The organism is Luteimonas sp. gir (assembly GCF_037198055.1).
In the GTDB taxonomy this organism is placed as follows: domain Bacteria; phylum Pseudomonadota; class Gammaproteobacteria; order Xanthomonadales; family Xanthomonadaceae; genus Luteimonas; species Luteimonas citri_A.
This window is the reverse complement of sequence record NZ_JBBAXQ010000006.1, coordinates 1-57,433: the sequence shown is the minus strand read 5'-3', so window position 1 is coordinate 57,433 and position 57,433 is coordinate 1. Positions and strand designations below refer to the sequence as shown.

At 70.0% G+C, this 57,433-nt stretch carries 47 protein-coding genes, 3 tRNA genes and 1 pseudogene (1 of these 51 cut by a window edge); 31 read left to right on the top strand and 20 right to left on the bottom strand.

Features of this window, described 5'->3' with window-relative positions:
• Positions 1-507: the 3' portion of a 4-hydroxy-tetrahydrodipicolinate synthase gene (dapA, locus tag WAF18_RS09785; RefSeq protein ID WP_337244922.1), read on the top strand. Its footprint begins 396 nt before the window's first position; the window shows 507 of its 903 coding nt (coding positions 397-903); its start codon lies beyond the left edge, outside the window; the stop codon is at positions 505-507.
• Positions 508-528: 21 nt separating this feature from the next.
• Positions 529-1,038 carry a hypothetical protein gene (locus tag WAF18_RS09780; protein WP_337244921.1) on the top strand — a complete coding sequence of 170 codons (510 nt, stop codon included), beginning with the start codon at positions 529-531 and terminating at the stop codon, positions 1,036-1,038.
• Positions 1,039-1,132: 94 nt separating this feature from the next.
• Here WAF18_RS09780 and fdxA read toward each other — a convergent pair whose 3' ends face one another.
• Complete coding sequence (fdxA, locus tag WAF18_RS09775) at positions 1,133-1,456, bottom strand: ferredoxin FdxA (RefSeq protein ID WP_183426102.1); 324 nt, start codon at positions 1,454-1,456, stop codon at positions 1,133-1,135.
• A gap of 394 nt (positions 1,457-1,850) precedes the next feature.
• A tRNA-Glu gene (locus tag WAF18_RS09770) sits at positions 1,851-1,926 on the bottom strand.
• Between the two features lie 162 nt (positions 1,927-2,088).
• Here WAF18_RS09770 and pcnB point away from each other — a divergent pair.
• From pcnB to pgi, 6 genes and pseudogenes are all read left to right on the top strand, one after another.
• Positions 2,089-3,378, top strand: a pseudogene (gene pcnB / locus WAF18_RS09765) (polynucleotide adenylyltransferase PcnB); the annotation flags it as partial.
• Entirely contained in the window at positions 3,375-3,893 is a 519-nt protein-coding gene (gene folK / locus WAF18_RS09760) for a 2-amino-4-hydroxy-6-hydroxymethyldihydropteridine diphosphokinase (protein ID WP_337244920.1), read from the top strand. The pseudogene pcnB and the gene folK, both read left to right, overlap by 4 nt.
• Positions 3,894-3,897: 4 nt before the next feature.
• On the top strand, positions 3,898-4,716 hold the full coding sequence (gene panB / locus WAF18_RS09755; RefSeq protein WP_337244919.1) for a 3-methyl-2-oxobutanoate hydroxymethyltransferase: 819 nt from the start codon (positions 3,898-3,900) through the stop codon (positions 4,714-4,716).
• A 40-nt stretch (positions 4,717-4,756) separates the two neighbouring features.
• A complete protein-coding gene (gene panC / locus WAF18_RS09750) occupies positions 4,757-5,623 on the top strand; it encodes a pantoate--beta-alanine ligase (RefSeq protein WP_183426098.1) in 867 nt (288 codons plus the stop codon).
• Between the two features lie 110 nt (positions 5,624-5,733).
• The gene (gene panD / locus WAF18_RS09745) at positions 5,734-6,114 is read left to right on the top strand and encodes an aspartate 1-decarboxylase (protein ID WP_183426097.1); all 381 of its coding nucleotides are present in this window, start codon (positions 5,734-5,736) and stop codon (positions 6,112-6,114) included.
• A 5-nt stretch (positions 6,115-6,119) separates the two neighbouring features.
• Positions 6,120-7,643: a glucose-6-phosphate isomerase gene (gene pgi / locus WAF18_RS09740; RefSeq protein ID WP_337245020.1), complete on the top strand. Its 1,524-nt coding sequence runs from the start codon at positions 6,120-6,122 to the stop codon at positions 7,641-7,643.
• A 436-nt stretch (positions 7,644-8,079) separates the two neighbouring features.
• On the opposite strand, the gene queG is transcribed toward pgi, so the two are convergent.
• Positions 8,080-9,162 (bottom strand): tRNA epoxyqueuosine(34) reductase QueG, encoded by a 1,083-nt coding sequence (gene queG / locus WAF18_RS09735; RefSeq protein ID WP_337245019.1) that lies wholly within the window; start codon positions 9,160-9,162, stop codon positions 8,080-8,082.
• Positions 9,163-9,206: 44 nt separating this feature from the next.
• Here queG and WAF18_RS09730 point away from each other — a divergent pair, with 44 nt between their 5' ends.
• The 5 genes from WAF18_RS09730 (at position 9,207) to WAF18_RS09710 (ending at position 16,053) form a co-directional block, all read left to right on the top strand.
• Positions 9,207-10,742: an NAD(P)H-hydrate dehydratase gene (locus WAF18_RS09730; RefSeq protein WP_337244918.1), complete on the top strand. Its 1,536-nt coding sequence runs from the start codon at positions 9,207-9,209 to the stop codon at positions 10,740-10,742.
• Positions 10,739-11,224 carry a tRNA (adenosine(37)-N6)-threonylcarbamoyltransferase complex ATPase subunit type 1 TsaE gene (tsaE, locus tag WAF18_RS09725; RefSeq protein WP_337244917.1) on the top strand — a complete coding sequence of 162 codons (486 nt, stop codon included), beginning with the start codon at positions 10,739-10,741 and terminating at the stop codon, positions 11,222-11,224. Before WAF18_RS09730 ends, tsaE begins: the two co-directional genes overlap by 4 nt.
• A 74-nt stretch (positions 11,225-11,298) precedes the next feature.
• Positions 11,299-12,786 (top strand): N-acetylmuramoyl-L-alanine amidase, encoded by a 1,488-nt coding sequence (locus WAF18_RS09720; protein ID WP_337244916.1) that lies wholly within the window; start codon positions 11,299-11,301, stop codon positions 12,784-12,786.
• Positions 12,787-12,874: 88 nt separating this feature from the next.
• Positions 12,875-14,779: a DNA mismatch repair endonuclease MutL gene (gene mutL, locus WAF18_RS09715; protein WP_337244915.1), complete on the top strand. Its 1,905-nt coding sequence runs from the start codon at positions 12,875-12,877 to the stop codon at positions 14,777-14,779.
• A 95-nt stretch (positions 14,780-14,874) separates the two neighbouring features.
• Positions 14,875-16,053, top strand: a complete 1,179-nt coding sequence (locus tag WAF18_RS09710) for a TraB/GumN family protein (protein ID WP_337244914.1) — start codon at positions 14,875-14,877, stop codon at positions 16,051-16,053.
• A gap of 70 nt (positions 16,054-16,123) precedes the next feature.
• Here WAF18_RS09710 and rnfB read toward each other — a convergent pair whose 3' ends face one another.
• Positions 16,124-16,543, bottom strand: a complete 420-nt coding sequence (gene rnfB / locus WAF18_RS09705; RefSeq protein ID WP_337244913.1) for an Rnf electron transport complex subunit RnfB — start codon at positions 16,541-16,543, stop codon at positions 16,124-16,126.
• A gap of 166 nt (positions 16,544-16,709) precedes the next feature.
• On the opposite strand from rnfB, the gene WAF18_RS09700 reads away from it, so the two are divergent.
• A complete protein-coding gene (locus WAF18_RS09700) occupies positions 16,710-18,122 on the top strand; it encodes a cation:dicarboxylase symporter family transporter (protein WP_337244912.1) in 1,413 nt (470 codons plus the stop codon).
• A 263-nt stretch (positions 18,123-18,385) separates the two neighbouring features.
• Positions 18,386-20,092: an asparagine synthase B gene (gene asnB, locus WAF18_RS09695; protein WP_337244911.1), complete on the top strand. Its 1,707-nt coding sequence runs from the start codon at positions 18,386-18,388 to the stop codon at positions 20,090-20,092.
• Positions 20,093-20,201: 109 nt separating this feature from the next.
• On the opposite strand, the gene WAF18_RS09690 is transcribed toward asnB, so the two are convergent.
• Entirely contained in the window at positions 20,202-20,750 is a 549-nt protein-coding gene (locus WAF18_RS09690; RefSeq protein WP_337244910.1) for a cytochrome b, read from the bottom strand.
• 188 nt (positions 20,751-20,938) lie between these two features.
• On the opposite strand from WAF18_RS09690, the gene fabV reads away from it, so the two are divergent.
• A complete protein-coding gene (gene fabV, locus WAF18_RS09685; RefSeq protein ID WP_337244909.1) occupies positions 20,939-22,150 on the top strand; it encodes an enoyl-ACP reductase FabV in 1,212 nt (403 codons plus the stop codon).
• Positions 22,151-22,211: 61 nt separating this feature from the next.
• Here the strand turns inward: fabV and WAF18_RS09680 are convergent, their stop codons facing one another.
• Together WAF18_RS09680 and WAF18_RS09675 are read right to left on the bottom strand one after the other, a co-directional pair.
• Entirely contained in the window at positions 22,212-22,427 is a 216-nt protein-coding gene (locus WAF18_RS09680; RefSeq protein ID WP_183426085.1) for a hypothetical protein, read from the bottom strand.
• A 1-nt stretch (position 22,428) separates the two neighbouring features.
• On the bottom strand, positions 22,429-22,995 hold the full coding sequence (locus WAF18_RS09675) for a TlpA disulfide reductase family protein (protein ID WP_337245018.1): 567 nt from the start codon (positions 22,993-22,995) through the stop codon (positions 22,429-22,431).
• A gap of 463 nt (positions 22,996-23,458) precedes the next feature.
• Here WAF18_RS09675 and WAF18_RS09670 point away from each other — a divergent pair, with 463 nt between their 5' ends.
• On the top strand, positions 23,459-24,085 hold the full coding sequence (locus tag WAF18_RS09670; RefSeq protein ID WP_337244908.1) for an alpha-ketoglutarate-dependent dioxygenase AlkB: 627 nt from the start codon (positions 23,459-23,461) through the stop codon (positions 24,083-24,085).
• On the opposite strand, the gene WAF18_RS09665 is transcribed toward WAF18_RS09670, so the two are convergent.
• Complete coding sequence (locus WAF18_RS09665) at positions 24,082-26,766, bottom strand: penicillin acylase family protein (RefSeq protein WP_337244907.1); 2,685 nt, start codon at positions 26,764-26,766, stop codon at positions 24,082-24,084. The genes WAF18_RS09670 and WAF18_RS09665 overlap by 4 nt on opposite strands.
• An 83-nt stretch (positions 26,767-26,849) precedes the next feature.
• Positions 26,850-28,226, bottom strand: a complete 1,377-nt coding sequence (locus WAF18_RS09660) for an Hsp70 family protein (protein WP_183426083.1) — start codon at positions 28,224-28,226, stop codon at positions 26,850-26,852.
• Between the two features lie 138 nt (positions 28,227-28,364).
• Here WAF18_RS09660 and bfr point away from each other — a divergent pair, with 138 nt between their 5' ends.
• The gene (gene bfr, locus WAF18_RS09655; RefSeq protein ID WP_183426082.1) at positions 28,365-28,862 is read left to right on the top strand and encodes a bacterioferritin; all 498 of its coding nucleotides are present in this window, start codon (positions 28,365-28,367) and stop codon (positions 28,860-28,862) included.
• Positions 28,863-28,894: 32 nt separating this feature from the next.
• Here the strand turns inward: bfr and WAF18_RS09650 are convergent, their stop codons facing one another.
• Positions 28,895-29,545: a thiopurine S-methyltransferase gene (locus tag WAF18_RS09650; RefSeq protein ID WP_183426081.1), complete on the bottom strand. Its 651-nt coding sequence runs from the start codon at positions 29,543-29,545 to the stop codon at positions 28,895-28,897.
• A gap of 45 nt (positions 29,546-29,590) precedes the next feature.
• Entirely contained in the window at positions 29,591-31,834 is a 2,244-nt protein-coding gene (gene parC, locus WAF18_RS09645) for a DNA topoisomerase IV subunit A (protein ID WP_337244906.1), read from the bottom strand.
• A gap of 127 nt (positions 31,835-31,961) precedes the next feature.
• On the opposite strand from parC, the gene WAF18_RS09640 reads away from it, so the two are divergent.
• From WAF18_RS09640 to WAF18_RS09630, 3 genes are all read left to right on the top strand, one after another.
• Entirely contained in the window at positions 31,962-32,735 is a 774-nt protein-coding gene (locus tag WAF18_RS09640) for a Crp/Fnr family transcriptional regulator (protein ID WP_183426079.1), read from the top strand.
• A 117-nt stretch (positions 32,736-32,852) separates the two neighbouring features.
• A complete protein-coding gene (locus WAF18_RS09635; RefSeq protein WP_337244905.1) occupies positions 32,853-36,962 on the top strand; it encodes a CheR family methyltransferase in 4,110 nt (1,369 codons plus the stop codon).
• A gap of 104 nt (positions 36,963-37,066) precedes the next feature.
• Entirely contained in the window at positions 37,067-37,282 is a 216-nt protein-coding gene (locus WAF18_RS09630) for a hypothetical protein (RefSeq protein ID WP_337244904.1), read from the top strand.
• A 32-nt stretch (positions 37,283-37,314) separates the two neighbouring features.
• Here the strand turns inward: WAF18_RS09630 and WAF18_RS09625 are convergent, their stop codons facing one another.
• Complete coding sequence (locus tag WAF18_RS09625; RefSeq protein ID WP_337244903.1) at positions 37,315-37,548, bottom strand: hypothetical protein; 234 nt, start codon at positions 37,546-37,548, stop codon at positions 37,315-37,317.
• 250 nt (positions 37,549-37,798) lie between these two features.
• On the opposite strand from WAF18_RS09625, the gene WAF18_RS09620 reads away from it, so the two are divergent.
• The 8 genes from WAF18_RS09620 (at position 37,799) to WAF18_RS09585 (ending at position 46,038) form a co-directional block, all read left to right on the top strand.
• Positions 37,799-37,885 (top strand) — tRNA-Leu (locus WAF18_RS09620).
• A gap of 189 nt (positions 37,886-38,074) precedes the next feature.
• On the top strand, positions 38,075-39,367 hold the full coding sequence (locus WAF18_RS09615; protein ID WP_337244902.1) for an MFS transporter: 1,293 nt from the start codon (positions 38,075-38,077) through the stop codon (positions 39,365-39,367).
• Positions 39,368-39,439: 72 nt separating this feature from the next.
• Positions 39,440-39,526 (top strand) — tRNA-Leu (locus tag WAF18_RS09610).
• Between the two features lie 710 nt (positions 39,527-40,236).
• Positions 40,237-42,714 (top strand): ribonuclease R, encoded by a 2,478-nt coding sequence (gene rnr, locus WAF18_RS09605; RefSeq protein ID WP_337244901.1) that lies wholly within the window; start codon positions 40,237-40,239, stop codon positions 42,712-42,714.
• 78 nt (positions 42,715-42,792) lie between these two features.
• The gene (rlmB, locus tag WAF18_RS09600) at positions 42,793-43,557 is read left to right on the top strand and encodes a 23S rRNA (guanosine(2251)-2'-O)-methyltransferase RlmB (RefSeq protein ID WP_337244900.1); all 765 of its coding nucleotides are present in this window, start codon (positions 42,793-42,795) and stop codon (positions 43,555-43,557) included.
• Positions 43,558-43,623: 66 nt separating this feature from the next.
• A complete protein-coding gene (locus WAF18_RS09595) occupies positions 43,624-43,890 on the top strand; it encodes a hypothetical protein (protein WP_183426072.1) in 267 nt (88 codons plus the stop codon).
• A 166-nt stretch (positions 43,891-44,056) separates the two neighbouring features.
• Positions 44,057-44,371 carry a quaternary ammonium compound efflux SMR transporter SugE gene (gene sugE, locus WAF18_RS09590; RefSeq protein WP_183426071.1) on the top strand — a complete coding sequence of 105 codons (315 nt, stop codon included), beginning with the start codon at positions 44,057-44,059 and terminating at the stop codon, positions 44,369-44,371.
• 536 nt (positions 44,372-44,907) lie between these two features.
• The gene (locus tag WAF18_RS09585) at positions 44,908-46,038 is read left to right on the top strand and encodes a metallophosphoesterase (RefSeq protein WP_337244899.1); all 1,131 of its coding nucleotides are present in this window, start codon (positions 44,908-44,910) and stop codon (positions 46,036-46,038) included.
• Here the strand turns inward: WAF18_RS09585 and rnt are convergent.
• The 7 genes from rnt to pstS (WAF18_RS09550) form a co-directional block, all read right to left on the bottom strand.
• On the bottom strand, positions 46,013-46,708 hold the full coding sequence (gene rnt, locus WAF18_RS09580) for a ribonuclease T (protein WP_337244898.1): 696 nt from the start codon (positions 46,706-46,708) through the stop codon (positions 46,013-46,015). The two genes, WAF18_RS09585 and rnt, sit on opposite strands and share 26 nt — an antisense overlap.
• A gap of 64 nt (positions 46,709-46,772) precedes the next feature.
• Positions 46,773-47,477 carry a phosphate signaling complex protein PhoU gene (phoU, locus tag WAF18_RS09575; RefSeq protein WP_337244897.1) on the bottom strand — a complete coding sequence of 235 codons (705 nt, stop codon included), beginning with the start codon at positions 47,475-47,477 and terminating at the stop codon, positions 46,773-46,775.
• Between the two features lie 159 nt (positions 47,478-47,636).
• The gene (gene pstB / locus WAF18_RS09570; RefSeq protein ID WP_047136322.1) at positions 47,637-48,464 is read right to left on the bottom strand and encodes a phosphate ABC transporter ATP-binding protein PstB; all 828 of its coding nucleotides are present in this window, start codon (positions 48,462-48,464) and stop codon (positions 47,637-47,639) included.
• A 52-nt stretch (positions 48,465-48,516) separates the two neighbouring features.
• Entirely contained in the window at positions 48,517-49,410 is an 894-nt protein-coding gene (gene pstA, locus WAF18_RS09565) for a phosphate ABC transporter permease PstA (protein WP_337244896.1), read from the bottom strand.
• Entirely contained in the window at positions 49,410-50,384 is a 975-nt protein-coding gene (gene pstC, locus WAF18_RS09560) for a phosphate ABC transporter permease subunit PstC (RefSeq protein WP_183426065.1), read from the bottom strand. The genes pstA and pstC overlap by 1 nt, the downstream gene beginning before the upstream one ends.
• A 202-nt stretch (positions 50,385-50,586) precedes the next feature.
• A complete protein-coding gene (gene pstS / locus WAF18_RS09555) occupies positions 50,587-51,675 on the bottom strand; it encodes a phosphate ABC transporter substrate-binding protein PstS (protein WP_337244895.1) in 1,089 nt (362 codons plus the stop codon).
• Between the two features lie 393 nt (positions 51,676-52,068).
• The gene (gene pstS / locus WAF18_RS09550; protein WP_337244894.1) at positions 52,069-53,103 is read right to left on the bottom strand and encodes a phosphate ABC transporter substrate-binding protein PstS; all 1,035 of its coding nucleotides are present in this window, start codon (positions 53,101-53,103) and stop codon (positions 52,069-52,071) included.
• 295 nt (positions 53,104-53,398) lie between these two features.
• Between pstS (WAF18_RS09550) and WAF18_RS09545 the strand changes: the two genes are divergently transcribed.
• Together WAF18_RS09545 and WAF18_RS09540 are read left to right on the top strand one after the other, a co-directional pair.
• The gene (locus WAF18_RS09545; RefSeq protein WP_337244893.1) at positions 53,399-54,700 is read left to right on the top strand and encodes a porin; all 1,302 of its coding nucleotides are present in this window, start codon (positions 53,399-53,401) and stop codon (positions 54,698-54,700) included.
• A 272-nt stretch (positions 54,701-54,972) separates the two neighbouring features.
• Entirely contained in the window at positions 54,973-56,559 is a 1,587-nt protein-coding gene (locus WAF18_RS09540) for a M20/M25/M40 family metallo-hydrolase (protein WP_337245017.1), read from the top strand.
• A 146-nt stretch (positions 56,560-56,705) separates the two neighbouring features.
• On the opposite strand, the gene nth is transcribed toward WAF18_RS09540, so the two are convergent.
• Positions 56,706-57,335, bottom strand: a complete 630-nt coding sequence (gene nth / locus WAF18_RS09535) for an endonuclease III (protein WP_337245016.1) — start codon at positions 57,333-57,335, stop codon at positions 56,706-56,708.
• Positions 57,336-57,433 lie beyond the last annotated feature (98 nt).

Here is a 57,433-nt window from a genome sequence, read left to right as displayed (position 1 = left end):
CTCTACAACGTGCCGGGGCGGACCGGCACCGACCTGCTGCCCGAGACCGTCGCCGCGCTCGCGCCGCATCCGCGCATCGTCGGCATCAAGGAGGCGCACAACGGACAGGCGCGCATGCAGGCGCTACTGGCGCTGCAGAGCGACACGTTTGCGGTGCTCAGCGGCGATGATCCCACGGCCGCGCGCGCCATGCTGGCCGGTGCCGATGGCACGATCTCGGTGGTCTCCAATATCGTGCCCGCCGCATTCCGTCGCCTGTGCGATCTGGCGCGCGCCGGACGTGCGGACGAGGCCATGGCCTGGGATGCGCAGTTGCAACCGATCCATGCGTTTTCGGGCATCGAATCCAATCCGATCCCGGTCAAGGCGGTACTGGCGCGCCAGGGCTTCGGCCACGGGCTGCGCCTGCCGTTGACCTCACTGGCCGAGGCGCATCGCGCGCAGGCCGACGACGCGACGCGACTGGCGGCGGACCTGGAAGGGTCCTGCCGCGCACGCGCCGCCTGATTTCCCAGGAGAACTCCACCCATGCGTCGATCCCATTCCCCCATCCGTTACGTCGCCATCGCCGTCCTGGCCGTCGCGGTCGTGGGCGCCAGCGGCTGCCGCTGGTTCAAGAAGGACAACGCGCTGTATGCGCAGAGTCCCGAGAGCCGGCCGCTGGAAGTGCCGCCCGACCTCGACCAGCCGCGCACCGACGGCGCGATGGCGCTGCCGCAGACCGGCGGCTCGGCGACCCAGTCGGCGACGGTCGCGGCCGCCTCGTCGAATGTCGCGTTCACCGTGGCCGGCGAGCGCGACGCGGTGTTCGCCCGCGTCGGTCAGGCGCTGGCCGGGATCGAGGGTGTGGCCGTCAACAGCCAGTCGCAGGCCTTGGGCACCTACGAGGTCAGCGATGCGGGCAGTCAGTTCCTGGTGCGCGTGGGCGCCGGGCAGGGCGGGGCGACGGTGTCGGCGGTCGATCCGCGCGGTGTCGCGGCGAGCGGCGCAGGCCCTGAGCGTGTGATCGCGGCGCTGCGCGCGGCGCTGGCCAACTGAGGCCAGGCGCCGGTCGGTTCGGGCCGGCGTCGGGCTGCAAACGCAAAACGGGCGCCTCGCGGCGCCCGTTTTCGTTGCAATGCCCGGTCTGGCCTCAGCGTTCGAGCAGCGGCAGCTTGCCCGGCTTGCCTTCCCAGTCCTTGGCGTCGGGCAGCGGGTCCTTGCGCGTGGTGATCACCGGCCAGACCTGGGCCAGTTCGGCGTTCAGCGCGACGTACTGCTCCTGACCGGCGGGGACATCGTCCTCGGGGTAGATCGCGTTGATCGGGCACTCGGGCTCGCACAGGGTGCAGTCGATGCACTCGTCCGGGTCGATGACCAGGAAGTTCGGGCCCTCATGGAAGCAATCCACCGGGCAGACTTCGACGCAGTCGGTGTATTTGCACTTGATGCAGTTTTCGGTGACGACGAAAGGCATGGAGATCTTCGAGCGCGCGGCAATGCGTCAAGTTTAAGGCAGCGCTCCGCGCTCCGGTGGAAAGGATTCGCATTTGCGCGTTCGGTGCGGGCGTTACGCGTGCCACGCTGGCAGACTGGAGTGGCCATGCGTGGTGCCCGCCGGGTGTCGTGCCGAGTCGCGGCCCGATATCCGCTTGGTGGGCCCGGCACCCGGCGGGCACTCGATGCGCTTCCGCAGCGGAAGGCCGCCGCGCACGATGGCGTCGATGCGTAGCGGTGCCGCGGTCACCTCCTCCGCGTGCGGGGGAGGTCGGCGCGTCTGTGCGCCGGGTGGGGGCGGCCCTGCGAAGCGAAGCACAGTTGCCGGACACCTCAACGAAAAAGGCCCGCTTGCGCGGGCCTTTCTCTGAAGATGGCGCTCCCTACGGGATTCGAACCCGTGTTTTAGCCTTGAGAGGGCCACGTCCTAGGCCTCTAGACGAAGGGAGCTGGGTGTACCGCCGAAGCGGCGACCGGTTGGACGACCGGTCTGCAGAACATCGGAAAGACGTGTGCAGCTTGCTAGTATAGCAGGCTTGCGGGCCCCGCAACGGGTCGCCCACGGAAAATTTTCATTTGATGCACGACGACACTTCGACTCCGGGCTCCGCGTTGCGGACCATCCCCCGCGACCAGCACATCATCTCGCGCCGGCAGATCAGCCAGAGTGCGCTGCGTGTGCTGTACCGGCTGCACGAGGCCGGGCATGCCGCCTATCTGGTCGGTGGCGCGGTGCGCGACATCCTGGTCGGCCTGGCGCCCAAGGATTTCGACGTCGCGACCGACGCGACGCCCGAGCAGGTCAAGGCGCTGTTTCGCAACTGCCGGCTGATCGGGCGGCGGTTCCGGCTGGCGCATGTGGTGTTCGGCCGCGAGATCATCGAGGTCGCCACCTTCCGCGCCAACGTCGACGACGGCAGCGGCGATCGCGAGGTGCACGACGACGGTCGCCTGCTGCGCGACAACGTCTACGGCACGATCGAGGATGATGCGGTCCGGCGCGACTTCACCGCCAACGCACTCTATTACGCGATCGCCGACTTCTCGGTGCGCGACTACGTCGGCGGCTTCGAGGATGTCGAGAACCGCGTGCTGCGGCTGATCGGCGATCCGGAGACGCGCTACCGCGAAGACCCGGTGCGGATGCTGCGCGCGGTGCGGCTGGCGGCCAAGCTCGGCTTCTCGATCGCGCCCGAGACCGCGGCGCCGATTCCGTACCTTGCCGGGCTGTTGTCCGAAGCGGCGCCGGCGCGGCTGTTCGAGGAATGCCTGAAGCTGTTCCTGTCGGGTCATGCGGTGGCGAGTTTCGAGGGCCTGGAGCGGCATGGCCTGCTGGGCGCGCTGTTCCCCGAGACCGCCAAGGCATTGGCGAGCAATCGCAGCGGCGCATTGCGCACGATGGTGGTCGCGGGCCTGCGCTCGACCGATGCCCGCATCGCTGCCGGCGATCCGGTGTCGCCGGCCTTCCTGTTTGCGACCCTGCTGTGGCCGGCGTACTGCCGCACGTTGATGAAGTTGCAGGCCGAGGGCGTACAGCCGGTGGATGCGCAGCGCCGGGCCGCGGATCGGGTGACGCTGCACCAGTTGTCGACGGTCGCGCTGCCGCGCCGGTTCTCGCTGCCGATGCAGGAGATCTGGCTGCTGCAGGCGCGCTTCCCGCAGCGCCAGCGCAAGCGGGTGACCCGGATGCTGTCGCACCCGCGCTTTCGCGCCGCCTTCGATTTCCTGGTGTTGCGCAGCGCCGCGTCCGAGGCCCATGCCGCCGATGTCGCGTTCTGGCAGGAAGCCCAGCGCGATCCCGACCACGCGATTGCGCTGTTTCCCGGCGACGAGGACGGCGACAGCGAGGGGCAGGCCCCGCGCCGCAAGCGCCGCCGTCGGCGCGCGCCCGCAGCAGGATGAGCGCCGGGCCGGCGGAGGCGCCGCGCGTGCGCGCCTGCGTCGGGCTGGGCGCCAATCTCGGCGACGCCGTCGCGACGTTGCACGACGCGGCGCGCGCGCTGGCGGCCTTGCCCGGTACTTCGGGGTTTGCGCTGTCGCGCTTCTATCGCACGCCCGCGTGGGGCGTGACCGATCAGCCGGATTTCATCAACGCCGCGGCAGCGTTCGAGACCGGCCTGCCGGCAACTGCACTGCTCGAGACGCTGTTGTCGTTCGAGACAGCGCTGGGGCGACGCCGCGCAGCCGATGGCAGCGACCGCTGGGGGCCGCGCACACTCGACCTGGATCTGCTGCTGTACGGCGATGCCGTGCTCGCATTGCCGGGACTCACCGTGCCGCATCCGCATCTGCATGCGCGCGCATTCGCGCTGGTGCCGCTGCTCGATGTCGCGCCCGATATACAGATTCCCGGCATCGGCGCAGCCGTCGAGGTGCTTGCGGGCATGGATCGAAGCGGCATCGAAGCGATACCCTAGGGCGATGACCACGCCCAACACTTCCGCGCCGGTGACCGTGCCCGCGCTGTTCGAGGCCCGCGCCGCGGGTCGCCGGCTCTCGATGCTCACCGCCTATGACGCCGGGTTCGCGCGCGCATTCGATGCCGCCGGGGTGGAGCTGCTGCTAGTCGGCGATTCGCTGGGCATGGTGGTGCAGGGGCACGGCTCGACCTTGCCGGTCACCACCGACGACATGGTCTATCACACCGCCTGCGTGGCGCGGGGAGCCCGGCGCGCGCTCATCGTCGCCGACCTGTCGTTCCAGGCCGATGCGACGCCCGAGCGCGCACTCGACGCGTCGACGCGGTTGCTGCAGGCCGGTGCCGGCATGGTCAAGCTGGAAGGCGCGAGCGCGAACAAGCGCGAGGTCGTGCGCTTCCTGGTCGAGCGCGAGATCCCGGTCTGCGCGCACCTGGGGCTCACTCCGCAGTCGGTGCTGCGCTTTGGCGGGTTCAAGGTACAGGGCCGCGACGAGGCGGCCGCGCAGGCGCTGCGCGAAGATGCACTCGCGATCGCCGAGGCGGGTGCCTCGCTGATCGTGCTCGAGGGCGTGCCGGCTGCGCTGGCGGCTGAGATCACCGCGGCTTCTGCGGTGCCGACAATCGGCATCGGCGCCGGCCCGGGCTGCGACGGCCAGGTGCTGGTGCTGCACGACATGCTGGGCCTGGACAGCGGCCATCGCCGGCCGAAGTTCGTCCGCGACTTCCTGGCCGATGGCGGCTCGGTTGCGGGCGCGGCGCGTGCCTACGTCGCCGCGGTGCGCGACGGCAGTTTCCCCGGCCCCGAACATTCCTACAGCTGAGCGCCGCGCCGCCGGCCTTCGCCCGAATCCGCACGCCCCCATGATCGAAACCGTCGACAGTCTGACCGTCCTGCGCACGCGCATCGCGGCGTGGAAGCGCGCAGGCCTGCGCGTGGGCCTGGTGCCGACGATGGGCAATCTGCACGCGGGGCACTTTTCGCTGGTCGCGGCCTTGCGCGCCCAGGTCGACCGGGTCGTCGCCAGCGTGTTCGTCAATCCCACCCAGTTCGGGCCCAACGAGGATTTCGCGCGCTATCCGCGCACGCCCGAGCAGGACGCGCAGGGACTGGCCGCTGCGGGCTGCGACCTGCTGTGGCAGCCGTCGGTGGAGACGATGTATCCGCTGGGGCTGGCGAACACGGTCACCGTGCGCGTGCCCGGGATCACCGAGGTGCTCGACGGCGCGCACCGTCCGGGGCACTTCGATGGCGTGGCGACGGTCGTCGCGCGCCTGTTCAACCAGGTGCAGCCCGATGTCGCTGCGTTCGGGCGCAAGGACTACCAGCAGTTGGCGGTGATCGCCCACCTGGTCGCCGAGCTCGCGTTTCCGGTGCAATTGCTGCCGGTCGCGATCGCCCGCGATGCCGACGGGCTGGCGCTGAGCTCGCGCAACCAGTACCTGGACGCCGACCAGCGCGCACTGGCGCCCCAGCTGTATCGCACGCTGCAGGCAATGCGCGAGGGCCTGCGCGCCGGTCGCGCGCCGGCCGAGGTCGAGGCCGACGCCCTGGCCCAGCTCAGCGCGCACGGTTTCGACGTCGACTATGCGGTCGTGCGCACCCCCGCGCTCGGTGCACTGGCGCCAGACGATCGCGAGGCGGTCGCCTTGCTCGCGGCCCGGCTGGGCACGACCCGGTTGATCGACAACCTCGAATTCAGCCTGGCACCGGCGTCCGCGGCCGGCTGAATCGCCGCCCGCGCGGCCATAGCGCATGTTGCGATGCCGCACGCGGCGCCTATACTTGCCGACTCCTGCGGAACGCCCGCGTCTGCCAACGGCCGCACCCGGCCGCCGCCATGCAACTGACCCTGCTCAAAGCCAAGATCCACCGCGCGTCCGTGACCCACGCCGAGCTGCATTACGAAGGCTCGTGCGCGATCGACGGCCATCTGCTCGATCTGTCGGGCATCCGCGAGTACGAGCGCATCGAGATCTACAACATCAATAACGGCGAGCGGTTCGCGACCTATGCGATCCGCGCCGAGGCCGGCAGCGGCATCATCTCGGTCAACGGTGCCGCTGCGCACAAGGCCGGCGTCGGTGATCTGGTGATCATCTGTGCCTACGGTGCGCTCGACGAGGCGCAAGTCGCCAAGTTCAAGCCGACCCTGGTCTATGTCGACCGGCAGAATCGGATGACCCACACCAACGATTCGATTCCGGCGCAGGCCGCCTGATGACGATGGCGGCGCGACTGCTCCGCGACACGCTGACGCCCCATGCGCGGCGCCTGGACGCGGCGCGCATCGCCGACCTCGTCGCCGCCGATGCCGCGCGTCCGCGCGACTTCGCGCTGCGCGTGGGCGGGCTCTACGCCAGCTTCGCGCGCCAGCGCTTCGACCGCGAGGCACGCGATGCGCTGCTCGCGCTCGGCGCGTCGGCCGAACTGGCGGCCGCGATGCGCGCGCTGTTCGATGGCGCCATTGTCAACACCTCCGAGCAGCGCCCGGCGCTGCACGTCGCACTGCGTTCGGCGCTGTCGCAGGCGCCGGCGGCGCGTGACGCACGCGAGCAGGCGCTCGCTGCGCGCACGCGCATGCGCGCGCTGGTCGCGCAGCTCGAGGCCTCCGAGGTCACCGACATCGTCAATGTCGGCATCGGCGGCTCCGATCTGGGCCCGCGCCTGGTCGTCGATGCGCTCAAGGACTTCGGCACCGGGCGTTTCCGTGTGCATTTTCTGACCAACGTCGACGGCAGCGACGCCCAGCACCGCCTGGCGAAGCTGGATCCGGCGAAGACCGCGGCGATCCTGGTCTCCAAGACCTTCGGCACGCAGGAGACCCTGCTCAACGGCGCGGTCGTGCGCGACTGGCTGGGCGGCAGCGAGCGGCTGTACGCAGTCAGTGCCAACGTGCCGCGCGCGCAGGCCTTCGGCGTTGCGCCCGAGCGCGTGCTGCCGATGTGGGACTGGGTCGGTGGCCGCTATTCGCTGTGGTCGGCGGTCGGCTTCTCGATCGCGCTGGCGATCGGCGCCGACGGTTTCGATGCCTTGCTCGATGGCGCGGCCGAGATGGACGCGCACGCGTTGCAGACGCCGCTGGCCGGCAACCTGCCGCTGCTGCACGCGCTGACCGCCATCTGGAACCGCAATGCGCTGGGCCTGGCCACGCACGCCGTGCTGCCCTACGACGAGCGGCTGGCGCTGCTGCCGGCCTACCTGCAGCAACTGGTGATGGAGAGCCTGGGCAAGTCGGTCACGCCCGAGGGCGAGCCGGTCGGACTCGACACCGTGCCGGTGCTGTGGGGCGGACCGGGCACCAACTCGCAGCACAGTTTCTTCCAGGCGCTGCACCAGGGCACGCAGACGGTGCCGGCCGATTTCATCGGCGTGGTGAATCCGGCGCACCCGCATGCAGACAACCACGCCGCGCTGCTGTCGAACCTGCTCGCGCAGACCGAAGCGCTGGCCAACGGGTTTTCCGCCGACGATCCGCAGAAGTCCTACCCCGGCAATCGGCCATCGACGCTGCTGCTGCTCGACCGGCTCGACCCGCGCAGCCTCGGCGCGCTGATCGCGCTCTACGAGCACAGCGTCTATGCGCAGTCGGTGCTGTGGGGCATCAACGCCTTCGATCAGTGGGGCGTCGAACTGGGCAAGCGCATCGCCGGCGAACTGCTGCCCGCGGTCCAGGGCCAGGACGTCGAGATCGCCGACCCGGTCACCCGCGCCCTGCTCGACGAACTGCGCGCACGCCGCAACGCCTGATCCGCGTCGACCTCCCGCGCGCGTTCGGGGCGACACGCGTAGCGCGTCAGGTGGGGCATGGCTTGTCGCACAAAGCGCCCCCATCCCAGCCTTCCCCCGCGGGCGGGGGAAGGAGCACAAGCCAGCCTTCCCCGCGTGGGGGGGAAGGAGCGCAAGCCAGCCTTCCCCGCGTGCGGTGGAAGGAGCATAAGCCAGCGTTCCCCGCGTGCGGGAAGGAGCACAGGCATATCCGTGCGCGTGGGATGTCGGCGGCGCGCCGCAGGCTGAAGTCACCTCCCCCGCGTGCGGGGGAGGTCAGCGCGCACAGCGCGCTGGGTGGGGGCGGGGGGCGGGCCCTTACGGCCCTGTCATCCCGCCAACGCTGACCTGCCGCCGGACAACCGGCGTTCGCGCGACGCCGCGATCGACCGAACGCCACACGCGATGTGCGGCGTCGTCACCGCGCGTCGTGCTGCGCCAGCGCCCATTCGACATGCTCGTCGACCAGCGCATCGCCCGAATGCCGGCGCGTGCGCAAGGCGGTGATGGTGTCGGGGGCGGTCGGCGCGTTGCCCAGTGCGACGGCGATATTGCGCAGCCAGCGACGATGGCCACTGCGGCGCAGCGGTGAGCCTTCGGTGCGCTGCAGGAATTCGTCCTCGTCCCAGGCGAACAGATCGGCCAGAGTTGCGCTGTCCAGACCGTTGCGGGCGCGGAAGTCGGGTTCGTCGTGGCGCTTGGCGAACTTGTTCCACGGACACACCAGCTGGCAGTCGTCGCAGCCGAAGATGCGGTTGCCGATCGGTGCGCGCAGCGGTTCAGGAATCGCGCCGTCGTGTTCGATCGTCAGATAGGAGATGCAGCGGCGCGCATCGAGCCGGTAGGGCGCGACGATCGCCTGTGTCGGGCAGACATCGATGCAGCGCGTGCAGGTACCGCAATGCGCGCTCGCTGGCGGATCGATCGGCAGCGGCACGTCGACGTAGATCTCGCCGAGGAAGAACCACGAACCGCCGCGCTTGTCGATCAGGCAGGTGTGCTTGCCGATCCAGCCCAGGCCGGCGTTGCGCGCAAGCGCGCGTTCGAGCACCGGTGCCGAATCGACGAACACCCGATGGCCGAACGGGCCGATCTCCTCGGCGATACGGTGCGCGAACTTCTGCAGCCGGTTGCGCATGAGCTTGTGGTAGTCGCGGCCGAGCGCATAGCGCGCGACGTAGGCGCGGCGGCCGTCGGCCAGCGTGTCCCAGGCGCTGTCGTCGTCGTTGCGACCGTAGTCGAGCCCCACCGAAATCACCCGCACGGTGCCGGGCAGCAGTTCGGCGGGACGTGCGCGCAGCGTGCCGTGGCGCGCCATCCAGTCCATCGTGCCGTACAGCCCCTGGGCCAGCCAATCGCGCAGGTGCGCCTCGTCTTCGGCGAGTTCGATCCCGGCAATGCCACAGCGCTGGAAGCCCATCTCGGCCGCGATCGCGCGGATGCGCGCAGCCACATGCTGCGGCTCGGGCAGGGCGCGTGCCGGTGGCGCGGCATCGGGGATGTCGGGGCGGGGACTCACGATGCGTGAAGTATAGAATCGGCGCGATGAGCCCACCCTGTGCCTCGAACGCGGTCTCCATGCCGGGAACCCTGCTGTACGACGCGGCCGCCCTGCGCGCGCTCGAGACCGCGGCGATCGCAGCCGAGGGCGGCGATGCCGGCGTGCTGATGGCGCGCGCCGGGCAGGCCGCGTGGCGTCTGGTGCAGAGCCGCTGGCCGCAGGTGCGTACGCTCGTCGTGGTCTGCGGACCGGGCAACAACGGTGGCGACGGTTACGTGCTCGCGCGCCACGCGCAGTCGGCCGGCTGCGAGGTGCAGGTGGTCCGGCTCGACACGCATGCGCCACGGACCGAGCTGTCGCGCGCCGCCTGCGCGGCCTTCGTCGAGGCTGGCGGCCGGATCGTGACATTCGACGGCGACCCGCTCCCGTCGGCCGGACTGGTCGTCGATGCCGTGTTCGGCATCGGCCTGTCGCGCGCGCCCGACGCCGATGCCGCGGTCTTGATCGCCGCGATCGATGCGGCGCCCGCGCCGGTGCTGGCGCTCGACGTGCCCAGCGGCCTGGACGGCGATCGCGGCAGCGTGCCGGGTGCCGCGGTGCATGCCGAGGTCACGCTGCAGTTCCTCGCCGCGCATGTCGGCCTGCAGACCGGTGACGGCCCCGACCATGCCGGCGACCTGACACTCGATCCGCTCGGCGTCGATCCGGCGCTGATGGCCGCCGCCGGGCCCGGCGCCGCGCGCCGGATCGAGGCCAATGACCTGGCGCACTGGCTGCGCCCGCGTCTGCGCAACAGCCACAAGGGGACGTCCGGCCGCGTGCTGGTCGTCGGCGGCGACCACGGCATGGGTGGGGCGGTGATGCTGGCCACCGAGGCTGCGCTGCGCGCCGGGGCCGGGCTGGTGTCGGTCGCGACCCAGGCGGCGCACGTCGCCCCGCTGCTGGTGCGCTGTCCGGAGGCGATGGCCCGCCGCATCGACAACACGTCCACGCTTGCGCATCTGCTCGCGACCGCCGATGTCGTTGCGCTCGGACCGGGGCTGGGGCGCGGCGCCTGGGGCCACGGGCTGTACGACGAGGTGCTGGGCAGCGGCCGGCCGCTGGTGCTCGATGCCGATGCGCTGAGTCTGCTGGCCAGCATGCCCCGTGCGCTCCCGTCCGGGACCGTACTGACCCCGCACCCGGGGGAAGCCGGGCGCCTGCTCGGCGCCGCGACCGCCGACATCCAGCGCGACCGGCCCGCCGCGGTGCGCCGGCTGGCCGCCCAGAGCGGCGCAGTCGTCGTGCTCAAGGGGGCGGGGACACTGGTCTGTGCACCGGGCGGCACGCCCTGGCTGGTCGCCGCCGGCAATCCGGGCATGGCGACCGGTGGCATGGGCGATGCGCTGACCGGCGTGATTGCCGCACTGCGCGCGCAGGGCCTCGACCCCGAAGCCGCCGCGGCCTGTGGCGCGCTGCTGCATGCCGCCGCCGGTGATCTCGCGGCGCGCAGCGGTGGCGAGCGCGGGTTGTTGCCGGTCGACCTGGTCGCCGCGCTGCGTCCGCTGGCCAATCCAATGCCCTTGGAGACGTGGCGATGAGCCTCTGGCAACTCGACGGCGAGGCCGCCACGCAGGCCTTCGCACAGGCGCTCGCCGCCACGGCGCCCACGCCGGCGGTGGTCCATCTGCAAGGCGATCTGGGCGCCGGCAAGTCCACGCTGGCACGCGCCTGGCTGCGCGTACTCGGCGTGACCGGCACGGTCCGCAGTCCCACCTACACGCTGGTCGAGCGCTACCCGGTGGCGGGCGGCGAGGCGCTGCACCTGGATCTGTACCGCATCGGTGACATCGGCGAACTGGAGTTTCTCGGCCTGGACGATGTCGCCGCGCGGCTGTGGTTGATCGAATGGCCCGAGCGTGGCGCCGACGCGTTGCCCAAGCCGGACCTGCGGGTCGCGCTGGCATTGTCCGGCGAAGGCCGCAGTGCCCGCCTCGACGCGCTTTCGGACGCCGGGCTGCGCTGGCGCGCGAGGGTCGCAGCAGCGGTCCGTTTGCCAACTGTTGCTGAACCGAAACCGTAGGAAGGACACGCAGGCTGCGGATTTGCAAGGGAAAACGTCTTGCATTGTCCTGACGGCGATGATTGACTAGCCCCATGCGTATCCGGGGGATCAATCTGTCTCAGGCCTTGCTGGCGCTCGCGCTGCTCGCGGCGCTGTGCTGGAACCTGGCCTATGGCGCCGAACTGCGCGGCGTCGACCTGCAGACCGGTGCGACCGGGACGCGGGCCGAATTGCGGCTGGACGGCAAGGCCGAGTTCTCGGTGATCTCGCTGGCCAATCCCGATCGCCTCGTGGTCGATCTGCCCGGCACCAAGCTCCGCGGCGGCCTGGCGCTCCCGGCCGCGCGCGGCGTCGTGCGCAGTGTGCGGACCGGCCAGCCGGTGGCCGGCACCACCCGGATCGTGTTCGATCTCGCCAGCCCGATCGTGGCGATGGCGCCACGTCTGGAAGAAGGCGGCGACGGCGCCCGCCTGGTCGTCGAGTGGCCGGGCGACGGCGATGCGGACCCGATCGCGCGGGTCGCCGCGCAGACCGTGACACCGCCGGCCGCTGCGGCCGGCACCGTGCCCGCCGCCAGCGCACCTGCCGCGCGCACGCCGCCGCCCGATCCTGCGCTCGCCTCCAACGATGCCACCTCGCGGCTGATCGCCGAGATGGCGCGCGCCCGTGCGCCGGCCACGCCGGCACCGCAGCCCGCCGCGCCGACTCCGGTGCCGGCAGCGTCTGCGGCCGCGCCCGTCGCCCAGGCGCCGGTGCCGACGCCCGAGGCCGCCGCGCCGGCGCCGCGCAGTACCGCCCCGCCGCTGCCGACCACGGTCGGACCGGGCATGCGTCCGCTGGTGATCGCGATCGACCCGGGCCACGGCGGCCAGGATCCCGGCGCGATCGGACCCAGCGGCACCTACGAAAAGCACGTCGTGCTGGCGATCTCGCGCGAACTGGCGCGCCAGATCAACGCCACGCCCGGCATGCGTGCGCATCTGATCCGCGACAACGACAGCTATGTCGAGCTGCCGCAGCGCGCGCGGCGCGCGCGCCAGGCCAAGGCCGACATGTTCGTGTCGATCCATGCCGATGCCGCGCTCAATCGCGCCGCCTACGGGTCCTCGGTCTACACGCTGTCGCTGCGCGGGGCGTCCTCGCAGCAGGCGCGCTGGCTGGCCGACCGCGAGAACAGTGCCGACCTGGTCGGCGGCGTGCGCCTGGAGAAGGACACGCTGTCGAATGTCTTGCTCGAGATGGCGCAAAGCGGGCACATGCGCGCATCGCAGGAGGCCGCGACGCACGTGTTGACCGGGCTGCGCGATGTCGGCAAGACCCACAAGTCGAACGTCGAGTACGCGAACTTCTCAGTGCTGCGCAACGCCGACATGCCGGCGATGCTGGTCGAAACCGGCTTCATTTCCAATCCCGAGGAAGAACAGCGGCTGCTCGATCCGGCGCACCAGCGGCGCGTTGCCGCTGCGGTGTTGCAGGGGATCAATGCCTTCTTCACCAGCCAGCCGCCGCCGGGCACGCTGTACGCGGCGCGCGCCGCGGCCGCGGCGGCCGGGGCCAGCAGCGGCGGCGGCAGCCCCTGAACCGGCCGGATCGCGCTGTCCGGCAGTCGCGTCCAGCGCCCGCTATCATCCCGGTCCCCCTCTCAAAGCGCCTTGGCGCCGCCGTGCCGTGCCCATTCGCCAACTGCCCGACATCCTGATCAACCAGATCGCCGCCGGCGAGGTCGTGGAGCGACCGGCCTCGGTGGTCAAGGAACTGGTCGAGAACGCGCTCGATGCCGGTGCGCGCCGGGTCGACATCGAGCTCGAGGAAGGCGGGGTCCGTCTGATCCGCGTCCGTGACGATGGCGGCGGCATCGCGCCCGAGGAATTGCCGCTGGCGGTGTCGCGGCACGCCACCAGCAAGATCGGTTCGCTCGACGATCTCGAATCGGTCGCCACCCTCGGCTTCCGCGGCGAGGCGTTGCCGTCGATCGCCTCGGTCAGTCGCTTCTCGCTGGCTTCGCGGCGCGAGGACGATGCGCACGGCAGCGTGCTGCAGGTCGATGGCGGGCGCGTCGGTGATCTGGCCCCCAAGCCGCATCCGCGCGGCACCACCGTCGAGGTCCGCGACCTGTTCTACAACGTGCCGGCGCGCCGCAAGTTCATGCGCGCCGAGCGCACTGAGCTGGGCCACATCGAGGAATGGCTGCGTGCACTGGCGCTGGTGCGGCCGGATGTCGAGCTGCGGGTGAGCCACAACGGCAAGCCCGCGCGCCGCTACAAGGGCGATGAAGACCTGTTCTCAGGCGCGCGCTTGGTCGAGACGCTGGGCCGGGAGTTCGCCGATGCCGCGCTGCGGATCGACCATGCCGCGGCGGGTCTGCGGCTGTCGGGCTGGATCGCGCGCCCGGCGTATTCGCGCGCCAGTGCCGATCAGCAGTATCTGTACGTCAACGGCCGATCGATCCGCGATCGCAGCGTCGCGCACGCGGTCAAGCAGGCCTTCGCCGATGTGATGTACCACGGGCGGCAGCCGGCCTACGTGCTGTTCCTCGAACTCGATCCGACCCGGGTCGACGTCAATGTGCATCCGGCCAAGCACGAGGTGCGGTTCCGCGATGCGCGGCTGGTGCACGATTTCGTCTATCGCACGCTGCACGAGGCGCTGGCCGACACCCGCGCCGGGCAGGCCGGCGAGGTGGCGACCGAGGTGCCGTCGCCCGGCGCGACGTTCGCCGCCGGCCCGGCGACCGGCACCGCTGCGGCCGCCTGGTCGCGGCCGATGCCGCAGACGCACCTGGCGCTGCGCGTGGGCGAAGCGCGTGCGGCCTATGCCAGCCTCTACGGCGGCGGCATGGGCGGCGGCGATACTGCGGAGAGCCACGCAGGGACGGATGCGACGTTCGCGTCGGGGCCCGCGGTCGGCGATGCGTGGACGGGCGCCGCCGGCGCGAGCGCGCATGACATCGCTGCGGACAGCAGCACCGCCGCCGACAGCGCCGCCTTCGTCCCGCCGCTCGGCTATGCGGTCGCGCAACTGCACGGCATCTACATCCTCAGCCAGGCGGCCGACGGCATGATCGTCGTCGACATGCACGCCGCCCATGAGCGCATCGGCTACGAGCGGCTCAAGACCGCGCACGACGGCGAGGGCGTGCGCATGCAGCCGCTGCTGGTGCCGCAGACCGTCGCGGTCTCCGAACGCGAAGCCGATGTCGCCGAGCAGGAAGCGGGCACGCTTGCCGATCTGGGCTTCGAGGTCACGCGCACCGGGCCGCAATCGCTGCTGCTGCGCGGCGTACCGGCGCTGCTGGTCGATGGCGACACCGAGGCGCTGTTGCGCGATGTGCTGGCCGACCTGCGCGAGCACGGCGAGAGCCGTCGCGTGCGCGCGGCGCGCGACGAGTTGCTCTCGACGATGGCCTGTCATGGCGCGGTGCGCGCGAACCGGCGGCTGACGGTGCCCGAGATGAACGCCCTGCTGCGGCAGATGGAGGCGACCGAGCGCTCGGGGCAATGCAATCATGGTCGCCCGACCTGGGCACATTTCCCGCTCGCGGAGATCGACCGTTGGTTCCTGCGCGGGCGTTGAGCGCACGTCCGCTCGCAGCGCCTGGGCACGTGTCCGAAGACGCGTGCGCGACGGCGACTGTCCGCGTTCCGAATCGTTTTCATTCTGGAGTCCGCATGCGTTTGCTCCCTGTGTTGCGCGCCGCCCGTGTCGCTGCGCTCGCGTTCGTGTTCCTGGGTCTGGCACCGACGGCATGGGCGCAGTCGCCCGCCGCGACGGGCGAAGTCGCGCCGTCCGCGGTGCCTCACATCGCCGACGTGCCCGTGCCGGCACCGCCGGTCCCGCTGCTATGGAAGGTCTCGGGCGATCACGGCGCGCTCTATCTGCTGGGCTCGTTCCATTTCCTGCAGCCCGCGGACTATCCGCTGTCCGAGGACGTCGCCCGGACGCTGGCGGCGGCAGGCGAGGTGGTCTTCGAGCTGTCGCCCGAGGAACTGGAGTCGCCGACGCTGGCGATGCAGATGATGCAGGCCGGTCTGCGCAGCGATGGCAGCCGCCTCGACGACGACCTGCCGCCGGCGCTCGCCGCCGACCTGGCGGCCTGGGGCGAGGCGAACCTCGCCGCACAACCGACCGGCGGCATGAGCGCGCAGAGCCTGCAACTGTTCAAGCCGTGGTTCGCTTCGCTGCTGGTGACCACGACCGAACTGGGGCGCTACGGCCTCAAGGCGCAACTGGGCATGGATGCGTATCTGGCGCGGCAGGCGCGCGAGGCGGGCAAGGCGACCGCGGGGCTGGAGACCGCGTCCGAGCAGATCGGCTTTCTCGACGGCCTGGGCCAGGTCGAGCAGGTCGAGATGCTGCGCGAGGCGCTGGATCAGGCGCAGGGCGGGCAGGCGTCGATCGAGACGCTGCATGGCGCCTGGCGCGCGGGCGATGCGGCGCAGCTGTGGAACGGCATGGCGCTGGACATGCGCGCGCGCTTTCCCGCGCTGTATCGGCGGATCAACACCGAGCGCAACGATGCCTGGTTGCCCAAGCTCGAGCAGATGCTGCAGCAGGACGGCGAGATCCTGGTCGTCGTCGGCACGCTGCACCTGCTGGGCGAGGATGGCGTGGTCGAGAAACTGGCTGCCAAGGGTTACGAGGTCGAGCGCATCTGCAGCGCCTGCGCGCCGCCGCCGGCGATCGAGATCGGCGACGGCACCGCACCGGTGCCCGAGGAGCGCACGCCTGCAACGCCGCCGGTGACGGCGCCGAAGGACGAGCTGCCCATGCCGCCGGCCGATGCAGACGCCGCACCGCCGCCGCAGCCCGAGCTGCCCGCGCGCGACTCCGCCACGCCAACACGTTGAACCTGGCGGCCGCAGGCCGCCGCAACCATCGCGCCCCGGCCTCAGGTCGCGACGGCCATCGTGATCGGCCTCAGGCCGCCTCGATCATGACGATGCAGTCGACCGGGCAGGCCGGGACGCACAGCGCGCAGCCGGTGCACAGCGGCTCGACCACCGTGTGCATCAGCTTGGACGCGCCGACGATCGCATCGACCGGGCAGGCCTGGATGCACTTGGTGCAGCCGATGCAGTCCGCCTCGATCACCAGCGCGACCGGCGGGCGCGGATGGTGCGGGCCGCGGCTGCGATCGAAGGGTCGCGCTGGAACGTCGAGCAGGGTCGCCAACGCCCGTGCGCCGGCATCGCCGCCTGGCGGGCACCGGTCGATGTCGGCCTCGCCGCGCGCCATCGCCTCGGCGTAAGGGCGGCAACCGTCGAAACCGCACTGGCCGCATTGGGTCTGCGGCAGCAGGCGATCGAGACGTTCGACGAGATCGGGAGCGGGGGACATGCGGCAGGGCGGAGGCGGGCGGCGCACAGGGTAGCGCGCTGCGCCCGCATGCGCTGCGCCGTGTCGGCGATGGCGGCCCCGAAACACGCTGCCGGCCGTTCCTGACTGCGCGGTCTAGTTCGAATGTATGACCGCGCCGGGCGACATGGTCTGGCAGGCTCGACCCATGCCGACCGATACCACGCCTCCGATCGCGCCCGACGCGACGCTCCGCACCCCCGTCCGCCCGCGCAAGCCGCTGTGGCACCACCTCTACTTCTGGGTCCTGCTGGGGATCGCGGCCGGCATCGTCATCGGTCTGGCCGCGCCGCAGGTCGGTGCACAGATGAAATGGCTGGCCGACATGTTCATCAAGCTGGTCAAGGTCGTCATCGCACCGACGATCTTCGCTACCGTCGCCGTCGGCATCGCCGGCCTGGGCAATCTCGCCAAGGCCGGCGGCCTGGCGCTCAAGACCGTGGTCTATTTCAACGTCACCACGGTGTTTGCGCTGGGCATCGGCCTGGTTGTGGTCAACCTGCTCGGGCCCGGCCGCAACCTTGGGTTGGACATCGAGACCTTCGATGCCTCGGCCGCGCAGGGCACGCTCGCCAGCGCAGGGGCTGCGGCCGGCGACGGCATCGCCGGGTTCCTGCTGCATCTGGTGCCCAGTTCGTTCTTCGCGGCCTTCGTCGAGGGCCAGCTGATCCAGGTGCTGGTGATGGCGATCCTGGTCGCCTGTGCGATCACGATGCTCGGCGAGCGCGGCAAGCCGGCGGTCGCCGCACTCGACACCATCGCCCAGGTGATGTTCGGCGTGATCAAGATCGTGATGTGGTTTGCGCCGCTGGGCGCGATGGGCGGCATGGCGTTCACGATCGGCGAGTACGGCGGTGCGATCCTCGGCTCGCTCGGCTACTTCATGCTCAGCTTCTGGCTGACCTGTCTGCTGTTCCTGTTGCTGGTGCTCGGGCCGATCTGCTGGTGGTCGGGCTTCAGCGTGTTCAAGTACATCCGCATGATCCGCGACGAACTGCTGATCGTGCTCGGCACCTCGTCGTCGGAAACCGTGCTGCCGCGCATGCTGGCCAAGCTCGAAGCGGCCGGTGTGCCCAAGTCGGTGGTCGGCCTGACGATTCCCACCGGGTACTCGTTCAACCTCGACGGCACTGCGATCTACATGGCGATGGGCGCGATCTTCATCGCGCAGGCGTTCGGGATCGAAGTGCCGATCGGCACGCAGATCGCGCTGCTGGTGTTCATGCTGATCTCCTCCAACGGCGCGGCAGGCGTGTCGGGCGCCGGGCTGGTGACGCTGGCCGCCTCGCTGGCGGCGTTCGAAAGCGTGATCCCGCTGGCCGGCATCGCGCTGATCGTCGGCATCGACCGTTTCATGTCCGAGGGCCGCGCGCTGACCAACCTGACCGGCAACGGCATCGGCACCCTGGTGATCGCGCGCTGGACCGGTCAGCTCGACCGCGAGCGCCTGGCGACGGTGCTCGACAACCCGCAACTGGTCGATCCCGATCGCGTGCTGGCCGAGCAGGCGGCGCGCGATGCGGGCCGGTCGGTCGGGACGGCGCCGGCGCGGCCGGCCTGACGCACGGATGCGAGCGGTTGCGCACGCAACCGTTGCGCGGCACGCGCGCACCGGGTAGGGTCGATCCCATGTCGCGCTTGTCCGCCCGCAATACCAACCGCAACGCCCCGCGCACGAATAATCGTGCGCGGCCGAGGCGGGTGTGGGAGCGGGCGCGGAGATAAGGCAACACGCGCCAGGCACCAGACACACCACCCGCATCGGCCGCGATGCGGGTTTTTTTGTGGCCCGCGCGCGGCTCCTCACCCCCAAGGAGCCTCACCATGTGTTCGATCTTCGGCATCTTCGGCCTGCAGCCCGGCGATGACATCGCCTCTCTGCGCCGGCAGGCGCTCGCCTGTTCGCAACGCCAGCGCCATCGCGGTCCCGACTGGAGCGGCGTGCATGCCGACGACCGCGCAATCCTCGTGCACGAGCGCTTGGCGATCGTCGATCCGGCCGGCGGTGCCCAGCCGCTGCGCTCGGTCGATGGCGCCCTGGTGCTAGCGGTCAACGGCGAGATCTACAACCATCAGGCATTGCGCGCCGATCTGCGTGCGCCCTATGCGTTCACGACCGCGTCCGACTGCGAGGTGATCAACGCGCTGTATCGCGAGCATGCGGCCGACCCTGCGGGCCCGACGGCGTGGCTCGAACAGCTCAACGGCATCTTCGCGTTCGCGCTGTGGGACCGCGCCTCCGGCCGCGCGATCATCGCCCGCGACCCGATTGGCGTGGTGCCGCTGTACTGGGGCCACGACCGCGAGGGCCGGCTGCGCGTGGCCTCGGAGATGAAGGCGCTGGTCGACAGTTGCGCCGATGTCGCGCAGTTCCCGCCCGGCCACTGGTACGACAGCGCGACCGGCACGTTGACGCGCTACTACGTGCGGCCCTGGCGCGAGCATGACGCGGTGGCCGGTCACGCGCCGTCGTTGCCGGCGCTGCGCGAGGCCTTCGAGGCCGCCGTGCATCGGCAGCTGATGACCGACGTGCCCTACGGCGTGCTGCTGTCGGGCGGGCTGGATTCCTCGCTCGTCGCCGCGGTCGCCGCGCGCTATGCGCGCCATCGCATCGAGGACGGCGACCGCAGCGAGGCCTGGTGGCCGCGGCTGCATTCGTTCGCGATCGGCCTGACCGGCTCGCCGGACCTCGCCGCGGCGGCCGTCGCGGCCGAGGCGCTGGGCACCGTGCACCACGGCTTCGAGTACACGTTCGAGGAAGGGCTCGACGCGTTGCCGGACGTGATCCGGCACATCGAGACCTTCGACGTGACCACGATCCGCGCATCCACGCCGATGTTCCTGCTCGCGCGGCGGATCAAGGCCATGGGCGTGAAGATGGTGCTGTCGGGCGAGGGCTCTGACGAGATCTTCGGCGGCTATCTGTACTTCCACAAGGCGCCCGATGCGCGGCAGTTCCACGAAGAGCTGGTACGCAAGCTCGACGCCTTGCACGGCTACGACTGCCTGCGTGCGAACAAGGCGATGATGGCCTGGGGCGTCGAGCCACGCGTGCCGTTCCTCGACCGTGAGTTCCTCGACGTGGCGATGGACATCGACGCCGCATACAAGATGATCGATCGCGGCAGCGCGGGGTATCAGCGCATGGAGAAGGGCCTGCTGCGCGCCGCCTTCGACGGCGCATTGCCCGACGAGATCCTGTGGCGGCAGAAGGAGCAGTTCAGCGACGGCGTAGGCTACGGCTGGATCGACGGGCTCAAGGCGCACGCCGAGGCCCAGGTCAGTGACCGCGAACTGGCGGCCGCGGCGAGTCGCTTCCCGCATGCGCCGCCGCAGACCAAGGAGGCGTATCTGTATCGCAGCCTGTTCGAACAGGCGTTCCCGACGCCTGCCGCAGCGGCGACCGTGCCCGGCGGCAAGTCGATCGCGTGTTCGTCGCCCGCCGCGATCGCCTGGGACGCCGCCTTCGCGAACGCCGCCGACCCGTCGGGCCGCGCAGTCGCCGGCGTGCACCACGCTGCGGTGGCCTGACGCCACGTCATTCCTCGCAGCAATGGGGACCACCTCCCCCGCCTGGCGGGGGAGGTCGGTCCGCATCGCGGACCGGGTGGGGGCAGGGGGCCTGGGCAGCGCCCCGCGCCTACAGCCGGCCGGCCATCCGTGCGAGCGTGGTGTCGCGCCAAAGCAGATGGTGCAGTGCGACCATCAGCACGTGGCCGACCACCAGTGCGAGCAGCGTCCAGGCAAGCACGCCGTGCGTCAGGTTCGCCGGCGCCATCAACGCCGCCTGCTTCACGCCGGTGGCCGGGAACAGCGGCACGCCCCAGGGCGCGAAGCCCTTGCCCGAACCATACTCGCGCAGCAACGCCACGGTCGGCACCCAGGCCATCAGCGCGTACAGCGCCGCATGCCCAGCCAGCGCCGCGCGGCCGACCCAGGTCGGCGGGTGCGGCGGCCGGCGCCGCCATTGCGACAGCCCCCAGACGCCGCGCGCGAGGATCAGCAGCATCAGCAGCGTGCCGACCGGCTTGTGGGTGCCGACCAGGAACGCGGTCAAGGCATGGCGCCCGAGCGCCAGCTTCACGCCCATGCCGAGGAACTGCCACGCAAACAGCGCAGCCATGCCCCAGTGCAGCAGGCGGGTGACCACGCCATAGCGGGCGGGGGAATCGAGCCAACGGGACGACATCGGGAGCGGGATCCGCAGCAGGCGCGGGTGCGCCCGGGCCCCCAGTTCAGCCGGCAGCCCGCGTGCTGTCAATCGCGTCGACGCGATGCAGCTTCCGTCATCTCTGCGCACCATTGCCCCCCGTACGGGACCGGGACCGCAGCACGCCTTAAACTGGCGCCCGATTTCCACGACAACCGGGCAGCACAGTGATCATCCATCCCAAGGTCCGCGGCTTCATCTGCACCACCACGCACCCCACCGGATGCGCCAACAATGTGCGCGACCAGATCGAGGCGACGCAGGCGCGCGGCGTGCGCGACGACGGCCCGAAGAAGGTGCTGGTGATCGGTGCATCCAGCGGCTACGGACTGGCGGCGCGCATCAGCGCGGCCTTCGGCTTCGGCGCCGACACGCTGGGCGTGTTCTTCGAGAAGCCTGGCACCGAGAAGAAGCCCGGCACCGCCGGCTGGTACAACGCAGCGGCGTTCGACAAGGCCGCCAAGCAGGCCGGTCTCTATAGCCGCTCGATCAATGGCGACGCGTTCTCCGACGCCGCGCGCGAACAGGCGATTGCGCTGATCCGCGACGAGATGGGCGGGCAGGTGGACCTGGTGGTCTATTCGCTGGCCTCGCCGGTGCGCAAGCTGCCCGACACCGGCGAGCTCAAGCGCTCGGCGCTCAAGCCGATCGGCGAGGCCTACACCTCGACCGCGATCGACACCAACAAGGACCAGGTGATCCAGGCGACCGTCGAACCGGCGACCGAGCAGGAGATCGAGGACACGGTGACTGTCATGGGCGGTCAGGACTGGCAGTTGTGGATCGATGCGCTGCGCGATGCCAGGGTGCTTGCCGATGGCGCGAAGACGGTCGCCTTCAGCTACATCGGCACCGAGATCACCTGGCCGATCTACTGGCACGGTGCGCTGGGCCGGGCCAAGGCCGACCTCGATGCGACCGCGCGCCGGCTCGATGCGCAGCTCAAGCCCACCGGCGGCAGCGCCAACGTCGCCGTGCTCAAGTCGGTGGTCACCCAGGCCAGTGCTGCGATCCCGGTGCTGCCGCTGTACATCGCGATCGTCTTCAAAGTCATGAAGGAGCTCGGCCTGCACGAGGGCACGCTCGACCAGCTCGACCGTCTGTTCCGCGAGCGCATGTACCGCGCCGACGGCGCGCCGGCCGAGCTTGACGACGAGCACCGTCTGCGTCTGGACGACTGGGAGTTGCGCGACGACGTGCAGGCGCAGTGCAAGGCGTTGTGGCCGCAGGTCACGACCGAGAACCTGACCGCGCTGACCGATTACGCGGGCTACAAGCACGAGTTCCTGAAGCTGTTCGGCTTCGAGCGCGACGACGTCGACTACGACGCGGACGTCGATCCGGTGGTCGATTTCGACGTGATCGAACTGCGCGACTGAGCGCGCGCGACCGCAGCGCGTGCCCGGCGCCGGCACTGGCCGGCACCGGGCATGTCCGCACTCAGCCGCAGCAGTAGCACTGCAGCGGCTGACCGGGGCCGCCGGGCCCGAGCTGCCCGCCGAACGGCGCGCATTCCTGGGCGCAGGCCCACGCGCTGCACGAGGCCTCGCGGTCCTCGCCGTCGTCGGCCATCGCCTGCATCGCACCGAAGCCCATGCAGCCCACGAACAGGGCGGCAGCCGCAGCGTTGCGCATCGTCTTCCAGTAACGTGTCATCTCATCGCTCCTCGACAGTGGCCAGGGCCGGCGACGCATCCGTGCGTTGCAGCGCGGCCAGAAGCTCCTGCATCCGCTCCTTGGTATCGAAGGTGCCCACGCGCGCGTAGCGCAGCCGGCCGTCGCGATCGAGCGCCAGCAGCGCCGGCACGTTGTGCGCGCGAAACAGCATCACGTGGCGTCGGTCGGTCAGTGTGGTCACCGCAAACGGCAGGCGATGGGCATCCGCATAGGCGCGGGCCTGCGCCGGCGTGCAATGGCACACGCCCAGCACCTCGACGTCCGGCCCATGCGCCTGGGCGATGCGCCGCGCGGCTTCGGCCACGCGCGGCAGCGAGCGTCGCGAGTACGGGCAAGTCGGGGTGAAGAAGTACAGCACCTGGAACGTGCCGGAGGGCGCGCCGAGCACGTGCGCGGCGCCGTCGAGCGTGGTCGCCTCGACTTGCGGCACATACATGCCCAGATAAGGTTCGGTGGTGCGCGTCACGAACCAGCGCCGTTCCTCGCGCAGTTCTCGGTTCTGCCAGGCAAGCACCGCCACCAGCGCGCAGGCGCCCAGCAAGCCCAACCAGATCCATGGCATGCGACGTGGCATGCGACCGCCTCCTGCGTTCGATCGTGCCTAGACCCTGCGCACGCGGTGGCTCGGGGTCAATCGGTGGCGGAGCGATTGGCCCTCGAAATGGCCGAACTGCACAGGCAGTGACAGTTCCGATGCAATGGCGTTGGCGGCCTTGTGACACCGGTGCGGCAGTGCGTCACGGACCTGGCGCTTCGCCATGGCGGGGGTTGCCCCGTGCGTTCCAGGTGACGATGGCTGGCATGGCGAAGCGCCGGGTCGATGGGGCCGGTGGGGGCGCCTGATCGCCCATCGGCGAGGTGTGCTTGGAGGCGGTGCGTCGACGATGGCGCGCCGGCACGGCGCCGGGGATCGGGTGGATGCGATGTCGCGGGGCGCTGGATCCGATGCGATCGCCCCGCGTCGGCCCGAGCGGCTTGCCCGGCGTGTCGGGCGGCCCCATTTCGGGACCATGGACCTGTTCCCGAGCGCCGCGCCGCGGATCCTCGTCGACGACGATGAGGGCGGCATCCGCTACTGGGCCGATGCGGTCGATCCGGCAACTGCGGCGGCGTGGTTCGAGGCGCTGCGCGACGGGGCGCACTGGGAGGCCCAGCATCGGCCGATGTACGACCGCGTGGTCGCGGTCCCGCGGCTGCTGGCGTCCTATCGGCTCGATGCGCTGCCGCCTGGCTTGCCGCTGGCTGAGATGTGCGGCGTCGTGCAGCGGTTGGTGCCTGCGCCGTACACCGCGGTCGGGCTCAATCTCTACCGCGACGGCCGCGACAGCGTGGCCATGCACCACGACAAGTTGCACACGCTGGTGCCGGGCCAGCCGATCGCGTTGCTGTCGCTGGGCGGCGCGCGGCGGATGTCGATCCGCGCGAAGGCCGGGCGTGGCAAGGCGATCGCGATCGAACTCGCGCCCGGCAGCGTGCTGGCGATGAGCCATGCCTCGCAGCTGACCCACGAGCACGGGATCGCGAAGACCACGCGTCCAGTTGGACCACGGATCAGTGCAGTGTTCCGTGCGCGCCCGGCGGAGAAAATGGCCGCCGGGCTCTACGGCACCCATTGGCAGGGGGCGCTGGACCGCTAGTCGCGGCGCGCCGCGTCGGGTGACGCCGTGCGGTGTGCGGGCTGCAGTTGCAGCACGTGCGTGGCCGGGCCCGGCAGGAACGGTGAGGCGCGGCCCTGCACCCAGTCGTCATGGCCGGCGCCCCAGAATGGTGACAGGGGATGGCCGCTCTGGCCGCCGGGCATGTGCGCGATGCCGTCGGCTTCATGCCCGGGCGCGACCACCATGCGCTGCGAGGCGCCGAACGCCGGGGCCTGCACGCGCGGCACGGTGCCGTCGCCGGGCAGCGGCTGCGCCGGCATGCACAGGGCGCGCCGGCCGACGAATGGGATCGCGGCCGCGAGCGGGTGGCAGATCGCCGCGGTGTTGTGCTCGCCCCAGGTCCGTTGCGCCAAGGGCCCTTCGGCCTGCAGCGTGTCGCGGACCTCGCGCGCGGCATCCTCCAGCAACGCGGTCCAGCCATCGGCGACCGGCGCGCAGCGCCCCTGCTGAGTCTGCGGGGTGCACGCGAAGCGGCGTGGCAGCAGGTGCTCGGGGCGCTGGCGCACCAGCGGCCAGACCACGCCTTCGAAGTTCGGCGGGTCCGGCCAGGCGATCGCGTCGCCGGCGGTTGCACGTGCGGGTGCGAGCAGGCCGTCGGCGATGCGTGCATGCACCGCCAGCCGCCATGCGCGGACGATGCGGTAGGCGACCGAATCGACCGCGGCGCGGCCGCGCCAGTCACCGCTTGCGTCGGCAAGGGCGCGCAGCGCGGTGGCATCGGCACCGGCCGCGTCGGCTGCGCGGACGAGCAGGGCCTGCCACTGCGTCAGCAGCAGCGCGCGATCGTCGAGTTGGATCGCGAGCAGATCGCGCTCGCTGAAGCGGTTGCGGGCATCGAGCCCCTGGCGGATCTGCCAGGCGCGGATGCCCAGGGCCGCACCGCCATCGCCGAGTCGGGCGAAGTCCGCGCCATCGACGACGCGGCTGTTCGCGGTCCACAGCCGCGTCGCGTCGGGCGTGCGCACGATCGGCGAGGCGTGGGTGGCGATCGGCCACGGCGCGCAGACGTTGCCGGCATCGCCCGACGCGCCGGCCCCGGGTGGATGCGAAACTGTGCGGCCATTGCAGCCGGGCGCACGCACCGGGACCGGCCCGAGCAAACGCCAGGCGACCGCGCCGTGCAGGTCGCCGATCACCAGGTTCTGGGTCGGGGTCGCGGTGCGGTCGGCGATCGCGAGTGCGTCGTCGAGGTCGCGGGCGTGGGCGAAGTCCGCCAGGCCGAAGTTCAGCGCGCCGGGCAGGTGCGCCGTCCAGCGCAGCGCCAGCGCGCTGCCATCAGCTTCGCGATGGACGACCGGTCCCCAGTCGCTGTCGTCCACGGTCAGCACCTCCGCCGCGCGACCGGCGATGGCGATGGGTTCGGCATGGCGCCGCAGCGGCGTGCAGCCGGACGCCGGCGGGACGGATGCGTCGCAGGGCACGATGCGTTGCCAGTCCAGCGTGTCGACGTAGCTGTTGGTGAAGCCCCAGGCGATGTGTCCGTTGCTGCCGACGATGACCGCGGGCAGGCCCGGCAGCGTGAAACCGGTGATATCGACGCGGCCGCCCGGCGCGCGGGCATCGGGATAGCGCAACCGCGCACGGAACCACAGGTTGGGCGCGCGCAGGCCCAAATGCATGTCGTCGGCGACCAGTGCGCGGCCGTCGGCGGTCAGTGCACCGCCGACCGCGAAGTTGTTGCTCCCCACGGCAAGATCGGCCGCCGCAAGCGGCCCGCCGTCGTCTCTCCCCCGCACCGCGGGGGAGAGGGGGACCGCTCGCAGCGCGAGCGGTGGAGTGGGGGGGAATCGAACCATCGTCGCAGGCGGCCCGCCACCGTCTCTCCCCCGCACCGCGGGGGAGAGGGGAACCGCTTGCGACGCGAGCGGTGGCGTGGGGGCCGCCCAGGCCACCGCCGCGGATCGCGCGCCGGCGCTGCCCCCGTCCGTCACGTCCAAGCGGCGCAGATCCACCGCGTCGGCGTCCGGCAAGAGCGCATCGCCGCGCGCTGCGCCCTCCAGTGGAGCATCCCAGCGGCTGCCGTCGTAGGCCACCAGTGCAAGCAACGCGGGGGGCAGGTGCGGGCGCAGCCGATGCATCGCCAGTTCGCGTGCGTTGCTGGCATCCTGCAGGTCGAAGTACATCGAGAAGCCGACCAGCGCCGAGTCGGCCGGCGTCCAGGGCGCCGGCTGCTGACGCAGCAGCAGGTAGGGCCAAGGCCGGGCCCGCAGTGCGGCCAGCCCGGCGTTCGCGCCTTGCGTGTAGGCGCGCAGTTGCGGCATGCGCTCGCCGGCGATCTCGGCCAAGGCAGCGTCGACGCGGGCGCGCATGCGGTGCAGGCGATGGCGACGATCGGTGTCGAGCGCGCGCTCGCCGAACAGCGCCGAGAGTTCGCCCGCGGGCAGGCGCCGCATCAGATCCATCTCGAAGTAGCGCTCCTGGGCATGTACCCAGCCCAGCGCGCGCATCGCATCGGTCTCGCTGTCGGCGGTGATCGTCACCGTCCCCAAGGCGTCGCGCTGGATCGTCGCCTGCGCCTCGAGCCCGGGCAGCGTCCGTGTGCCCGCCAGGTCCGGCAGGCTGCCACGCAGTTGCCACCACAGCATCGTGGCGATCGCCAGTGCGGCGACTGCCAGGGCGAGCAGCGCCCGCAGGCTCCAAGTGCGCCACCGGTTGCGCATTGCCGAGCTCCCCTGTCGCGGCCGCCTGCCGCGGTCCGATTGTTTCAGGTTCCGCGCGTGATGGTGCGGGCGTGCCGCGGCGCTCAGCCCGCGGCGATGGGCGCGTTGTATGCGTGCTCGGCCAGACCCGACACCACGCCCAGCGACGGGTCGCCGCGGACGACCCGGGCCTGCGGGAACCGCGCCCGCGCGGCAGCCTGCACGTAGGGCGCACCGGACATGCCGCCGGTCAGGAACAGCGTGTCGGGCGGCTGCGGCAGGTCGGCGCGGACCTCGTCGAGCAGTCCGCCAATCTGGTCGAGGAAGCGCGCGGCGGCGGCCTCGAGATCGGCGCGCTCGGCGTCCACCCGCAGGCCCGGCTCGATGAAGTCGAGCGGCTGCACCGCCGTGGCGACGTCGCTGAGCCGGACCTTCATGGCCTCGATGCCGCGGTAGAGCCGGGTGGTGCCGCCCTCGTCCTGCAGCGCCTGCAGGCGCGCGCCGTACGGCGCCACGACGTCGCGGTAGTCGTGGCGGTGGAACTCGCGCTGGCGCGGCAGGTCCTGCACGGTCGCGGCCTCGACGAAGTGGTGCACCGGCGTACGCGTGACGCCCTTGCCGAACAGCGGCATCGCGCGGGCCAGGCTCAGCGCGATGTCGACGTCGGTGCCGCCATTGGCGATGCCCCAGGCGCGGTGCACCTGCGGCGCATCGTGGCCGCCGATGCTCGCCAGCGCGATGTCGGTGGTGCCGCCGCCGATGTCGACGACCAGGGTGGTCTGGCGCTGTGGGCTGATCGCGTGGTGATGCAATGCAGCGGCCGCCGGTTCTTCGAGAAAGTGCACGGTGTCGAAACCGGCGATGCCCGCGGCCTCGCGCAGGATCGCCAGCGCCTGCTCGCCGCCGGCCTCACCCATCGAGCTGCGGAAGCGCACCGGCCGGCCCAGTGTCGCCTCGCGCACGACGGTGCCCAACTGGCGGCTCGCGGTGAGCCGGATGTGCTCGAGGATGTGTGCGGCGATGCCGGCGATGGTGGCGCGGGCGCGCGGATGCAGATTGAAACCGAGCATTGACTTGGGCGACTGCACCAGGTTGCCAGTGCCGTCCTCGAGGTAGCGTTCGATCGCCTCCTCGCCGAACACCGCGTCCTGCAGATCGGCGACCGAGGTCTCGGCCTCGCGCATCTGCTGTTCCATCCACTGCCTGCGCACGATGCGCACCGCGTCGCCGCGCAGCTGTGCCTCGCTGCGTGCCGCGGTGCCGGCGCGGGTCTGCGCGGCCTTGAGGTCGCGCACGATCTCGGCGACCTGCGCCTCCATCGCGTCGGTCAGTGCGAAGTCGGCCACGTCGGGCACGGCGCGCGGGAAATACACCGCGGTGCGGAACTGCGCCTGCCCGCCGAAGCGGATGTGTTCGAGGCGGTCGCCGATGCGCGCGGCGGCGGCCGAGTAGCTGGTGCCGAAGTCGATACCGATCTTCATCTGCGCAGGTCGGGAGGCGGAGGGGCGGGCGAGTCTACGTGGCTGGCCCTGAGAATGCGAAATGCATGCATTTGCATCCGATCATCGTCGCGGCCGACTGGGCATACTGCGCCCATTCCCGGACCTGCGAGCCCCCCGATGAAAGGCCATCCCGAAGTCGTCGACTACCTGAAGTTCCTGCTGCGCGGCGAGCTCGCCGCACGCGACCAGTACTTCATCCATTCGCGCCGCTACGAGGATCTGGGCCTGCACCAGCTCTATGCGCGGATCAACCACGAGATGGAGGAGGAGACCCAGCACGCCGATGCGCTGCTGCGCCGCATCCTGTTCCTGGAGGGCGATCCGGACATGCGCCCCGAGGCGTTCGAGCCCGGTCGTACGGTCGAGGAGATGCTGCGCAAGGACCTCGCGCTCGAGTACGCGGTGCGCGACCACTTGGCCCAGGGCATCGCGCTGTGCGAGCGCCATGGCGACTTCGTCAGCCGCCAGGTGCTGGTGACCCAGCTTTCGGACACCGAGGAAGACCACACCTACTGGCTGGAGAAGCAGCTGCGCCTGATCGAGATGATCGGCCTGCAGAACTACCAGCAAAGCCGCATGGGCGAGGCGGAAGGCACGCACGCCGGCGTGGGCTGAAAGCGCCACGCATGCGCGCGCTGCGCGGCGCGTCAGTCGCGGCGCGCGACCTGCCAGACCGCGGTCGAGAGCGCGGTCGTGCCGAAGTCCGGCTCGCTGGCGAGGATGTCGCGGTGCTCGACCAGGTTCACATGCCAATCGGCATCGAGCAGCGCATGCACCTCGTCGGCGTCCACCGAGAACGGCGGCCCGGCCTTTTCGTGCTGCGGATACACCAACGTGACCAGCAGTCCACGGCAACCGGCCGGTAGCCGGCGCCACGCGGTCGCGGCGTAGGTCGCGCGCAGGTCCGGCGGCAGCGCGATCATCGCGGCCCGGTCGTAGACCGCCGCGCAGTCGGCCAGCACGCTCGCATCGAGCGCAAAGGCATCGCCGACGATCAGCTCGAACGGGCCGGCGGTGTAGTGCCGGCCAGCCGCGGTGTCGTGGATCTGCGGCGTCAGCCCACGCCCGTCGAAGAACGCCTGGACAGCCAGCTCCGACAGCTCGACTCCGAGCACGCGATGGCCCTGTTCGGCCAGCCACACCATGTCCAGCGACTTGCCGCACAGTGGCACGAAGACGCGGGCGCCGGCCGGCAGGCGCAGGGTCGGCCAGTGCGCGACCAGCAGCGGCAGCGGCGCGTCACGGTGGAAACCGATGCGCTGCGTGCGCCAGCGCTCATGCCAGAACTCGGGATGCATGGCGGTCTTCCGAAAAAAATCGATGGTGGGTGACGGCGCAGGCCGTCACTCCACCGACAGGCCCTCGACCTTCTGCCAGCCGCGCGGCAGCAGGCCGCCGCGGCTGGCGCGCGCGCCGATGTAGGCGTCGAGGTCCTTGAACGCCAGGGTCATCGTGCGCGCGCCCGACTGCACCAGCAGCGCGCCGCCCGGCGACACCACGGCCAGCGCGACGACCTGCTCGGTCCCACGCTTGGCCTTGGGAATCTCGATGATCTTGTTGCCTTTGCCCTTGTCGAGTTCCGGCAGTTCGGCGACCGGGAACGCGAGCAGGTGACCGGCGCTGGTGACCACCACCAGCCTGTCGGCCTGGGCGTCGCGGACCGCCGCCGGCTGCAGCACGGCCGCGCCCGGCGAGAGCGAGAGCATCGCCTTGCCGGCCTTGTTGCGGCCGGTGAGGTTCTCGAACCGGGTCACGAAGCCGTAACCGTGCGAGGACGCAACGACGAAGCGACTGTCGTTGTCGCCAGTGGCGATCGTCTGGAACGCGGCGCCCGCGGCCGGCGAGAAGCGGCCGGTCAACGGCTCGCCGTTGCCGCGCGCCGACGGCAGCGAGTGGGCGATCGTCGAATAGCTGCGGCCGTTGGAGTCGAGGAAGGCGACCTGCTGTGTGCTGCGTCCACGTGCAAATGCCAGCAGGCGGTCGCCCTCGCGGTACGACAGCCCGGCCGGGTCGACATCGTGCCCCTTGGCCGCGCGCACCCAGCCCTTCTCGCTGACGACGATCGTCACCGGCTCGCTGGGCACCAGGTCGGTCTCGGCCAGTGCCTGCGCGCTGCCGCGCACGACCAGCGGCGAGCGGCGGGCGTCGCCGAACTTCTTGGCGTCGGCCAGCAACTCGTCCTTGATCAGCTTGCGCAGCTTGGCCTTGCTGTCGAGCGTGGCGATCAGGCGATCGCGTTCGGCCTCCAGCTCCGCCTGCTCGCCGCGGATCTTCATTTCTTCCAGTCGCGCCAACTGGCGCAGACGGGTCTCGAGGATGTAGTCGACTTGCTCGTCGCTGAGCCCGAAGCGCGCCTGCAGCACCGGGCGCGGCTCGTCCTCGGTGCGGATGATGCGGATCACCTCGTCGAGGTTCAGGAACGCGATCAGCAGCCCGTCGAGCAGGTGCAGGCGGCGCTCGACCTTCTCCAGCCGATGGGTCAGCCGGCGGGTGACGGTGTCGGTGCGGAACTGCAGCCATTCGCTCAACAGCGCCTTGAGATTCTTGACCTGCGGCTTGCCGTCCAGACCGATGACGTTGAGGTTGACCCGGTAGCTCTTCTCCAGATCCGTGGTCGCGAACAGGTGGCCCATCAGCTGCTCGGCATCGACCCGGTTCGACCGCGGCACCAGCACCACGCGCACCGGATTGGCGTGGTCGGACTCGTCGCGGATGTCCTCCAGCCACGGCAGCTTCTTGGCGCGCATCTGTGCGGCGATCTGCTCGATCACCTTCGAGGGCGAGACCTGGTAGGGCAGGGCGGTGATGACGATGTTCGCGTGTTCCTTCTCGAACGTCGCGCGGGCGCGCACGCTGCCGTGGCCGGTCTCGTACATCTGCAGCAGGTCGGACGCCGGGGTGATGATTTCGGCGCTGGTCGGGTAGTCGGGACCGCGCACGTGCTCGCACAGGTCGCGCACGCTGGCGTCGGGATCGTCGATCAGGCGCACGCAGGCGCTGACGATCTCGCCCAGGTTGTGCGGCGGCACGTCGGTGGCCATGCCGACCGCGATGCCGGTGGTGCCGTTGAGCAGCAGGTGCGGCAGCCGCGCGGGCAGCCACGAGGGCTCCTCGAGTGTGCCGTCGAAATTGTCGGTCCAGTCGACCGTGCCGTGGCCGAGCTCGGAGAGCAGCATCTCGGCGATCGGGGTCAGCTTGGACTCGGTGTAGCGCATCGCCGCGAACGACTTGGGATCGTCGCTGGAGCCGAAGTTGCCCTGGCCGTCGATCAGCGGGTAGCGGTACGAGAACGGCTGGGCCATCAGCACCAGCGCCTCGTAGCAGGCGCTGTCGCCATGCGGGTGGTACTTGCCGATCACATCGCCGACGGTGCGCGCGGACTTCTTGGGCTTGGCGGACGCGCCCAGGCCCAGCTCGCTCATCGCGTAGACGATGCGGCGCTGCACCGGCTTGAGGCCATCGCCGATGAACGGCAGCGCACGGTCGAGCACCACGTACATCGAGTAGTCGAGATAGGCGCGCTCGGCGAACTCGCGCAGCGGCAGCTGCTCGAAGCCATGGAAGGCGGGGCGGACGGACTCGGTCATCGGGACTGCGGCTGCGGGGGAGCCGGCGATTCTAGCGGGTGCCGGTCGCAGGGGACGAGCCGCCCCCGGTTGGGCCGAGCGGGGCCGGATACAGGAATTGCGCCCGGTCGCGCTATGATGCGGTCCCATGGATACCAAGCTGCGCGCGCGCGGAGTCTCCGACCCCGCCTCCTCTGGCGCCCGCCATCCGCTGTCGGGCTCGCCCCGGCGCGCCTCCCACTCGGGCTGCGAAGCCTGCCTGAGCCGACATCTGGCGGTCTGCGCCGCACTGCCGGCCTCCGAGACCCATGCCCTGGAGGCCGCGGCCGGCGAGGTCGTGCTGCCGGCCGGTGCCACGCTGGTCCACGAGGGCGGCCCACGTCGGGACGTCTACACCGTGACCCGCGGCATGCTGCGCCGGGTCCGGCTGCTGCCCGACGGCCGCCGGCTGGTCGCCGGCTTCCTGATGGAAGGCGATTTCATCGGCTTCAGCAGCGCCGCGCACTACAAGCACACGATCGAGGCGATCACCGAGTGCGTGCTGTGCGTGTTCCCGATGCAGAACATGCGTCGGCTGTGTGAACGCTATCCCGAGCTCGAGGCCGGCATGCTCGCGCAGGCCTGCACCGAGCTCGACGCGACCCGCGCCAGTCTCATGCTGCTGGGCCGGTTGGGCCCGAGCGAACGGCTGGCGGGCTTCCTGGTCGACATGGCCGAGCGCCAGCAGCGCCGCGGCGGTCGCGTCGATCGTGTCGATCTGCCGATGACCCGCGCCGACATCGCCGACCACCTCGGGCTGACGATCGAGACCGTCAGCCGCAGCTTCACCAAACTGCGTCAGGCCGGCGCGCTCGCCTTCGACGATCCACGTCGTATCGATCTGGTCGACCTGGCGACGCTGCGCGCCACCGCCGGGCTGTAACCGTCCGCAGGCGCCTCACAGGCGCCGCATGGCGATGGCCGCGTCGCGGCCGTGTGTTGGATTTTGACCGCGCTGGCAGCGCATGATGCCGGTCATGACGACCCCGCGTGATTCACGATGACCGACCGCTACACCGGCGTGCCGTACGGGCAGGACGCGGCATTGCGCAGCCACTTGAGCTTTCCGGTGGTGGGCATCGGCGCCTCTGCCGGCGGCCTGGTCGCGTTGCGTCGCCTGTTCGAGCAGGCGCCGGCGACCGGCGGCATGGCCTACGTGGTCATCCTGCATCTATCGCCGCGGCACGAGAGCCAGGCCGATCAGGTGCTGCAGCGTTGCACGCGGATGCCGGTGATCCAGGTCAACACGCCGACCCCGATCGAGCCCAACCACGTCTATGTGATCTCGCCGGCCAAGTCGCTGACGATGAACGACGGCTACCTGCGGGTGAGCGACGTCGACCGGCCGCCCGGGCGGCATATCGCGATCGACCGGTTCTTCCGCACCCTGGCCGATGCGCACATGGATCGGGCGATCGGCATCGTGCTCTCGGGCACCGGCAGCGACGGTACCGTTGGCCTGGCCCGTCTCAAGGAGCAGGGCGGGGTGGCGATCGCGCAACTGCCCGAGGACGCCGAGTACGAGGACATGCCGCGCAGCGCGATCGCCAGCGGCCGGGTGGATTTCGTGCTGCCGGCGGTCGAGATCCCGGGCAAGCTCGTGGAGCTGTGGCGCAATGCCAGCCGGATCCAATTGCCGCGGCCCGAGCCGCAGGCCGAGCACATCCTTCAGACGGCGCCGGCCACCGGCGAGGCCCCCGAGCGGGCGATCCGCGACATTCTGGAGATCCTGCACAGCCGTACCGGGCACGATTTCCGCCACTACAAGCGCGCCACCGTGCTGCGTCGGATCGAGCGGCGCATGCAAGTCAGCCTGCAGAGCGACCTGTCGGCCTATTGCGAGCACCTGCGCCGGGACATCGACGAGCCGCGGGCGCTGCTCGACGACATGCTGATCGGCGTGACGAACTTCTTCCGCGATCGCGAGGCCTTCGAAGCGCTTGAGCGCGACGTGGTGCCCGGCCTGTTTGACGATCGCGAAAGCGGGCCACGGGTCTGGGTGCCCGGCTGTGCCACCGGCGAGGAGGCCTACTCGATCGCGATCCTGCTGGCCGACCATGCCGACAGCCTGGCATCGCCGCGCGGCTTCCAGGTCTTCGCCAGCGATATCGATGAACACGCGATCGCGACCGGCCGAACGGGTCTCTACCCCGAGGCGATCCTCACCGACGTGCCGCCGGCGCGGCTGCGGCAGTTCTTCTCCAAGGAACAGAACCGCTACCGGGTCAACAAGGCGATCCGCGACCGCGTGCTGTTCGCGCTGCACAACGCGCTGCGCGACCCGCCGTTCTCGCGCGTGGACCTGATCAGCTGCCGCAATCTGCTGATCTATCTCGATCGCGACATCCAGATGCGTCTGCTGGAGCTGTTCCACTTCGCGCTGCGTCCTGGCGGGCTGCTGTTTCTGGGCAGTTCCGAATCGGCCGACGCGGCGGCGCAGTACTTCGAGGTCGTGGACAAGCGCAATCGGATCTTCCGTGCGCGCGCCCAGGCCCGCGGCATGCGTCCGTTGGCGATGCCGCCTTCGCGGGTGGTCGAGGCCGGCCCGTTGCAAGAGGCGCCGCCACGGACCCGGCGCAAGGAGTTCTCGTTCGCCGACGTGCACCAGCGTGTGCTCGAGGCCTATGCGCCGCCGAGCCTGATCGTCGATGCCGACTCCAATATCCTGCACATGTCGCCCGGTGCGGGCCGCTACCTGCGATTTGCCGGCGGCGAGCCCAGCAGCAACCTGATGGCGGTCATCGACCCGGCGCTGCGGCTGGACCTGCGCACGACCTTCTACCAGGCCCTGCACAGCAACGGCCGGGCCGAGACGATGGTGCGGCTCGACGCGGGCGAGACGGGCGATGCGCCGGCGCGGCAGCTGTGTCTGTCCGCGCAACCGTTCCGCGACCAGACCGCCGGTGCGGATTTCCTGCTGGTCATGTTCGATGAACGCGATGCGGCCCAGGCACCGCCGCCCGCGGACGATCGCCGGGCCGACGACGGCGGGGCCTTGCTGCACCTGGAGCAGGAACTGCAGCGCACCCGCGACCGGCTGCAGGCCACGATCGAGCAATCCGAGGCCTCGAACGAGGAGCTCAAGGCCTCCAACGAGGAACTGCAGTCGATCAACGAAGAATTGCGTTCGGCGACCGAGGAACTGGAGACCAGCAAGGAGGAGCTGCAGTCGGTCAACGAGGAACTGATCACCGTCAACCACGAGTTGAAGTCGAAGGTCGAGGAAACGGCGAAGATCAACGACGACCTGCAGAACTTCATCAGCTCCACCGACATCGCCACCGTGTTCGTCGACGCCGGGCTGCGCATCAAGCGCTACACGCCCAAGGCCGAATTGATCTTCAACATCATCCCCGGCGATGTCGGCCGCTGTCTGCTCGACATCACCCATCGGCTGGAGTATCCGGAACTGGCCGACGATGCCGGCAATGCGTTCGAGACCCTGCAACTGATCGAGCGCGAGATCCGCAGCACCGACGGCAAGTGGTACGTCGCGCGCGTGGTGCCCTACCGCACGGCCGAGAACCGGATCGATGGTGCGGTGCTGACCTTCGTCGACACCACCAGCCTGCGCCCGGCCGGCGAACGGCGCGGCCAGGCCGACGCCAGCGTCCTGGCCCCGACCGATGTCGCGGTGCTGGTCGCCGATGGCCAGCGACAGGTGATCTCCGCCAGCGGTGGCGTCGTCGATCTGCTGGGTTACGGCGAACGCGAACTGCTGGGCATGCGGGTCGACGCGCTCTATGGCGAGGAGGAACGCGACAGCGGACAACCGGAGCACGACTTTGCCCAGGCTGGCGCCGGCATGGCGGTCGAGGGCTTGCGCTGGTACCGCAATCGCCGCGGCGACCGCACCCAATGCCGGGTCGCGTTATCGGCGATCCGCGCGCAGGATGAAGTCGTCGCTTATGTATTGCTGCTCGGCGCCAGGCGCAAGGGCGGCGCGCCATCGTGGGCGGGGCGCTACGAGGCCGAGGCCTCGGTCACCTTGCGCGACGAGTTCCTGGCGGTGATGTCGCACGAGCTGAAGAATCCGCTGAACCTGATCAGCGTCAACACCGAGCTGATGGCCCGGCTGCCGGGCGTGCGTGAGTCGTCGAGCGCGATCGCCTCGATCGAAACCGTGCGACGTGCCATCCGCAGCCAGACCAAGATCATCGACGACCTGCTCGACATGTCGCGCATCCGCACCGGCAAGCTCGCGCTCAAGCCCGAGCCGGTCGACGTGGGCATGGTCGTCACCGAGCTGGTGGAGGTCGCGCGGCTCGATTCGGCGTCGGTGGGCATCGAGTTCCGGATGCAGATCCCCGACGCACCGATCATGGTGCGCGGCGATGCGTCGCGGATCGAGCAGATCGTCTGGAACCTGCTCAGCAACGCGATCAAGTTCACCCCGCAGGGCGGGCAGATCTCGCTGGTGGTCGGAGTCGAGGAAAACTACGTGCGCCTGTGCGTGCAAGACACCGGGCAGGGCATCGATGCGCAGTCGCTGCCGCGGATCTTCGACCTGTTCGGGCAGGGCACCGGTCGCGCGGTCGGTCGGCGCGGTGGCCTGGGCATCGGGCTCTCGCTGGTGCGCCAACTCGTGGACCTGCACGGCGGCCGGATCGAAGCCCATTCCGACGGCCCCGGGAGGGGCGCCACGTTCACCTTGTGGCTGCCGCGTTTCACCTATCCGCTGTTCGGGCCGGGCGAGTCGGATGGTCGACACGAATCGATGCGCTGGGACGGACTGCGGCTCTTGGTCGTCGACGACGATGTCGGCACGGCCGACGGATTGGCGCAGTTGCTGGAACTGCAGGGCGCCTCGGTCGTGGTCTGCCACGATGCGGCCCAGGCGCTTGAACGGCTGGGGGCGCGGCCCTTCGATGTCGTGCTGTCGGACATCGGCATGGACGGCATGGACGGCTACGCCTTCGCCCGCAAGGCGCGCGCGCTGGCCGGTGCCGACCGGCTCGCGCTGGTGGCGCTGAGCGGCTATGCCCGGCCCTGCGACATCCAGGAGGCGAGCGCCTCGGGGTTCGATGCGCACCTGAGCAAGCCGCTGTCGATGGATGCATTGGCGGCGGCGATGCGCGACGTGCTAGCCAAACGCCAACCGCAGGCCTGAGCCTGCGCAGCAATTGCAGCCTGCGGCGGCGTCGGCGGCGCGCGTGTCACCTGCGCTCGCACCGCCTGCCCGACGATGGCGGCTCCTGCCGACGGAGGTCCATCATGGGCCGTGACGAATCCAATGATGGCCGGCGCGGGCCGCTGGAACGCGACCGCGCGCCGGACGGGCCGCGCGCGCCCGGCGAGTCGCCCGCCAAGCGCGACCAGGACGAGCACAACGATCCGGCGGTGCAGCCCGGTGCGGTCGACGGCGCCCCGCCGCGGGGCGATGCGGGCGCTGCACGCGGCCTGCGCAAGTCCACGCGCGACGCCGGCTGAGCCGTCGCGCCGGCCCGGCACCGCTGCAACGGCTACAACGACGCGTCCGATTCGTCTTCAATCGGCGCGCGCACCAGGGCGAGCAGGTGCGCGCAGCCACGCTGCGCGCGCGCAAGGCTGCGGACGACGGCTGGGCGATCGTCGTGCTGGAGCAACAGCTCGATCATTTCCAGCGCGATGCCGACACCATTGGCCGCATTGCGCAGGTCGTGCAGCCAGGCGGCGTGCCTGGCTTGGGCATCCATCGGTGGCTGTGGCGGCGCCATCGGGTCGTCCTGTGGCCGGGGGGAGGGCGCGTCGCCAGCGGCGCGCGACGGCACATCCACCACTGCGGTGTAGCGGCGGCCATGTCGCCGGTGCGTGCAGCGCCGTTCGCGTGCACGGTGACTGCCGGAAGCCATTGCAAACCGACCTTCCGCGTGCGCCTTGCGCCGGGGCTGCGCGATTGCGCTCGAACGCCGTGTGCAAACGCGTTGACAAGCCGTGCGCGGATCGACAACATACGCGCCCTGACCTGCCCAGGTGGCGGAATTGGTAGACGCACTAGCTTCAGGTGCTAGCGGGGGCAACTCCGTGGAGGTTCGAGTCCTCTCCTGGGCACCAGGTCATCGCAGCCTTACCGACTGCGACAACGAACCCGCCAAGTGCGGGTTTTTTTGTCCCTGCCGTTCCTGACACGCGCCTGCGGCGGCCAGGAAGGGCGTCGCGACACGCGCCGGGCGTGTCCGACGGCGATCGTTCTGCCGACCGGTCCGCACGGTCCCGGCACCGGCGGACAGGAGCGCGCGCGTCGTGTCCCGAGATTTGCTGAAGCTGGTGCTGGGCCCCCTGCTGGGCTTGTTCATCGTCTGCCTGGGCAACGGCTTCGTCTCGTCGCTGACGGCGTTGCGGCTGGACGCGGCGGGCGTGTCGGACACGATGATCGGCATTGTGTCCTCGTCGTATTTCGTCGGCCTGGCGCTGGGCGCGATGTTCAGCGACCGGCTGATCGCACGGATCGGGCATATCCGCGCCTACAGCAGTTTCGCCTCGCTGACGGCGGTGACATTCCTGCTGCAGGGGCTGGTGTTCGATCCCTGGGCCTGGTTCGTGTTCCGGCTGATCAACGGCTGGGCGATCGTCGGCATCTTCCTGGTGGTCGAGAGCTGGTTGCTGCTCGCCGGCGATTCGCGCATGCGCGGGCGCCTGCTCGCGGTCTACATGATCGCGCTGTACGGCTCGGGCATGCTCGGCCAGCTGCAGCTGGGGATCATCGACGGCTGGGGGGCGATGGCGCCGTTCATGGTCGCCGGCATGCTCGGCTCGCTGTCGGTGTTGCCGGTGGTGATCCTGCCGCGGGTTTCGCCCGAAACCGGGGCGATCGAGCCGCTGACGCCGCGCGACCTGCTGCGGGTGACGCCCTCGGGCGTGCTCGGCTGTTTCGGCTCGGGCGTCGCGATCGCGGCGATCTACACCCTGCTGCCGATCTACTTGCAGCGCGTGGGCATGGACGTGGCCGAAGTCGGTCAGTTGATGGCCTGCACGATTCTCGGCGCGATGGTGCTGCAGTACCCGGTCGGCCGTTGGTCGGACCGGCAGAACCGGCAGGTGGTGTTGCTGGTGCTCAGCCTGGCGTGCGCGGTACTGGCGCTGGCGATCCTGTGGTTGCCCGACGCGCGTTGGTTGCTGGCGGCCTTGCTGTTCCTGCTCGGCGGTGGCGTGTTTGCGATCTATCCGGTTGCCGTCAGCCATTCGGCCGACCGCGCCGCGTCCGACGAGTTGGTGCGGCTGATCCAGGGCCTGCTGCTGGTCAACTCCGTCGGCGCCGCACTCAGCCCACTCGTCATCGCGCCGGTCATGAACCGGGTCGGCGCGCAGGGGCTGTTCTGGTCGTTCCTGGTGCTCAATCTGCTGTTGGCCTGCGTGTTTCTGTGGCGACGCAGCACGTCGCCGGCGCCGCTGCCGGCCGCCCCGTTCGAGCCGGTGGTGCAGGTCTCGCCGATCGGTGCGGAGTTCCGGGTCAGCGAGGCGATGGTGCAGGCCTCGCTCGATCGCGAGCAGCAGGAAGAGGATGCGTCGCGGGCCGACGATGCACCGCGCGCCTGATGCCCTTGGCGAACCGGTCGACTTGGTGCGTTGACAGCAGCGCACGCGCACCGCAGAATGCGCGTCTGACCTGCCCAGGTGGCGGAATTGGTAGACGCACTAGCTTCAGGTGCTAGCGGGGGCAACTCCGTGGAGGTTCGAGTCCTCTCCTGGGCACCAGGTCACGCAGCCTTACCGACTGCGACAACAAACCCGCCGAGCGCGGGTTTTTTTGTGCCTGTCGCCCGCGTTGCAAGGGGCGTTCGGTTCGCCCAAGCTTCCCGGGTCGCTCTGGCCCTTTTCCAGTTCCATGGGAGGAGTTCGACTTCGGTGGGGCATCGGCCCGCCGCCCGGTCGCCGCTCTCCCCTCGCTCAGAGCCACTTCGCGATCCGGCACGCGAAGTACGCGTGGCGTTCGCATCGGTGCGTTGGCGTGCGCGGAACGTCCTTCGCTCACGTGTGCCTGCTATCTCAGCTCGGCCCAGCACGGTTGCCGAAAAAGGCGCATGACGTCCGCCCCAGCATGCGATGTTTCATCGACCCGAAGTCGGGGGGGGCAGCCGTCCTGAGCAGCAGACTGACGGCCGGTGGCCGCGTCAAGCGCGCCAAGGATGGCGCGCGCCCGAGTCAAGGCAGGGTGAGCATGGATGGCGTGCGCGGCACTGCCGCGTATCCATGCGAACGCCACGCGTGCTTCGCGTGGCCGGACCGCGAAGCGGCCTTGACCGAGGGGAGAGCGGCTTCCGGCCGACAGGCGGCTGCCCATCCGAAGTGAACCCCTCCCGCACTCGAGAGCGGAAACTCACTTCTGTCCTTAATCGTATCCCCGCGCGCAGCGGCGAGGCCGCTCTCGACGCGGGCCTCGCAGCGCCGGGTGTACCATGGCCGGAATGGCAAAACCTCCCAGCAAGCGCGGCAGCCGCCGCGATTCCGAACGTCCCGCCCCCGCCGCCAAGCGCGGCGACGCCGGCGGATCCTCCCGCAGCGGCAAGCCGGCGGCCCCGCTGCCGCCATGGATGCCCGATCCCGGTCTGCAGCGTGCGCTGCGCTCGGGTGCGCGCCCCGGAGCGCGCCCGCCTGCCGAACCCACCCCGGCAGCTCCACGCCCGCCCGTGTTGCGTGGCGGCCGGATCGACGATCCGCACGCCAACCGCGAAGCGGCCCGCTACGCCAATCCGATCGCCAGTCGCGAGGCGATCCTGCAACTGCTCGCCGACGCCCCCGGACCGCAGACCGCGACCGAACTGGCGCAGGCGCTCGATCTGACCGACCCGGAGCGCTTCGACGCGCTCGGCAAACGGCTCGCGGCGATGCTGCGCGAGGGCCAGTTGCTGCAGAACCGCCGTGGCGGGCTGGTGCCGGCCAAGCGGCTGGACCTGATCCCCGGCACGGTGATCGCCAACCCCGAGGGCTTCGGCTTCCTGCGCCCCGACAGCGGCAGCGGCGACGACCTGTTCCTGCCGCCGGCCGAGATGCGCAAGGTCATGCACGGCGATCGCGCCATGGCCAGCCTGACCAACGTCGACGCACGCGGCCGCCGCGCCGGCGTCATCGTGGAAGTGCTCGAACGCCGCACGACCCGGCTGATCGGCCGGTTCTCGGTGGAGTCGGGGATCAGTTTCGTGGTGCCCGATGACCGCCGGATCCAGCGCAACGTGCAGATCCCGCAGGACGCGCGGCTCGATGCGCAGGACGGCCAACTGGTGGTCTGCGAGATCGTCGCCCCGGGCGACGCGCGCCGACCGCCGATCGGCAAGGTGCTCGCGGTGCTCGGCGATGCGCTGACCCCGTCGCTGGTGGTCGAGGCCGCGATCCATGGCCACCATCTGCCGCACGAGTTCCCGCAGCCGGTGCTCGAGGAAGCCGCGGCAGTGCCGCTGACGGTCGAAGAACGCATGCTTGGCGACCGTGTCGATCTGCGCGCATTGCCGCTGGTGACGATTGACGGCGAGGACGCCAAGGACTTCGACGACGCGGTGTACTGCGAGCCCAACCGGGACGGCTTCCGTCTGGTGGTGGCGATCGCCGACGTCTCGAACTATGTACGGCCGGGCACGCCGCTCGACGATGAAGCGCAACTGCGCGCGACCAGTGTGTATTTCCCTGGTTTCGTCGTACCGATGCTGCCCGAGACGCTGTCCAACGGCATCTGCTCGCTGATGCCGCGGGTCGACCGCATGTGCTTCGTCTGCGACATGCAGGTCGGTCGCGACGGCGAGGTGAGCGGCGCGAAGTTCTATGAGGCGGTGATGAACTCGCACGCCCGCCTGACCTACACCCAGGTGTGGAAGGCAGTGGGCGAGCAGGACGAGGATGCGCGCGCGTCGATCGGCGCGCTGCTGCTGCAGGTCGAGCACCTGCACCAGCTGTTCCGCGTGCTGGCCAAGGCGCGGGCCAAGCGTGGCGCGATCGAGTTCGAGAGCTCGGAAGTGCGCTTCGTGCTCGACAACCGCGGCGAGGTCACCCAGGCCGGCATGCTGGTGCGCAACGACGCGCACAAGCTGATCGAGGAATGCATGATCGCCGCGAACGTGGAGGCCGCGCGCTTCCTGCTCGAGGCCGGCATTCCCGCGCCGTACCGCGTGCACGACAAGCCGCCGGAGTCCAAGTACACGGATCTGCTGGAGTTCTTGAAGGAGTTCGCGCTGCGCATGCCGCCGTGGGCGAAGGTACAGCCCAAGGACTTCACCAATCTGCTCAAGAAGATCCGCGATCGCAGCGATGCGACGCTGCTCGAGTCGGTGCTGCTGCGCAGCCAGAGCCAGGCGGTCTACTCGACCGAGAACCTGGGCCACTTCGGCCTGGCGCTGGCGGCCTACGCCCACTTCACCTCGCCGATCCGCCGCTACCCGGACCTGCTGGTCCATCGCGCGATCAAGCACGTGCTCTCGGGCAAGCCGCTGGCGAAGTTCGACTACACCCCGCGAATGATGGAAAGCCTGGCGCTGCAATGCTCCGAGCGTGAGCGCCGTGCCGACGAAGCCGAGCGCGAGGTCGACGAGCGTTACCGCGCGGCGTGGATGGAAAAGCATGTCGGCGGCCAGTTCGACGGCGTCATCAGTGGCGTGACCAGCTTCGGGCTGTTCGTCGAGCTCGACCAGTCGAAGGTCAACGGCCTGGTGCACGTGACCCAGCTGCCGAACGACTTCTACCGCTTCGATCCCATCCGCCGGATGCTGATCGGCGAGCGTGCCGGCCGCGAGTTCCGGCTCGGCGACCGCGTGCGCATCCTCGTGCTCAAGGCCAGTCTGGAAGACCGCAAGATCGACTTCCGTCTGGTCGAGGATGGGGCGCCGCAGCCCGGCGAGCCGAAACCGCCACCGCCGCGCGGCAAGCCGGCGAAGCGCGAGAAGGCGCCCTACCGGTAGAATGGACGCCCCTTCGGGGCCGGGGCCCACGCCTCGGCCCCGAAACGTTTGAGCCCTCCTGAGCCCGAAGCCCGACGCATGAGCAGCAAACAGAACCAGTGGATCGTCGGCATCAATGCCGTCGCCGCGGCCGTCGAACACGACGCCGAGAACGTACGCGAAGTGCTGCTCGAGGCGGGAGCCAAGAACCCGCGGATCGTGGAGATCGAGACCGCCGCGCGCCGGCGCGACATCGACGTGCGCCGGGTCGCGCAGCAGGCGCTTGACGGCGTCGCCGGCGGCCTGCGCCACCAGGGCGCGGTCGCACGCTACGCAGCGGCCCGGACCTGGGACGAGAACGAACTCGAGGGCCTGGTGGAAGCGGCCGAAGGCCGCGCGCTGCTGCTGGTGCTCGACGGCGTGCAGGACCCGCACAACCTCGGCGCCTGCCTGCGCAGCGCCGCCGCGGCCGGGGTCACCGCGGTGCTGATCCCCAAGGACAAGGCGGTCCAGGTCAATGCGACGGTGCGCAAGACCTCGGCCGGCGCCGCCGACCATGTTCCGGTCGTGCGCGTGACCAATCTCTCGCGCAGCCTGCGCGACCTGCAGAAGCTCGGCGTGTGGATCTACGGTCTGGCAGGCGAGGCGAGCGCCTCGCTGTATGGCCTGGACCTGCGCGGCAACGTCGCGCTGGTGCTCGGCGGCGAGGCCGATGGTCTGCGCCGGCTCACTCGTGAGCATTGCGACCAGTTGGTGACCATTCCGATGCCCGGCGCCGATGCCGCGGGCGGCGTGGAGAGCCTGAACGTGTCGGTCGCCTCGGGTGTGGTGCTGTTCGAAGCGGTGCGCCAGCGCCTGGGGTGAGCCGTGCTTGCCCGCCGGGGCAGGCGGGCGGATGATGCGGTCGGTTTCCGCGTAGAGGAGAACGGCATGGACCTGCTCTGGCACCAATGGTGCGGCATCGTCGGTGCGTCGCTGATCGTGCTGGCGTACTTCCTGCTGCAGGTCACGCGGCTGTCGGGCGCCGGCCTGCCGTATCTGCTGCTGAATCTGTTCGGCGCCATCGGCGTGGTGCTTTCGCTCTACGGCGGCTTCGATGTGACCGTGCTGGCGATGCAGCTGGCGTGGATCGCAATCAGCCTGTTCGGCATCGTCCGCACGCTGAGCGCCCGCAGCCGGGCGACCGGTCCGCACTGACGGCGACGCGTCCGATCGCGGTGCGTCCGATCTTGGCGGCGGCGGGTCAGGCCGCGGTCATCCGTCGCGGCAGCGACTGCGCCAGAATGCCGCGCAGGAAGCGGGGACGACCCCGCCGCTCCATCCACATCCGGGGACGGCCCCATCGCCACGATGGAGGTGCGTCATGTCCTGGATCATTCTTGTGCTGGCCGGTCTGTTCGAGATCGCCTGGGCGATCGGTCTGAAGTACACCGAAGGCTTCACCCGGTTCTGGCCCACAGTGGGCACGGTGGCATCGATGGTGATCAGTGTCGGTCTGCTCGGCATCGCGATGCGCGCGTTGCCGGTCGGCACCGCGTATGCGGTCTGGGTCGGCATCGGCGCGGTCGGCACCGTCATCCTGGGCATCGTGCTGATGGGCGATGCAGCGAGTCCGGGGCGCCTGATCAGCCTGGCGCTGATCGTCGCCGGCATCATTGGGCTCAAGCTCGCCAGCTGACCTGCGCGGCGCGCGTCGAAGTGAGGCGCTGCTCTTTAATGCGGGAGAGGGCGTTTCACTTCGAGTGGGCAGCCGCCTGCCAGCCGGAAGCCGCTCTCCCCTCGGCAAGGCCGCTTCGCGGTCCGGCCACGCGAAGCACGCGTGGCGTTCGCATGGATGCGCGGCATGCCGCGCAGACCATCCATGCTCACCCTGCCTTGACTCGGGCACGCGCCCGCTCCGCTTCTCGGATCGGTCCGGCCCGGCGCAGCGCGCCGGGCGTTCGCCCGCTCGCGCGGCATGCCGCGCAAGCTAAAGCGGGCTCACCCATGGCGCGCTCGACGCGGCCACCGACCGTCAGTCCGCTGCTGCGGACGTATACAACCCGACTTCGGATAGAGGCAAAGTCGCCCGCTGGAAGAAGTCGAGCGCCTTCGGCCTGAGTGCATCGTGATCGCCGCCGCGCCTCTGGCACCGGCGCCCCGCATCGAAGACCATAGCCAGCCCCACGTCGGCACGTTGCGCACGCGCCGGCCCACCGCTGCCTGGAATCCGTCGTGCTCAGTGTCGTCGCCCTCCTGCTCGCGTCCTATCTTGCTCTGCGGCTGGTACTGCCTTTGCGCTGCGCTTGGCCGCTGCGCGTCGTATTGGCGGCGCTGATCTACGGGTTGGCGCTGCATCACCGCATCGTCGCGCGCTTCGCCGGCAGCATGGCGTCGCCCGAACTGCCGAAGCTGGTCATCGCCGCGCTCGGCACCGGTTTCGTGGCGCTGTTGCTCACCGCGCTGCTGGTGCTGCTGCTCGACCTTGCGACGCTCGCGAGCTGGGCATTGCGCCGTCGCCGTGCGTTGTCGGCATTGCGCGCACGCTGGCTGCGGCCGGGTGCGGCGGCGCTGGCGTTGCTGCTGTCGCTGTACGGCACCTGGCAGGCGATGGTGGTGCCGCAGGTGCGCCAGGTCGAGATTGCGATCGCCAACCTGCCGCCGGCCTTCGAGGGCTATCGTCTGCTGCAGCTGACCGATATCCACACCAGCCGCTTGCTGACCGGCGACTGGGTCGCCGAGGTCGTCGCGCGTGCGAATGCGCAACGCCCGGACCTGATCGTCATCACCGGCGATCTGGTCGACGGCAGCGTGCGTGCGCGCAGGGACGACGTACGTCCGCTCGCCGACTTGCGCGCCCCCGACGGGGTCATCGCGATCACCGGCAACCACGAGTACTACGGCCAGTACCGCGCATGGATGGATGCGTTTGCTGCGCTGGGCATGACGGTGCTCGAGAACGCGCACCTGCGCATCGCGCGCGGGGATGCCGCGCTGACCATCGCCGGCGTGACCGATCCGGTCGCCGAGCGCTATGGCATGCCCAAACCCGATGCTGCGGCTGCACTGGCTGGCGCCGATCCGGATGCGCCGGTGATCCTGCTCGATCACCGCCCGCGCGAGGCCCGCGCACATGCCGCGCGCGGGGTCGCGCTGCAGCTCTCGGGCCACACGCATGGCGGCCACATCATCGGCATGGATCGCGTGATCGCGCGCGCCAATGGCGGCTTCGTATCCGGGCTCTACCCAGTCGACGGCATGCAGCTGTATGTCAGCAATGGTGCCGGGCTGTGGCCGGGCTTTGCGACCCGGATCGGCGTGCCGTCCGAGATCACGCTGATCACGCTGCGTCGGGCGGCGGACTGAGCGCCGCCGGCGCGTCGGTGTCGGCGGGCGCGGCCATGGCCGGCCAGGCATTGGCGATGCGGCAGAACAGCTGCGCGGTCAGTGTCGTGTCGTACAGCGCCGAGTGCGCCTGCGACTGGTCCCAGGTCAGGCCGGCGGCCTGCACGGCGCGTGCCAGCACGGTCTGACCGTAGGCCACGCCGGCCAGGGTCACGGTGTCGAACACACTGAAGGGATGGAACGGGTTGCGCTTGTGGCCGCTGCGCTCGACTGCGGCATTAAGAAAACCCAGATCGAAATGCGCGTTGTGGCCGACCAGGATCGCGCGCTGGCACTGGTGCCGTCGCACCGCCGCACGCACGTGGGCAAACACGTGCTCGAGCGCATCGCGCTCGGGCTTGGCGAAGCGGAACGGATGATGGATGTCGATCCCGGTCACTTCCAGCGACTTGGGATCGATCGTCATGCCCGGCGCCGGCTCGACGTGCGCATGTGCCGATTCGCCGGGAAACAGGCGCCCGTCGGCATCGAGGTCGAGCGGGATCGCGGCGATCTCCAGCAGCGGGTGCCGGCGTGCGTCGAAGCCGCCGGTCTCCACGTCGACCACGACGGGCAGAAAGCCGCGGAAGCGGCGGGCCATCGGCGGAAGGGCAGTGGGGGCGGCAGCGGCCGGCGCGTCGATCTCAGGCATGCGCGCAAGCCTAGCAGAGCGCCGCCCGCGGTTCGGCCGCCGCAGCGGTCCCGCCGCCCTCCGTTCAGACGACCGTGTTGGTCCCGTCGCGCTTCTCGCGCGGCGGCAGGCCATCGTCGCCGTGTTCGAGGAACCAGATGTTCTCGGCGATGTTGGTCGCGTGGTCGCCGATGCGCTCGATGTTCTTGGCCATGAACAGCAGATGGGTGCTCGGCGTGATCGCGCGCGGATCTTCCATCATGTAGGTCAGCAGTTCACGGAACAGGCTGGTGTAGACCGTGTCGATCTCCACGTCCTGGGCGCGCACGCGCTGTGCCGCGTCGGCATCGGTGTCGCGGAACGCGGCCAGCACTTCGCGCACCTGGCGCACGGCCAGTTCGCCCAGCACCGCCAGGCCGCGGGTATGCGGCAGCGGCGGGGCGAGATTGAGCGCGGTCGAGCGCTTGGCCACGTTCGCCGCGTAGTCGCCGATGCGCTCGATGTCAGCGGCAATGCGCAGGGCGGCGAGGATTTCGCGCAGGTCGCGCGCCATCGGCCCGCGCAGCGCGAGCTTCATGACGTCCTGGCTGATCTCGCGCTCGAGGATGTCGATCGCATCGTCGTTGGCGACGATCCGGTCGGCCGCGCGGTCGTCGCGGCGCTCGACGACGTCCAGCGCCGATTCGAGCTGCGCGGCCGCCATCTCGCCCATGCGCAGGATCTCGCCGGTCAGCCGGCTGCGTTCTTCGTCGTAGCTCTTGACGATGTGGTCGTGCGGTTGGGTGGGCATGGTGGTTACCTGAAAAGGAAGGCGCAGAAGCGTTCGTCTTGGGAAGGGCGCCGCCATCCATGGCGGGGTGTCGCCGGCGTCGGATCGTCCGGCCCGGCCATCCCTGGCCGGGCGTTCGGGGCGCGGTCGAGGCCGGAGGGCCTCGACCACGCGCGCCCCTCACCCAAACCGGCCGGTGATGTAGTCCTCGGTCTGCCGCTTGGAGGGGTTGGAGAAGATCGTCTCGGTGGTGTCGTGTTCGATCAGATCGCCCAGGTACATGAAGGCGGTGTAGTCGGACACGCGCGCGGCCTGCTGCATGTTGTGGGTGACGATGACGATCGTGTAATCGACCTTCAGTTCCTCGACCAGTTGCTCGATGCGGCTGGTGGAGATCGGGTCGAGCGCCGATGTCGGCTCGTCGAGCAGCAGCACGTCGGGGCGCAGCGCCACCGCGCGTGCGATGCACAGGCGCTGCTGCTGGCCGCCCGACAGGCCCAATGCGTTCTGCCCGAGCTTGTCCTTGACCTCGGTCCAGAGCGCGGCCTGGGTCAGCGCCTGCTCGACGCGCTCGGCGAGCTGGCCCTTGGAGAGCTTTTCGTGGTGGCGGATCGCATAGGCCACGTTCTCGAAGATCGTCATCGGGAACGGCACCGGCTTCTGGAACACCATGCCGACCTTGGAGCGCAGCCGGTTCATCGGGTAGCGCGGGGAGAGGATGTTCTCGCCGTCGAGCAGCACTTCGCCGCTGGCCACCAGCTTGGGGTACAGCGCGTAGATGCGGTTGAAAATGCGCAGCAGCGTCGACTTGCCGCAGCCCGAAGGGCCGATCAGCGCGGTCACGCGCTTTTCGGGAATCTCCAGATCGATGCCCTTGAGCGCGTGGAAGTCGCCGTAGTGGAAATCCAGGCCGCGCGCGGCGATCTTGACCGGCCGCGGGGCCAGCGCTTCGCGGGCATGGGTCGCCAGCTGGATGCGTTGCGACGGCGCGGTATGCAGGTCGTTCATGGCCGGATCCGGTGTAAAGGAGGGAGTAGGGTCGGGAAGGCGGGGCGCGGCGTCAGTCATGCGTCACCCGGTTGCGCAGCAGGATCGCGCGGGCGCCCAGGCTCACCAGCAGCACGAAACAGGTCAGCACCAGCGCGCCGGCCCAGGCCAGCTGCTGCCAGGATTCGTAGGGGCTGCCGGCGTACTGGTACATCACCACCGGCACGCTTGCCATCGGGCGCAGCACGTCGCTGTTCCAGTACTGATTGCCGAACGCGGTGAACAGCAACGGTGCGGTTTCGCCGCTGATGCGCGCCAGCGCCAACAGCACGCCGGTGACGATGCCGGCCGACGCGCTGCGGTAGAGCACCTGCACCACCACCTTCCAGTGCGGCACACCCAGCGACAGTGCGGCTTCGCGCATCTGCGTGGGCACCAACTGCAGCATCTCGTCGGTGGTGCGCACCACGACCGGCAGCACGATGAACGCCAGCGCGATCGCGCCGGCCAACGCCGAGAAGCGGCCGCCGGTCTGCATCACGAACAGCGTGTAGACGAACAGGCCGAGCACGATCGACGGCGCCGAGAGCAGGATGTCGTTGATGAAGCGCACGACCACGCCGGCCTTGCGTGCCCGGCCGTACTCCGACAGCCAGGTGCCGGCGGCCACGCCCAGCGGTGTGCCGATCGCGATCGCCAGTGCGCACATCACTGCGCTGCCGAAGAACGCATTGAGCAGGCCGCCGTCCTGCATCGGCGGCGGCGTCATCTGCGTGAACAACTGCAGGTTGATACCGCCGGCGGCCTTGCTGACCAGCGTCCACAGGATCCAGCCCAGGAAGAACAGGCCGAACGCGGCGGTCAGACAGCCCATCAGAATCGCGATGCCGTTGCGCACGCGGCGGCGCGCGTACAGGCGGTCTGCGACCTGGCGTTCGCGCTCGGTGACGGTAGCGACAGCGGTCATCACTTGCCCTCCCGGCGGGCGAGTTGCATCAGCATCAGGCGGGCGATCGCGAGCACCACGAAGGTGACGATGAACAGCACGAAGCCCAGCAGCAGCAGCGCCGAGCGATAGGTCTCGGTGGCTTCGCCGAAGTCATTGGCGATCAGTGCGGCGATCGTCGTGCCCGGTTCCAGCAACGACGGCGTCAGCCGCACCGAGTTGCCGATCACGAAGGCCACCGCCATCGTCTCGCCGAGCGCGCGGCCCAGCCCGAGGAAGATGCCGCCGATGACCGCCGAGCGGGTGTAGGGCAGCACGATGTCCCAGCTGACCTCCCACTTGGTCGCACCCAGTGCGTAGGCCGATTCCTTCAGGCGTGTCGGCACGGTCAGAAAGACTTCGCGCATCACCGCCGAGATGAAGGGGATCACCATGATCGCGAGCACGAAGCCGGCGGTCAGCGTGCCGATGCCCAGTGGCGGGCCCTGGAACAGCAGGCCGATGCCCGGCAGCGTGCCCAGGTGGTCGTTGAGCCAGGGTGTCACCCAGGTGGTCATCACCGGCACCAGTACGAACAGGCCCCACATGCCGTAGATGATCGAGGGGATGCCGGCGAGCAGTTCGATCGCCGTGCCGACCGGGCCGCGCAGCCAGCGCGGCGCGACCTCGGTCAGGAAGAACGCGATGCCGAAGCTGACCGGCACCGCGATGATCATTGCGATCAGCGCGGTGACGATGGTGCCGGCGATCGGTGCGAGCGCACCGTAGCGGTTCTCGACCGGATTCCAGTCGGCGCTGGTGAAGAACGACAGGCCCTGCGAGGCGAGCGCATCGCGGCCACCCCAGAGCATCGACAGCGCGGCGCCGGCGAGCGCGAGCATCACCAGCACCACGGTCGTGGTCAGGACGAAGCGGAACAGGCGATCGGCACGCGCGTCGCGCAGGTCGCGGTCGCTCGGAGCAGGAAGCGCGGCAGAAACAGTGGCGGCGTTCATGGGGAGGTCCGAAAGCAGGTGGGGCCGCAGGTGGCGGGTGCCGTCATGCCCGCGCAATGCGGGAAACGCGCTTCAACGGCTGGTCATCCAGGGACTTGGGGCATCGTCGCGACCGGCTCGGGTGGTAACGACACCCGCGCCACCCGCATCGCCACGATGACGCGGCGTGTCCGCGCCCGCTCGCACGGGCGCGGACGGACCATCACTTGAACTCGGCGGCCCAGTAGGCCTCGATCTGTTGCACCAGTTCCGGCGGCAGCGGCACGTAGTGCAGTTCGCTGGCCTGTGCCTGCCCCGACTCGAATGCCCACTTGAAGAAGTCGCGCGTCGCCTGGCTGCGCGCCGCGTCCTTGGGCTGCTTGTGCATCAGCATGAAGTTGGTCGCGGTGATCGGCCAGGCGTCGGCGCCCGGCGCGTTGGTGATCACCAGGTTGAAGTCCTGCGCGCTGGCCCAGTCGGCGGTCGCGGCGGCCGCGGCGAAGCTCGCTTCGCTCGGCTGCACCCAGTTGCCGGCCGCGTTCTGCAGCGAGGCGTACGGCATGCCGTTCTGCAGCGCGTAGGCCAGTTCGACATAGCCGATCGAGCCCTTGATCTGCTGCACGTACGAGGCCACGCCCTCGTTGCCCTTGCCGCCCACGCCGGTCGGCCACTGCACCGAGGTGCCTTCGCCGACCCTGGACTTCCAGTCGGGGCTGACCTTGGACAGGTAGTTGGAGAAGTTGAACGTGGTGCCCGAGCCGTCGGAGCGGTGGACGATGCTGATCTTGCCGGCCGGCAGCGTCACGCCGGGGTTGAGCGCGGCGATCGTCGGATCGTTCCAGGTCGCGACCTTGCCCAGGAAGATGTCGGCGAGCAGGGCGCCGGTGAGCTTGAGCTGGCCGGGGGCCAGGCCCTCGACGTTGAGGACAGGCACCACGCCACCGATCGCCGAGGGGAACTGGCCCAGGCCCGCGGCCTGCAGTTCGGCGCTGTCGAGCGGCTTGTCGGACGAACCGAAATCGACGGTGCCGGCCTTGATCTGCGCGATACCGCCGCCCGAGCCGATCGACTGATAGTTGACCTTGTTGCCGGTGGCGGCGTTGTAGTCGGCCGACCACTTGGACACCAGCGGGTAGATGAAGGAAGCGCCGGCGCCCGAGATCTCGGCGGCGACGCGATCGCGCGCGCCCTGCTGTGCGGCAGGCGCACCATCGGCGGTCTGGCCCGCCGAGGTGTCGTTGCCGCCGCAGGCGGCGAGGAAGAGCAGGGAAGACAGCGCGAGTGCGCCGATGCGGGCCGGGTGACGGGACATGCGCAAGCTCCAGGTGGGGGGAGGCGACGCAGCGCGCCGCCGGGGTGCGCTCATGAAATGATGTTTTTGTTACAGGCGTATGACGTCGGGGGCGGACGCGGATGGACGCTTGGATGTGTCGCGTCGGGTATCGGCCCAAGTGGTGGCGCGGACGGGGTTTGCCCCCCCCCACCCGCCGCGCTGCGCGCGTCGACCTCCCCCGCGTGCGGGGGAGGTGAGCAGTTGTGAAGCCCTCCCCCGCGTGCGGGGGAGGGTTGGGTGGGGGCGCTCGCTGGCGCAATGAAAAACGGGCCCGAAGGCCCGTCGAGGAAGAAAGAACGCAGCGCGGAGCCACGGGCCGGCTGGGAGAGGGCAACCGGCTCGCGGTGTCGCCAGCGCGATGCGTCGAAGACGTCAGTACCGCGCGTTCTGGGTCCAGTAGCGCTCGATCTGCTGCACCAGCGAGGCCGGCAGCGGCACATAGCCGAGCTGGCGGGCCTGCGGGCCGCCGTTGGCGTAGACCCAGCGGAAGAAGTCCTGCGCATTCTTGGCGCCGGCACGGTTCCTCGGCGCGCGGTGCATCAGGATGAAATTGGTCGCGGTGATCGGCCAGGCGTTCTCGCCCGGGGCGTTGGTCATGACCAGGTGGAAGTCGCGCGTCGAGGCCCAGTCGGCGCTGGCGGCCGCGGCCGAGAAGGTCTCTTCGCTCGGATTGACGAAGTTGCCCGCGGCATTCTTCAGGCGCGAATAGGCCAGGCGATTCTGCACCGCATACGACAGTTCGACGTAGCCGATGCCGCCCTTGATCTGCTTGACGTACGCGGCGACGCCCTCGTTGCCCTTGCCGCCGATGCCGACCGGCCACTTGACCGTCGTGCCTTCGCCCACGCCGTTCTTCCACTCCGGGCTGACCTTGGACAGGTAGTTGACAAAGTTGAAGGTGGTGCCCGAACCGTCGGAGCGATGGACGACGGTGATGCGCGCATCGGGCAGCGCCAGGCCGCCGTTGAGCGCGACGATCGCCGGGTCGTTCCAGCGAGTGATCTTGCCCAGGAAGATGTTGGCCAGCGTGTCGCCGTCGAGCTTCATCGCGCCGGCGGCGATGCCTTCGACGTTGACGATCGGCACCACGCCGCCGATCACCGACGGGAACTGCACCAGGCCGGACTTCGCCAGGTCCTCGGGCGAGAGCGGTGCGTCTGAGGAGCCGAAGTCCACGGTGCCGGCCTTGATCTGGGCGATGCCGCCGCCCGAGCCGATCGACTGGTAGTTGACCTGCTTGCCGGACGCGGCGCGGTAATCGGCCGACCACTTGGTCATTGCCGGATAGACGAACGAGGCGCCGGCGCCGGTGACATCGTTGGCCAATGCGGGCGCGGCGAATGCGCTTGCCAGCAGGGTGGTCGACAGCGCGAAGGTCGCGACCCGGTTCTTGAGCAGTGCGTACATGAGGTTCCCTGGAGTGATGGACGGCCCACAGCGCCGTGCGGCGTATTTCACGCATGCCGCATGACGCTCCGGCTTCAATCCCGTGACCGTGCGATGACGGCGACCGGGAGCGGGCGTGGCGCGCTCTGGGGGTGCGCTGTCATCGGACTGTCATCGGGTTGCCATCGGCCTGTCAGCGAGCCCGCGCAGTCTGCGCAGCGTCGCTAACGGGCGCTTAACGCCGGGGCGGGTCACGCGGGGCGTGACGCACGGAACGGCGCTTCGACACCTCTCACTCTCTCCACGGGAATCCACCATGCGTCATTCCATCCTGGCCGCGTCCGTCGCCCTTGCCGTCGCGTCCGTTTCCTTCGCTGCCGCCGCACAGTCCCCGCGCGATGCGGAGGTCGCCGCGCTGCGCGCGCAACTGGCCGAACTGCAGGCCAAGGTCGACGCGCTGGAAGTGCGCACCGACGCGCAGTCGGACATCAACATCGGCACCCAGGAGAGCCTGGACAAGATGGCGACCACGATGCCGGTCGTCGACACCAAGGGCGGGCTGAAGGTCACCTCGGCCGACAAGCAGTTCGAGTTCTCCGCCGGCGGCCGCCTGCATTTCGACGCCTACGCCTTCGATCGCGACCAGGCCTCGACCACCGGCACGACCGAGTTCCGCCGCGCGCGCATCACGCTGCAGGGCAAGGCCTATGGCTGGGACTACAAGTTCGAGCAGGACTTCGCGGCCGGCAGCGGCCTGGATGGCTTCCGCGACGTCTACATCGCCAAGTCGGCGCTGGGCGGCAAGTTCACCATCGGCCACTTCAAGCCGTACCGCTCGATGGAAGAGCTCACCAGCTCCAACGAGATCCTGATGATGGAGCGGCCGTTCGCCTCGGCCACCGGTCTGTTCAACGGCCGTCAGTTCCAGCAGGGTGTGGGCTATCTGCGCGCCGATGGCAACTACACCGCCGGCCTGTCGGTGTTCAACCTGCGCAGCGCCTCGGGCAGCCGCAACGAAGGCGTGGGCGCCGCCGGGCGCGTGACCTTCGCGCCGATCAACACCGCCGACAGCACGCTGCACTTCGGCGGCTGGGTGAGCCAGGAAAACCTCAACCAGGGCTCGGCGGACTTCTCGGCGTCGGCCAACTACGCCGGTCGTCGCGGCCCGTCGCAGACCATCGCCACCACCACCGGCGCCAGCCGCAACCAGGTCACCGCGGTCGGTGTCGAGGCCGCGGGCTCGTTCGGGCCGCTGTTCTTCCAGGGCGAGTACGCCAATGCCACGTTCGGCCAGCCGGTCGGCCCCGATCAGGACGTCGCGACCTGGTACGTGCAGGGCAGCTGGCTGCTCAACGGCGGCCACAAGGCCTACAAGCCGGGCAACGGCATCTTCGCCTCGCCCAAGGTCGCCGACCGCGGGCTGTGGGAGCTGACCGCACGCTACGACACGATCGAGAACAAGGACGTGCGCAACATGGACGTCAGCAGCTGGATCGTCGGCATGAACTACTACGTCAATCCGAATCTGCGCTTCATGTTCAACTACACCAAGGGCGACAACACGCTCACCGGCGATGAGACCGGGCAGTACGCGCTGCGCACGCAGTTCGCGTTCTGATTCACGCGCGTTGCGCCACGCACGAGGCCCGCGGCGAGCACCGCGGGCCTCCTGCGTTCCGGGCGCCTGCGATCGGCAGCATGCACGCCGCGCGTCGACATGGAGCGGGGCGTGCGGGATGCGCCGCGACCCGCGGCTGCGGTTAGCATGGCGGTCCGGCGCCGCGGGGACGGTGCCGTCGCCGGCCCGTCCTTTGCGCGGGCCTTCGTTCTGCAGTCCCGGGGAGTCTTGTGAGTACGCAAACCAACGTTTTCCGCCTGTTGCAGGCGGCACTGGCCGCCGTCGTCCTGGTGCCGGTGCTGGTATCCGCCCAGGCCATCGAGCCGGTCGACCTCGATGTCGTGGCCCGGATCCGCCATGAAGCCTTCCATCGCTCGCAGGCGGCCGCCAATCTCAAGGAACTCACCGAGACCGTCGGGCCGCGACTGACCAATTCGCCGGCCTATGTGCGGTCGAGCGAATGGGCGCGCGACAAGCTGCGCGGCTATGGCCTGAGCCGGGTGCAGGACGAGGTCTACGATCCGGCGTTCGGCCGCGGCTGGGACTTCCGTGCCTCGCGCGTGGAGATGATCGCGCCGCGCGAGCTGCCGATCCACGCACTGCCCAAGGCCTGGACGCCTGGCACCGATGGCCCGGTCGAAGGCGAGGTGGTGCTGGCGACGTTCAAGACCCTCGAGGACATCGACAAGCAGCGCGGCAAGCTCGCCGGCAAGATCGTGCTGCTGGATGAGGCGCGCGCCTACAAGCCGGCCGACAAGCCCGACTTCCGCCGCTACACCGAGGAAGACCTGGGTGAGTTGCAGACCTTCCCGGTGCCGCAGGACCCGGCCGGCGACGCGCAGGACAAGCGCCTGGAGGAGTACCGCAAGCGCCAGGCGCTCAACCGGGCGCTCAATACGTTCTTCGCCGAGGAAGGCGTGCTGGCCACGCTGTCGATCAGCTCCTGGGACAACGGCATCGTCCGGGTGATGGGCGGCGGCGCGCGCAAGGCTGGCGAGCCGGTCGGCGTGCCGGATCTGGTCGTCGCCGCCGAGCACTACAACCAGTTGGTGCGGGCGGTCGAGCGCGGACAGGCGCCGCGGCTGCGGGTCGATGTCGATGCGCGCTTCACCAGCGATGGCGATCTGCCGGCGAGCAACACCTTCGCCGACCTGCCCGGCAGCTCGAAGGCCGATGAACTGGTGATCATCGGTGCCCATCTCGACTCCTGGCACACCGGGACCGGCGCGGCCGACAACGGCGCTGGCGTGGTCGTGATGATGGAGGCGATGCGGATCCTCAAAGCGATCGATGCACGCCCCAAGCGCACCATCCGCATTGCGCTGTGGGGCGGCGAGGAGCAGGGCCTGCATGGCTCGGCCGGCTACGTCTCCAGGCACCTGGCGGCCTATCCCGAACCGACCGATCCCGAGCAGCGGGCGCTGCCGCAGTCGTTCCAGCGTGGCACCGGTCCGCTGCAGCGCCAGCGCGGCTACGACCGCTTCTCCACGTACTTCAACTTCGACAACGGCACCGGCCGCATCCGCGGCATCTACGCGCAGGAGAACCATGCCGCAGTGCCGATCTTCCAGGCATGGCTGGCGCCGTTCGCCGACCTGGGCGCGAGCATCGTCACCACGCGCAATACCGGCAGCACCGACCATATCTCGTTCGATCGCGTCGGCCTGCCGGGCTTCCAGTTCGTGCAGGACCCGGCCGACTACTTCAGCCATGTCCATCACACCCATCTGGACACCTACGATCACGTGGTGCCCGAGGACCTGAAGCAGGCGGCGGCGATCATCGCCTCGTTCGCCTATCACGCCGCGATGCGCGAACAGCGGTTGCCACGCAAGCCGTTCGTCGAACGCGACGAGTGATGCGACAACGCGGGCCGGCCCATGTGCCGGCCTGCGTGTTGTCGGTCGATCGCGCGCCCGATCGTCCTGTCATCCGGCGCACCGTCTTCTTGCCCAGGCGGACGCGGTGGGCGCTTGGGGCGCGTGCTGACGAGACGGTGGCGCGGTCAGTCCGGCGTGCCTGGTGTCTTGTCCTTGAACCGGCACAGGTCGCGGATCACGCACTTCGGACAGTCGGGCTTGCGCGCCTTGCAGGTGTAGCGGCCGTGCAGGATCAGCCAGTGGTGCGCACCGAGCAGGAATTCCTCGGGCACCACGCGCAGCAGCCGGTCCTCGACCGCGCGCACGTCCTTGCCCGGTGCTAGGCCGGTGCGGTTGGACACGCGGAAGATGTGCGTGTCGACGGCGATCGCCGGCTCGCCGAACACGGTGTTGAGCACGACGTTCGCAGTCTTGCGGCCGACGCCGGGCAAGGCCTCGAGCGCGGCGCGATCGTGCGGGACCTCGCCGCCGTGCTGCTCGACCAGGATCCGGCAAGTCGCGATGACGTTCTTGGCCTTGGCGTTGAACAGCCCGATCGTCGCAATGTGGCGCTTGAGGCCGTCTTCGCCCAGGTCGAGGATCGCCTGGGGCGTGTTGGCCACCGGATACAGTCGTCGCGTGGCCTTGTTGACGCCGACATCGGTGGCCTGCGCCGACAGGATCACCGCGATCAGCAGCTCGAACGGGGTGGTGTATTCGAGCTCGGTCTTCGGTTCGGGATCGAGCGCGCGCAGGCGTGAGAACAGCGCGTGGATCTCGGCGCGGGTGAGCGTCGGGGGGGGGGGGGGGGGGGGGGGGGGGGGGGGGGGGGGGAGGGCGCGGTCGCCTCTCCCTCTCCTTCTTCTTCTTTCTT

Bases quoted from the DNA above. Each gene is read 5' to 3' on its own strand.
- WAF18_RS09650 (WP_183426081.1), bottom strand. From the start codon at position 29,545: ATGCATCCCGAGTTCTGGCATGAGCGCTGGCGCACGCAGCGCATCGGT.
- WAF18_RS09680 (WP_183426085.1), bottom strand. From the start codon at position 22,427: ATGACACGTTACTGGAAGACGATGCGCAACGCTGCGGCTGCCGCCCTG.
- WAF18_RS09710 (WP_337244914.1), top strand. From the start codon at position 14,875: ATGCGTTTGCTCCCTGTGTTGCGCGCCGCCCGTGTCGCTGCGCTCGCG.
- WAF18_RS09625 (WP_337244903.1), bottom strand. From the start codon at position 37,548: ATGGCGCCGCCACAGCCACCGATGGATGCCCAAGCCAGGCACGCCGCC.
- asnB (WP_337244911.1), top strand. From the start codon at position 18,386: ATGTGTTCGATCTTCGGCATCTTCGGCCTGCAGCCCGGCGATGACATC.
- WAF18_RS09660 (WP_183426083.1), bottom strand. From the start codon at position 28,226: ATGAAGATCGGTATCGACTTCGGCACCAGCTACTCGGCCGCCGCCGCG.
- pstA (WP_337244896.1), bottom strand. From the start codon at position 49,410: ATGACCGCTGTCGCTACCGTCACCGAGCGCGAACGCCAGGTCGCAGAC.
- pstB (WP_047136322.1), bottom strand. From the start codon at position 48,464: ATGAACGACCTGCATACCGCGCCGTCGCAACGCATCCAGCTGGCGACC.
- pstC (WP_183426065.1), bottom strand. From the start codon at position 50,384: ATGAACGCCGCCACTGTTTCTGCCGCGCTTCCTGCTCCGAGCGACCGC.
- rnfB (WP_337244913.1), bottom strand. From the start codon at position 16,543: ATGTCCCCCGCTCCCGATCTCGTCGAACGTCTCGATCGCCTGCTGCCG.
- pgi (WP_337245020.1), top strand. From the start codon at position 6,120: ATGGCGGCGCGACTGCTCCGCGACACGCTGACGCCCCATGCGCGGCGC.
- WAF18_RS09730 (WP_337244918.1), top strand. From the start codon at position 9,207: ATGAGCCCACCCTGTGCCTCGAACGCGGTCTCCATGCCGGGAACCCTG.
- WAF18_RS09595 (WP_183426072.1), top strand. From the start codon at position 43,624: ATGGACCTGCTCTGGCACCAATGGTGCGGCATCGTCGGTGCGTCGCTG.
- WAF18_RS09635 (WP_337244905.1), top strand. From the start codon at position 32,853: ATGACCGACCGCTACACCGGCGTGCCGTACGGGCAGGACGCGGCATTG.
- fdxA (WP_183426102.1), bottom strand. From the start codon at position 1,456: ATGCCTTTCGTCGTCACCGAAAACTGCATCAAGTGCAAATACACCGAC.
- folK (WP_337244920.1), top strand. From the start codon at position 3,375: ATGAGCGCCGGGCCGGCGGAGGCGCCGCGCGTGCGCGCCTGCGTCGGG.
- pstS (WP_337244895.1), bottom strand. From the start codon at position 51,675: ATGTCCCGTCACCCGGCCCGCATCGGCGCACTCGCGCTGTCTTCCCTG.
- WAF18_RS09700 (WP_337244912.1), top strand. From the start codon at position 16,710: ATGCCGACCGATACCACGCCTCCGATCGCGCCCGACGCGACGCTCCGC.
- WAF18_RS09780 (WP_337244921.1), top strand. From the start codon at position 529: ATGCGTCGATCCCATTCCCCCATCCGTTACGTCGCCATCGCCGTCCTG.
- panD (WP_183426097.1), top strand. From the start codon at position 5,734: ATGCAACTGACCCTGCTCAAAGCCAAGATCCACCGCGCGTCCGTGACC.
- WAF18_RS09630 (WP_337244904.1), top strand. From the start codon at position 37,067: ATGGGCCGTGACGAATCCAATGATGGCCGGCGCGGGCCGCTGGAACGC.
- WAF18_RS09720 (WP_337244916.1), top strand. From the start codon at position 11,299: ATGCGTATCCGGGGGATCAATCTGTCTCAGGCCTTGCTGGCGCTCGCG.
- panB (WP_337244919.1), top strand. From the start codon at position 3,898: ATGACCACGCCCAACACTTCCGCGCCGGTGACCGTGCCCGCGCTGTTC.
- WAF18_RS09640 (WP_183426079.1), top strand. From the start codon at position 31,962: ATGGATACCAAGCTGCGCGCGCGCGGAGTCTCCGACCCCGCCTCCTCT.
- sugE (WP_183426071.1), top strand. From the start codon at position 44,057: ATGTCCTGGATCATTCTTGTGCTGGCCGGTCTGTTCGAGATCGCCTGG.
- pstS (WP_337244894.1), bottom strand. From the start codon at position 53,103: ATGTACGCACTGCTCAAGAACCGGGTCGCGACCTTCGCGCTGTCGACC.
- WAF18_RS09670 (WP_337244908.1), top strand. From the start codon at position 23,459: ATGGACCTGTTCCCGAGCGCCGCGCCGCGGATCCTCGTCGACGACGAT.
- phoU (WP_337244897.1), bottom strand. From the start codon at position 47,477: ATGCCCACCCAACCGCACGACCACATCGTCAAGAGCTACGACGAAGAA.
- parC (WP_337244906.1), bottom strand. From the start codon at position 31,834: ATGACCGAGTCCGTCCGCCCCGCCTTCCATGGCTTCGAGCAGCTGCCG.
- panC (WP_183426098.1), top strand. From the start codon at position 4,757: ATGATCGAAACCGTCGACAGTCTGACCGTCCTGCGCACGCGCATCGCG.
- rlmB (WP_337244900.1), top strand. From the start codon at position 42,793: ATGAGCAGCAAACAGAACCAGTGGATCGTCGGCATCAATGCCGTCGCC.
- WAF18_RS09665 (WP_337244907.1), bottom strand. From the start codon at position 26,766: ATGCGCAACCGGTGGCGCACTTGGAGCCTGCGGGCGCTGCTCGCCCTG.
- WAF18_RS09690 (WP_337244910.1), bottom strand. From the start codon at position 20,750: ATGTCGTCCCGTTGGCTCGATTCCCCCGCCCGCTATGGCGTGGTCACC.
- rnr (WP_337244901.1), top strand. From the start codon at position 40,237: ATGGCAAAACCTCCCAGCAAGCGCGGCAGCCGCCGCGATTCCGAACGT.
- rnt (WP_337244898.1), bottom strand. From the start codon at position 46,708: ATGCCTGAGATCGACGCGCCGGCCGCTGCCGCCCCCACTGCCCTTCCG.
- bfr (WP_183426082.1), top strand. From the start codon at position 28,365: ATGAAAGGCCATCCCGAAGTCGTCGACTACCTGAAGTTCCTGCTGCGC.
- WAF18_RS09545 (WP_337244893.1), top strand. From the start codon at position 53,399: ATGCGTCATTCCATCCTGGCCGCGTCCGTCGCCCTTGCCGTCGCGTCC.
- tsaE (WP_337244917.1), top strand. From the start codon at position 10,739: ATGAGCCTCTGGCAACTCGACGGCGAGGCCGCCACGCAGGCCTTCGCA.